Raw genomic sequence first — 57,671 nt, 5'->3', positions numbered from 1 at the left:
GATGCGATTATCATTTCTCATAATCACTATGATCATTTGAATTACAAAAGTATTATGCAGTTAAAAGATCGCGCAAAGCACTTTTATGTTCCAACTGGAGTTGCACAATATCTTATTAAATGGGGTGTTTCGCCTAGTAAAATTAGTGAGCATAATTGGTGGGACGAAATTACGTTTGATAATATTAAGTTAGTATGTGCGCCTGCAAGGCATTTCTCGGGACGTGGTATGACAGATAGAGATCGTTCATTATGGTGTTCATGGCTTATTCTTGGTCAAGAGACTAAAATTTTCTTTAGTGGTGATAGCGGTTATGCCCCTCACTTTAAGGAAATTGGTGATAAATACGGTCCATTCGATCTTACATTAATGGAATGCGGGCAATATGATCCGAGGTGGTCTGCTATTCATATGTTGCCTGAAGAAACGGTACAAGCTCATATTGATGTTAAAGGAGAATTACTTCTTCCAATTCATTGGGGTGCTTTTACGTTAGCATTACACAAATGGAGTGACCCGATAGAACGTGTTACGAAAGAAGCCAACCGTTTAGGTGTTAAAATTACAACGCCTCAAATTGGCGAATCTATTACGTTAAAATCTACAAACTATCCTTCAACAGCTTGGTGGAGAGAAATTTAATTATAAATAGAAAAAGAGCGAACTCTCTTATAAGGAATTCGCTCTTTTTCTGTATTTAAACTTATTTCACTATATTTGATTTCCCACTATCTAAAATTCTATTTGCTGGTACACTGAACATTTCAATCACTGTATTCATACTTTTATCAGTTAGTTCAATGAGTTCGTTTTCATGTTTTATTTTATTTAAATCCCACACCATCCCATGAAATTCATTATACTGACCACTTACTTTTATAATGCTTTTTGTTTTATTTGAAGGCTGTATTTGAAGATTTGTAAATTGATTCCCACTAATTTCATTTGGCGTAGTTACTTGACTATCCATATAAATCATATTCACACAGTCTTCTAAAGAAAAGTTCATAAAACGATTAGCATTTATCCAAGCTTGTCCGGTGCTCGGTTTTTTTGCTACTAATTTTAGTCCGGTTTCCATTCCTACAATTTTAATGTTTTCGAAGTTAATAAACGAAATTTCATTTTCTTTTCCAGCAGAGTATAAAGAAATTCCGGTACCTTTATTCGTTTCCGTCCAATTAATAATATTTATATCTTTTATTTGTGTTTTGTTCCAAGTGTTATAATATTTATTTTTACCGTCTAAATAAATAACTTCAGAGTTAAATTTAGGATCGTCAATAGCTATATACGCTCCTTCAATGGATGCGTTTTTCTCTAGTTCTAGAACTCTAAAGTTTCCCTCAACCACAAATTGTGATCCATAACCAAATAATAATTTCACACCTTTTTTAACAGTGATTGGTGACGTGATTTTATACTTTTTATCATCAAGCAATACGGTTTTTATTTTACTAGACGCTGCTTTATTAATAGCAGATTGTATTTTTATTGAATCATTTGCCCCTTTAAAGTCTTCTACATACAAGTTAGTACTTTTAGCTGCATAGTCTTTTTTGTTGTATTGATAAAAAGCAAAAATAATTAAAACTATACCAATGAGTAAAACAATTACTTTCTTCATCGTACTCACCCCATATCGATTAATCTATGCTTTTATATTTAGGTTATTATTATTTTGCTTTGTATTTCAGATTACCATTGCTGCTTTGTCTATGATTGAATTATATTATGTAGGATTTAGTAAACTGTTTGCTTTACTAATACATCATTCTTATAATGTATTAATTTATGATTTCATAAAACAAAAGTCTGCTTGTACATAATGTAATCCCTTCCTCTATCCCTAATAAGCTCTTACTGGTGATATAAGATGTACTGCTGCAGATTGCTCTCCTGCTTCAATCAATATCGGTCTCATAGAACCGCCAAAGCTTAAAGTAATCGTTTCTTCTTTTATTGCTCTTAAAGCATCAACCATAAAACGCCCATCGAAAGATATATTTAATTGTTTTTCACCTTGAATCGCATCTATTTGTTGCGTTTCGGATATTTGCCCAATTTGAGAAGCGTTTGAAGAAATTTTAATTGTAGATTCGTTTATGATTTCTAAGTTAACATTGTTATTGGCCCATTCACTTGCTAATAAACTTGATCGGTCTACACCTTGTAATATCTTTTTTCTATCTATGTTAATAATCGTTTTAAAGTCATTTGGAATAAGGTTAGAAATATTAGGATATTTCCCTTCAATTAGTCTTGAATATAATGTAGTTGTTCCGAGCGTAAATATAATATGACTCTCTGAAAGGTAAATATATACGAATTCCGAATTGCTGTTCATTAATTTTAGAAGTTCACTAATGGTTGCGCTTGGTACAATACAATTTGCTTTTACATCTGAGGAAAGTCGCGTTTCACGTATCGCTAGTCTATGTGAGTCAGTTGCAGCACAAATAAACTTATTATTAGATAACTCTATATGCACCCCAGTAAGAACAGGTCTAGATTCATTTTTCGCTACCGCAAAGACTGTTTGTTTAAATACTTCAATCAATTGCTCTGTCTCTACTTTGATTTCTGCATGATTGTCTATAAGCGGTACATTCGGAAACTCATCTGCAGGAAATCCATTTAAACTTAATGTGATTTCTTCTGATTGTATCGTAATTAATTGCTCATTCTTACTTTTTATTGCTATATCACTTGGCATTTTCTTTATTATTTCAATGAAATACTTTGCAGGTACAACAATAGTTCCTGCCTTTAAAATAGTTGCAATCTTTTCGTCTTCAATTGAAACAGGAATGAATTTTTCGATAAAAATATTCGAGTTACTTGCAATTAAAGTAATTCCAGATTGATCTGCAGTTATTTTTATACCAGATAATATAGGAATTAAAGATTTTGTTGATATCGCTTTGTTAACTTCTGAAAGTGCTTGAGTAAATTGTTTGTGATTAACGATGAACTCCATGTTTTCCCCACCTTACATGAGATAATATTTTTATGAAGATTGATGAACGATTGTTCCGTTAAAAAAGTACGGTACTGTTTCTTTCCTTTGTAATAAATCTAGTAAATGTTCTGGTATGCGTAAATATGGAGCTGCTATATGTAATTCCATCCAAGTAATCTCTTCGATTTCTTTTGGTCTTGATATATATGTCTCCCCGCCAATTATTTCGCCTAGAAAATTAAAGAAAATTGCATGATGATCTCTTTCCTCAAAAAAGGCTTCGCTGATAGAACAAATCCCTTTTACGTTTATATGTAACCCTGTTTCTTCTTTTACTTCTCGAATTACTGCTTCTTCTAACGTTTCTCCTAATTTAACTGCGCCACCTGGTAATGTATAATAAGAACCATTTTCCCCTTTGTTTTTTACCATTAAGATCTTTTCATTAGTTTTATCGTACAAAATCGCGTATGTAACATTAACTTTTTTCATATGTACCTCCTCTATTTTTAATAAAAGGAATTTTCTGTCTTCTATCCATTCTACCATTAACTCCTTTTAATATATATAAGTTAGTAAAGTCTTGCCTTTACCGCTATTGATGGAGTTAATAAAAATAGGCTACTGATATAAAAAAGAACGTACCTTAGGAAGATTATCCAAAGGACGTTCTTGCAGTTTTAGAATAAAAATTGATTCAATTAATACTGAAATTAATAATAACCTCGCCCTTATTGCATGTGTATTCCAAATACTAATGTTAACAAATTCTATATACTTTTTAGCCGTTTTTCTAAATAATAATGATTATGTCCTTTCGGATGATCTTCACTTACTCCGATTACTTTATATCCATGCTTCTTATAAAAATCAGGTGCCTGAAAACTAAAAGTATCTAAATTGATTAACCTGCACTCTTTTTCAATTGCAAACTCTTCAATAAGTTTTATTAACTTGGTTCCGTAACCTTCATGCCTATATTCTTCAGAAACCCATAGAAAGTCAACGTGTATATGGTGCCAAAAAGTTATCGCTGTTACCCCGCCTACGATTTCTTCTTTTTCATCTCTTACTATGAAACTAACCTTTTCTGAAGGTGTTTTTTCTTCATCTGCGAGATATTTTTGATTATATTCAATTACTTTCTCTCTTATGTAATCACTATCTTCTTGTACCCACTGCTGTACTATTTTCATTTTAAGTGTCACGCTCCTTTTTACTTATCTATTCAATTTTAAAATGATATTGTCCTGTCTTTAATGAGTTGGTAAAGAAGCAAAGTTAATGGAATAAAAAAGAGCCCTAGTATGAGGACTCTTTTTAAAATTAAGCTACTTTCCGATGTAAATGTTTTAGTTCCTTTTTCTTTTCTACATTTGGTGGACGGATTAATATTGAAATAATGAAGGAAATAACACTTAAAACACCAATTATAATGAAAGTTGGTTGAAATCCTCCAAGTATCGCTCCAATAAATGATCCTGCAAGCGCACCAAATCCGAAACCTTGGTAGACAATGCCGTAATTTGTACTATGGTTTTTTAATCCAAAGAAATCTCCGACAATAGCTGGGAATATAGTTATATTACCGCCGAAGCAAAAGGCGACACTTGCTACACAAGCAAAATAGATTCCGTAATTTAGCGGAATAAAACTTAAAGTAAAGACTGACAAACCTATAATAATAAACGTTGCAGAGACAATTTTCATTCGCCCGATTTTATCTGATAACGTCCCAAGAATGATTCTACCTACTGTATTAAAGATTGCAATCATAGCAACGGCGTTTGCAGCGGTTGCTGCGCTAAGTCCAACAAGTTGTACGCCGATATCTTTTACCATACTGATTAAATATAAACCACCCATACACGAGGTGAATAACATAAAAAATAGCAGATATACTTGTTTCGTTCGCATCATTTCACGCGGAGTATAGTCATTGTGTAATGTTTCAGTTACAGCATTACTTACAATTGCCTCACGTAAGAAGAACGATCCGATTAACACTAAAAGTAACACGATAATACCCCAATATAAGAATGCTTGTGATACACCAAGGTTATCGATAAGATTTCCGTTTATATATCTAAAGATTAAGCTGCCCATTCCATACGCTGATACAGATATACCTGAAATAAGCCCTTTCCGATTTGGAAACCATTTAATTAAATTAGATAGTGATGTAATATAAGCTGTTCCATCCGCATAACCAACAACGACACCAGCTAATAAATATAATAGTGGTAAAGAAGAAACTTGTGAACTAAGTATTAAGCCGAGTCCTAAAACAATTCCTGCAGTAGCAATAAGTTTTCGAAGTCCTAATTTTTTCTGCAACTTGGCTGCAAATAAAGTTGAGAATGATAAAGAAAAACTAGTTATGGAGAAAGTTATCGCTACTGAATTAAGATTCCATCCAAACTTACTTACAAGGGGTTGATTAAATAAACTCCATGTATAAATTGTTCCAAGGCCAATTTGAACAATGATTGTACCTAGAACAATTAGTAACGGATTTATAGAAGTTTGTTTCATACTAACTGTCCCCTTCTTTTATCTTGACATGAATTTTCACAGTTAGTATATCCATCATAAATTGCAAGATACTGTACGGAAAATGGTAATTAAGTTCATATACACAAAAAGACACTTCATAAAGAAGTGCCTTTTGCAGGTTATATCAGATATTTCTAAAGAAAGCTTTGTTAAGATAAGACATTTTCAAATGCTTATGTATATATGTTATCAAATAATTTCTTAAATGTTATGAGACTTAAGACGTATTTTTCATTCATCATATAGTCGGATGAAAAATTAATATTCGATTTCATCAAAATCTTTCGGCTGCGGTACAGTTTGCATATTAGCTGCATCTTTAGGATCGCTATAAATTGCATTTTGCTCTGTATTTACATCTTTTATATTTTGCTTTTTATTTTTGTTCACGTTATCTTTCATTTTCAATCACTCCTTTTTGTTATAGGAGTAATTATGCCCTATTACCGTTACTAAATGTATCAGCGACTAAATTACTAAATTCACGTAAATAATATAAGTAATTATCACCACCGTAGTTATATCTTTTATTATACATTTTTGCAACAACTACATTATATTCAGGTATTACTAAAATAGTCGGTCCAGTAATCCCTAATATTTGATACGACCCTTTTGGAATACGTTCACCAATTTCGCTTAATTGTGCAGGCTCATTTTGGATGAACCAAAACACCCCATTTTGTGGTAGCTCTTTGTTTATAAATGTTGGGCTCTGCAAACTCGTAGCGATTTTTATAACTTCTTTTGGAACAATTTGTTTATCATCTATCATACCTTGATTTAAATGCAGATTACCCCACTGCGCAAATTCTCTAGCTGAGACAAATAAATTTTTTTCAGTACCGTCATCTACCGTACCAATTTCACTAATTGCGTCTTCATTTGGATTATTAACAACGTCAACTAAATTTTCATCTCGCTGAACTCTCCAACCTGTTTCTTGAAAATTAGCAGGTTTAAACACACGCCCCTTTAACAATTCAGGAAAACTTTTGTTATATAGCTGATAAATAAGACGTGTCATCATTCTTACATTAATATCTCTATACGCCCATGATTGTCCCGGTTCAAATTCACGAAAAATTGTCCCGTCATTCGTTTCTTCTAATCCGTGCGAATGTGTTACTAAATGTCTTATCGTCGTTTTACTAAGCAATACAGGATTAAAGTCTTTAAAATATTTTATCGCTTCATCATCGATAGAACTTATTTTCCCCTCGTAAAGCGCATACGCTATCATTAATCCTAAATAACTTTTTCGAGCAGAAGCAACGTTAAATTGTGAAGATGCTGTTACTCTCTTGGTTGTAGATGTATTTGAGTGATAACCACTATAATGCTCTAGTACGATTTTATTATCTTTTATAATACAAAGTGCTGTAGCAGAACTATGATTTTTTTCTTTTATATCCTCTACCCAAGAAATCAACTTATCATATATATACAAATAAATCCCCCTTAATACACATCAAAATTACAGCATGAAAGAAAAGTGCAAAATAGTTTTTACACCTTTCTTTCATATAAAATAACTTGAATTTTCTATACTTAAATAATCCACCAGTTCCAGCAATTAAAGCAACTGAAACATCCTGCGCATCCTATGCATCCGCCGCAACGACCTGCACAACCACCACATCTACCGCCACATCCACCGCAACGTCCACCACAACCTCCACATCCGCCGCAACGACGTGCATCGTCTTGAATGTAATAGTATGGATATTGACTTTGTTGTTGATCCCAATACACAACATTGCCAGTTTGATAATCATTAAGGTTTAATGATTGTAGTTCTTGTTGAAACTGATTCATTATGAAACCCTCCATTTATAAATGTAAATTCCGTCCAAATATTAAAGTTAATAAATTCTTTTAAACAAAGTAGAAACAAGACTATAGACTAAATGCGTACATCAACAAAATATGAACTTACACTAGGTGATGTACCTTGTTTTTCAGCCTATTTTCTTTATATTCATTCGATGGACGTATTTACTATAAATAAAGTGATTTAAAAATTACTAATCCAACAATTTAGGAGTTCATCATTTAACTTACTTTCTAATAATTCCTTTACTAAAGGCATTGGCATGATTTCATAATGATTTAAGGCTTCTTTATTATAAGCTATCCAGTGAAATGCTAAATGAGACTCGCTAGATTTCGGTGTTAAGTCCGTATGTAAATCTTGTGACTCTACTTCAAAAATGTGGTTAATTTCATGATGAAGAACTTCTTTATCTTGCCATTGATTTTCTATGACGCCTAAAAATTGTTGTATACTACAGTTTACTCCAAGTTCTTCTCTTAACTCTCTTTTTAATGCATTCTCTGCTGATTCTCCAATTTCAACATGGCCACCAGGTAAAAAATAATGATGGCCGATATATTCAGCAACTAATAATTTTTCATCTTTTATCATGACTGCTCGTACAATATGATGAAATTTACTTTTCAATTGATATTCCTCCTAGTTATTTAATGTATAGTTTCTCAAAATAGTCATTTAGTATTGGTATAATATAAATCATAGGTGTTTCATACGGATGAATATCTTTAATAACTTCAAGAGCATCTTTTACAAGTTCTCGTTTACACTTTATTTCAACTTTACATTCTTGTCCTTCGCATATTTGACCAATTTCTCCATTAAAAGGAGATGCCTCTTCTAAAGGTCTCCAATATCCTTTCACTGAACTATAGGAAAGACAATGGTCATATTCGCCCGTTTTACATGCTCCAATTTTATTTAATTCATCCCTTAATGTTTCAATATATTCTTCAGGAATGAACACTTCAATTTTCACTTCAGTAAATTGCATATTTCATTTCACACCTTTACTTCCTAATAGTTAAACAAATAAACGATATACTTGCTCACCATCATACTCCTGTCCTAATGATATGAAACCATATCGTTCATATAATTTCTTTGCAGAGATATTATCTTTATGTACGGTTAATCTAATTTCTTTACATGCCTTAAACGTATTTTTTATTATATTAATACTTTCTTGTAATGCTGCTTTTCCATAACCATTACCTTGTTGCGATTGATCAATAATAAATCCGTTAATCCAATACATATCCGATGTCTCTATTACAACAGCATGCATAACAAAACCAACCATAAGGTCACCATCGTATATAGCGAATGGTATGTACTCTACATTGTCACCATCTGGTTTTATATATACTTTAGCAAGTGAAACTGCTACAGCGGGGACAAATTTTCTTTGATCTTCTTTAACTTGTAACTTTAATGCATCTTCCCAATTGTCTCTCGTAACAACCTTTAACTGGACATTCAATATTGTAAGCTCCTTTATCTAGAGGATGTATTTTTATATTCAACGCATTGAAATAATTCCCTTTTTCGACAGCAACTTATAACATAATTTTTATAAAATCTTGAATGAATTTTTCTGCATCTATTTCTAAAGCTATACGGGCTCCTTCAGATTTAGAGTTAGGGCGAAAATCAGCAAATGTTTGTCCTTTCGTATCTCCGTATGTATCTACATTTACTGTACGATGCACAAATTCAAAAAAACTTGGATTTACTAATCCACTTATTGCAACCACATCATGTAGCAAAGGCCCTTCCATAGATGGATTAAGTTTTTGGTATGCGGATAGATAGTAATCATACATTGGTTTCATTATCATATGAAATGGATTCTTTGTATTAGCTTGAATATAGTTAAATACATTTGGTGTTAACACAGCTTTGTTTGTTACATTTAAAGGGAATATGAATAAATTCTTTGCTTGATGGAAAACAATTTTACTTGCTATCGGATCTCCATACACGTTTGCCTCTGCTAATGGCGTAACGTTTCCTACTTCTAAAAAAACACCACCCATGAAATAGATTCCTTTTACATTTAGCATTAAATCATTCCATAAATTAAAAGCAATTGCTAACGAGGTAGATCTTCCTACATCAACAATCGTTAAATCTTTTCCGTACTTTATAAGAATCGCAGCAATACTGCCGAAATTATATATTGGAATAGATAATATATTTCCTGGAACATGGATGGGCCCTAATCCTTCTGCTCCGTGAATTTCAGGATAGTACGTAGTGATTTCTTCTGTCAGTGGTTTTGTTGCACCACTAATGACAGGAATGTCTTGTCTATTTGCTAACTGTAAAATATACGCTGCATTATGTGCAGCATGTATATGCTCAACATTTCCGTATCCAGTTACAATACCTACAATTTCAATTTCGGGATGCAGTAAACCATACATAATGGCAAATGAGTCATCAATACCTGGGTCTCCGAAAAATAATACTTTTTCCAAGAAATACTCTCCCTTCATAAAAACATAGAGTCATCAATAACTATGTATATGAAAAAAGCAAGTATATCTATGCGAATTTTAGAATGGATAATGTTTTACAAAACATTAAAAAGGAACTAGCGAATGCTAATTCCTTTCTTCAGTAACCATTCTCAAATTTAATTAATTATCGTATCCTTCATAAATTGCATCATTTATTAGATTTTGTGTTTTTTTATCATCAGGTACAGGCTTCCACCAATTTCCTGTAATAAATAACATAGTTAATAAATTATAACTATCACTAAAATAACTTTCTCTCTTATTCTTCATCCAATCCCAACCGCTATTTACCCACTTTTGATTATTGCTACTCGTTATACTTGCAGCAATAAACGGTGAAACAAATACAGCAGTTGGATAACTACCAATATTGGATCCATTTAATTGATAACCATCCACAATTTTAGAAGGATTTCCATTCGTTTTATTTTGAATCCATGAAGAGACTTTATCAGAAATGACTTTACTTCGCTTCTCGCCGTACATCGCATAGTCCATTACAATTCTTAAAGGTACTCGACTAGCATTATAATAATATGCATTTGTATATTCTGACTCATCTAAGAAGTCTTTAGGTGCAGGTTGTGGTGGGTTTTTTACAACAAAATCTGAAATAAGTCCTGTATTTGAAGAGTACTTATTACTAAATTGCGTATAAACATCGTACAAATTATTAATAACAGTAAGCCAAGTTTTATCACCTGTAAATTCATAAAATGCTCTAAGATGTGACATCATCCAATCAGATGGTCTCGTATCAAGTGAACTTTTAGAATCCCAATCTCCTAAATTTAGTCGGTTATTATTTGTAACATTACTAGCTTTAATACCTTTTGTAATCATGTCTTGTGCTTCTTTCAAATAATTAACTGTTCCATTAGATCCCCACTGCTTATGAGCAAGAAGAAGCGAATACGCAATATCTAAATCTCCATCAGTAGCAGAATCAAAATGACCTTGTGCTTTTTTACTATCTGCGACAACCCATCCCATTAAATTAGGATTTTGAGAGCTTTTAAAAGTTCTTGCTGTTTTAAATAAACCGTCATAGATTTTTTGAGCATTCGAATCATAACCAGCCATTAATACTGTAATTATCATCCCATACCCTTGACCTTCTGAAGTTCCAAGTGGCTTAAACCCATCCGCATCACCTGTAATCTCTCCTTTTACGTAATAACCACCAGGTAAAGAAGATAAATCATTTTTCAAATATTTCTTTTTCCAATTATCGTAGTAACTTCTTACAGAAGCATTTAAACTTTCCTGTGTAACATGATTCGGTTTTATAACACCTGCATAATTAACTTGCTGGGGAAATGGTTTCATTTCCTTTGCAGCAGCTACTTGTTGATTAACTACGGGAATAGAATTTTGTATTGAATTGTCCGTTACACTTGCTGCGGAACTAGAATTAGAAAAACTAGCTATTCCGATTCCTACAATAGAAATACATGTGAAAATATTTCTTTTTCCATTCATTATGTTGTCAGCTCCTTTTAAAATGCTTACTACATAAAATGTAACATACAATATTTAACTGAAATACAAAATATTATATTTATCAACATAAGAAAGAAACTATATGAAAAAGTATCATAAGATCATTATTGAATTACATTATACGGATTGATTATTTGCTAAATTCCTATATTTTTCTTTTCTTAATACTGGTATATGAGCAATCACAATTCCAAGTATAGTAATTCCTCCGCCAATTATCGAAACTAAAGTTGGCACTTCTCCTAACCATATCCAAGCAATGAAACACGCAGTTATTGGCGTTAAATATAGAGAACTTGTTGCTTCAGAAGCACCAGCACGAGATATAATATAGGCCAATGCAATATACGGGAGTACTGTTGGAAAGACACCTAAATATATAACGCTCAAGTTAACTTCAAGAGGAGCTGCTAGTATTTCTTGATAAACTCCGGGTAAGAAAATAAGCATACATACAGTACTAGACAAAATTGTATATATGGTAAATGGTAAGAAGCCGTATTTTTTTAAGTAAGATGTTTGGAAAACGAAAAATAGACTTTCTGAAATCGCCGCTAATAATATAAATAATCCCCCGCTATTCAATTGAATAGCATCGCCCTGGCTAAATGAAATTAAGGCAATTCCTGCAAAACTAATTACACCACCAAGCCAACCATTTAATTTCATTTTGTCATTCAAAAAAACAGAAGCAAGAATTGCCGTCACTATTGGGGTGACTGAAATAATTAAACTTGCAGATCCAGCATTTACTGTTTTTTCGCCGTAATTTAATGCGATGTGATAAATAGTAAACCCTAAAGCACCAAATATAAAAATTGCTGGGATATCCTTTAAATCCGGTAGTCGTAGTTTGTATATAAATGAAAATAACAAAAGTATAAATGAGGCGATTAATAAGCGTAGTAAAGTAAGGTGTTCAGGCGTATAAGATTCAAGCCCCAGACGAATTGCTGGAAAAGCAGTTCCCCATATAAGAATTGTAAAAGCATGAGCACATATAATGCGTAAATCCCATTTTTTATTATGCATGTTTTCTCTCCCTCCTTAATAAACCAACCATTTTTAAATTACCAATTATTTCTTTTCATCATATTTAATAGTTGATACAATGTCTTCAACCAGTTATTTATCGGAAAAACCAACCACTTTGAATCTTTTAAATTAACGAAGGAGTTTTTTATATGACAACCGATAAAAAAGTGCCCAAATATCGGCAGATAATAGACTATATGAAAGAAAAAATTGAAAACGGAGAATGGCCAATTGGAAGTAAAATCCCTAGTCAGCGGCAGTTAGCACAATTATTTCATGTAAATCGAAGTACTGTAATAAATGCGCTAGATGAACTTATGGCAGATGGTTTAATTCAAGGACAAATCGGAGCAGGAACAATTGTAACAAATAATACATGGTCATTATTAGCAACTAATCCCCCGCCCGATTGGAGTGAATATGTAAAGGCCGGTATTCATAAACCAAGTAAGTTAATGGTGCGAGAAATAAATGAAGCAGAAGCAAATAAAACGCTTATCCATCTTAGTAAAGGTGAACTTGCACCTCATCTTTTCCCGCTCGAAACTATGCAATCTATAATAAAAAACGTCAGTGAGGAATTAGATTATTTCGGATACGAAGAACAAAAAGGTTTTTATCCGTTACGTGAAGCAATAAGCAAATATGTAAAATCATTTGGAATACATGCATCACCGGATTCTATATTAATAGTCTCTGGTGCACTCCAAGCATTACAATTAATATCGATTGGTCTTTTACATAGAAAATCAACTGTTTTACTTGAACAACCTTCTTACTTATATTCACTTCATGTTTTTCAATCAGAAAATATAAATTTATCCGGTATATCAATGGATCATCACGGTATTTTACCTAACGACTTATTAAAACGAATTAAATATAGTCAAAAGAATAATATTTTATATTCAATCCCTTGTTTTCAAAATCCAACGGGGATATTGATGTCCAAAGAGCGAAGAAAAGAAATATTAAAAATATGTGAAAAAGAGCAATTGCCTATCATCGAGGATGATATTTACCGAGAGTTATGGCTTGATGAATCACCTCCAGCTCCTTTAAAGTCGATGGATAAACATGGACATGTATTATATATTGGTAGTCTCTCTAAAACACTTAGCCCAGGACTTAGAATTGGATGGATAATCGGACCAGAACCTGTTATTGATAGATTGTCAGATATAAAAATGCAAACAGACTATGGATCCAGCTCTTTATCTCAAAGAGTAGCTGCTGAATGGATAAATGAAGGTTTTTATGAAGAACATGTAGCAAACGTAAGAAAGCACCTGAAAGAACGAAGACAAATAATGATACGAGCTTTAAATAAATATTGTGCAGATATTGCATCATGGGATATTCCTAGTGGTGGATTTTTTATATGGCTAAAGGTTGTACATAACATTCCGATGAAAAAACTATTTTCAGAGGCACTATCAAAAGGAATTCTTTTAAATCCGGGACGTATTTATGAAGAAGAATCAGATCAGTACATTCGTTTATCATATGGATATGCTACTCCAGAACAAATGACTAACGGAATTAAATTGCTCAGTGAATTAATTCGGAAGTTAACGGCATAAAAAAAATCCTCTTTTGTTTTTGGAGGATTTTTTTATGTATCTTATTTACCACAATTTCATTTCCTGCCCTAATAAAATAAGTTCTTCATAAGGATCTCCGTCAATATTTAATACTTGAGCAAAAGCAGGTTCTGTTTTTAAACCTTGTTCCTTTAAGCGAATAACTTCTTCCCTTATATGGGGATGCTGCATTAATAGCATGTGTTCCACTATCATGTGTCTATATGCATTTTGATTACGCACTGGCTTCGGTTGAGCAAATAATTCAAATTCAAAACCTTCGAATTCAAAATTCACCTTTATCGATTCAGTACCTTTAATTTTTTTCTTTTTTATGTTGAACCCTCCATAAGAACCATATAAAGATCTCATTTCCTGCTCAAAAACATCAAAGTTATATACTTCCATTACAATATCTAAGTCAGATTGAGGAGTATCAATTCTTATAGGGATTGTCCCGCAAAGAACGGGATTATATAAAGCTAAATCCTCCATTATGTTTAGGCTATTCAAAACATCATATATTTTTTGTTGTTTCTCATTGCCCGATTGTAAATATGTAATAGATGTAAACATAGAAGTCTCTCCTTCATTTAACATAATAATCATCTCACTAAATATTTAAATCATTGGGTTTTGTTCTAGGAGTACCTTTATTTCAATATATTAAGCCGAACTAACTATATTTTTCAACTTTTCTCCTATACTGCAATACTATAAAAATAAAAAAGGAGGAATTATTATGAGCATTTTTAACATTCTTTTAACCATACACATCCTATTTGGAACAATATGCTTAATCACTGGTATTGTAGCGATGGTTGCCCAAAAGAAGAAAGGAAAACATACCGAATGGGGCGAAATATATCATGCATCCTATGTTGTCATTACCCTTACGGCAATAATATTATCCATTATCAACTGGGATAAAATCGCATATTTATTTTATGTAGCAATCTTCTCTTATTCATTTGCGATTTATGGATACCTTGCACGAAAAAAACGTTGGAAAAATTGGCTCCATCACCACATTAGAGGTATGCTAGGTTCTTATATTGGTGCAGTCACCGCACTTTTAGTAAATATCGGCATCCATATTCCCATTTTAAATTTACTTCCGCCAATATGGTTTTGGTTTTTACCCACCTTAATTGGTATCCCCCTCGTAGCCAGTGTATCAAAAAAATATAAAAAGCGTAGTTGAAATTAATTACATTTTGATTACTTTCTGATTATTAGAATGAAAAATTATACTCTATGTATTACAAATAATATTATAAATGCTCGTCCTATGAATATTTAAAATAAAATGCCGCCCAACAGGACGGCTCTTATTTTTACTTTACAAACGTAACATATTCACCAGAAACCCATTGATTTCCACCAACATTATACCAACCATCTTTATATCCAAATGATTGATATTTTTCACCTTGATACACGTTTTTCACAATGCCGTAATTTGTTCCTGGGCCGGTACGAACACGCAATACATCAGCGATTATAGTAACTACACCAACACCCTCGTTTGATGATTGTGAAGGTGTTGGTACATTTCCTCCCGTATAACGAATATATGATGGATCGTTATAAATCCACTGATCGCCACCGAGATTTAACCAACCATTTGATTGTCCAAATACTTTGTAGGACTCTCCTTTCCCTAATTGACGAATAACGCCATATCCAGTACCAGGTCCTTTTCGTAAATTTACATTACTACCGTTAATATAAGCAATCCCTACACTATCATTCGACGGGGGAGGAGTCACTACGTTTTGAGCACCTTTTCCAAAAGTATCCGTTCCATATCCTTTGTAGTTATATTGCAAATGCGGGCTATCCACAAATCCTTTCCAGTCGCCGCCCCATTCAAAGCCAATTTGTTTAGCATAACGAATTGCTGATGCCCACGGTTCTTTATTATAGCCATTCCAATCTTCTGTACCATTCGACTGGATTGGAACAAAATCTAATGCCTGTCCTACTAAGTGATATGAGCGCATCGTTTGTGATGCTCCTTTACGAACATATTCACGTTGTTGCTCGACCGTACGGATTGTTTCATAAATTAATACTTCAATTCCATTGTCGATACAGTACTGATACCACTTAAAAGCTGCAGCTTTCGTATTATCCGCTAATTTATTCAGATTACTTACATTTCTATTGTGGTATTTCAATATGCAACATCTCCTTTTCTATTATCCTATGCAAAACTCGTCTCACGGGTTGTACATATACCTAGAACGATACGAAGTACAAATACATAGGAAGCCAATTCAGCTAAAAAGGTTTTCACTTCTAGCTTCAAACTTTGTAAGTTGAAATCGAAGCAATAAAAAAACCACAACCTAAGTCTTCAAGTTGCGGTTTTTGGTATTTTCTTTTTATATGCAACATGCCACCTTGCATTATTAATCCTAATATATAGGTTGTGTAAATTTTCCCTTTATGAATAACACTTCTTATTCATGACTTTTCAAATCCAATATTGAATGTAAACGATCCGGATAATTAGTAAACATCCCGTCGACTCCCCATGAAAGTAACTTTTTCATATCTTTTTCATTATCTACTGTAAATGGATGAACTTCTAATCCGTTTTTCTTTATTTTATTTACATAATCTGAATCAATATATTTGTAATTCATACCAAGACCTATGCAGTACGTTTTATACTTTTCTATCTCTAATTCTGTTAATTGAACTGCTTTTTTATTAGGTAATAATTGTACTAAAGATATATTACTATTTAAGCTATGAATCTTTTGCAGACTTTCTTCACTAAACGATTGAATAATAACTTTATCCTGTATTTCATAGTGATTAATAATTTCTAATGATTTTTCTTCCATTCCTGGATATTCATTAGGTGATTTTGTTTCAATATAATAGTTTGCGTTATGCCCAAACGTTTCAATAATTTCTGTTAATGTTGGGACTTTAGCATTTTCAAATTCTTTCTTTGCTAAGTTCGGATATTTTTCGTTGAAAAAAGAATCTGCATTTAGTTGCTTTATTTCTTCTAATGTATGCTCTTTCACTAGCCCAGTACCATTTGTTGTACGGTTTAAGGTTTCGTCATGCATTGCCACTAAATGCCCATCTTTTGTCATTTGGAGATCAATTTCTATATAATCTCCATTCATTTTTTGTCCTAATTTATATGCTGCTATTGTATGTTCAGGCGCATATGCAGAAGCACCTCTATGTGCGATATTTTTTATATGATTTGATTGATTAATAGCTTTAGTATACTTATGTTCATTTATTTTCTGAAAAACAAAGATACTTATTACTATAAATGCACAAATTATTGTAACGAGATATATCTTTTTCATAACGATTTATAAGCTCCTATATAAAGACGATTTAACTTGAATGATTTACTCAATTAAATGTCGATTTTCCAATACAGTCATTTTGCCGATAGCTTGAAATCCCGATTTTTTATAAATATTGATTCCATCGGGTGAAGCTTGTAATACACAATACGTATTTTTAAATTTATGTGCTTCTTGCAGCAGGAAATTGAACATAGCAGATCCGAACCCTCGTCCTCTCATTCCTTCTTTCGTTGCTATGTCATAAATACCAATACTATCTTTTGAACATATCAATGAACCAACAGTTACGACTTCACCTTCATATAACCCTAAAAATAATTTCAGATTCTCACTGTTACATATATCAAGATTAGAAATTTGATTATAGAATGCTTGTACATGTATACCTTCTTCTGATGTACCGAATAGATCAGCTAACGTTTCTCCAAATTTATTTATTTGTCCAGGTGAAGATGCTTGTTGAATAGTAAAACTTACTGGCATGTTTATTGTTGGGGAAATTGTTTTTAAGTCTGCTACCATCGCAATATTCTGTTCTACTTCTTTTAAACCGATTTTAATTAACTCACTTTTTATATCCCGCTCTTGCTCCTCATCCCATAACCAAACACTCATTGGAAAATTTCTTTGATAATAGTATTCTACCTCTTTATATAATTTCTCGATCCCTTCCGTTAAATTATTGTTTAGTAGAGTGATGATATTAAATGTATCGGCAGGTAATCCACAATCAACAGCAATATAATCTTTCGTTTTTTTTATACTCATTCCGGGCACAAATTGTGCAACATATGAAGTTTTAAATGCAAAGTTTTCTAGTAGTAGTTGTTTATAATTCATCAATAGTTCTCCTTTTCATAAAAAGTAACACTCGAATTTTTCTATATTAAATATAACATATTAGAAATTTACCATTTTCTATAAAAAGTATCTCTTTAAATTGTGCTCTATAGTTTAAAATAATTAAAAATGATATAACGTTGTCGGAATGAAAAAAGTGGTATATAATAAATATTAACATTACTAGTAATTATTTTAGGTATTCCTAGAATAAAGGAGCGATACATATGAAAATTACTATTTATTTCGGAAGTCATGAAGATCAAGATGTTCGTACTATGGACTGTCATTTAGATGTAGAAGATACAGAAGAGATTGTTTCTGTATCATAATATAAATAGTTAGGGTAAACCCTATCCCTTACAGCGTTTAAGGCACCTTTTATAAGGTGTCTTTTTTGTTATATTTTCATCAAAAACCCTTTACTTTATAGCGTTTTAATAGTAAAATGTAAATATACGAACAAACGTTCTTTTTATTTTAAACGTACATGAAGGGATGATTTTAACAATGGCTCCATTAAAGCGCAGAGGAAGAAAAAAGCAAGCACCTATTATTTCAAATACAGGCTTTATCGGCTCTGTCTTTATTGATACATTGGAGTTACAAAAGAAATCCTATTATTTCGCTCGTAAAAAACTTCAAATTGTTCATCACGTACTAGATGGTCTCTCTGGAGCAACAAGTGCTTTATTTAAAGAACATAACATTTCAGCATACATGTCATGTGTGTATTTACATAAACAAAAGAAAATTGGTTTTGTTCTTTCAACGAAACCATTTGAACAAAGTGATGGCGTTGCTTATTTTGTAAATTATTTAATCGAAAAGAATTTTTATGGCGGCCATGATGAAGATGTAGAATATCAAGAAGTATTTAATACAGGTTTTATCGGTGTAGTATTCGCTGATTTATCTAGTATAGATCGCTTTAATTTCGAGTTTGAAATGGGTATGCTAACGAAATTAATGAAAGATATGATTATTCCGGTTAAAGAACTCTTTTTACGCCATAATGTACCGGCTTACATCTCCACTTCTCACTTAGAAGAACAAAACAAATTAGGTTTCGTTCTCTCTGTAAAGCCATATGACGAACGCGCTGAAGCAGATTTATATTTTGAAGCATATTTAAAAGAACGCGGATTATTTATTGGTGATGAAGAAGATGATATTGATAAGATTGTCATTAGAAAAACCGCTGAATTACGATAGAAAAGCGCAGGATGCTGATCCTGCGCTTTTTATAATTTATGAAACTGATTTACCAAATAAACGGTATTAATTTTTTTGTTTTCTGTTTATAGACTGTAAATTGTTCTTCATACTTTTTCTGTAAGTAACCATCAGATTTTGGAATATATTCAAAAACGAATACAAAGAACAGGCCTAGAGGTATAAATAAACTATAAATATTGCTAGCGATAAATGCTAAACCTAACACCCAAAGGCAATCCCCCAGATAATTAATATGAATCGCATATTTAAATAAACCACCTGTATATAGCTTACCTTGATTTACAGGATTGTCTTTAAAGGATTTTCTAAGTAGCTCTGAAACTGTGTTTAACATACTTCCTCCTAAAAACAATATCCAACCTATTGTAAGTAATATTAAATTAGGATCCTGATTACTAGTAATCATTAAGATTGGAAAACCTAAATAATAAATTCCAAAAGCAATACTGTTCATAATGGCTTCTTGCCATGAAATCCCTCTAGACAACCATATAAACATCATAGCCGTTAATCGTAAAGCGGTGATAATTAAAGCTATAAACAGCCCTATTGAAATGCCTGGTTTGAAATAAGTAATGAAAAGTAAGTAATACGCAATGATTAGATAGATAATCTCAGTAACTAAAATTAATATTTTTTCTTTTATTGTTGGCCGGTTTATACCATACATTGTGATACGCTCCTTCCTTTATTCATTTTATAGGAAAATAAACTTCTATGATATTATTCTCCTCCTGTGTGCTATAAGGATTCGTTTTATAAACTTCAAACGGAGCTCCATTCAGTTTATAGTTATTTTCTTCAATCCAAACGTGTAGCTTTGTATGAATAAAAGGTAATTCTTCGTAAGAACCAATAAGCGTAGCCATTGCGCAAAGACCGGGATTAAACACTTTTGTTTTATTTGTGGCTTCTGCAAGGGGAATCGCAATTTCCACATCATAATTTTCAGGTACATATTCTGAACTATGGAAAATAGCAAGTGGTTTTGCAATAGGTAATAAATTTTCAAATGAAATTTTACTAAACAACTCATTAAAGTGTGTTAGGAAATCAACGGTATTAATTTGTTTTCGCTGAGATGATATATTATAGGTTAAGTGATTTACAAGATTAATCTCAATATGATTTAAGTAACCTATGATACTTTCCTCTTCATCTAATTGTTGAATATCACGCTTTAATTTTTTTAATAAAGAAGAATAATATGTTATCTGCTGTATTAGATTTTCTTGTTTGGTTTTCATTTTAGAGTTAAGCAATTCAGTTTTCTCCCGATTTTCTAAAATATCCTTAATTTCTTCCAGCGAAAATAAATAAGTTTTTAATCGTGTAATCAATAAAGCTATTTCTAATTGGAAAATATCATAGTAGCGATATCCATTCTTAGGGTCTATGAAAGCTGGTTTTAAAAGCCCAATTTCATCATAATAGCGCAGCGTCTTCATTGTAAGATGAGATATTTTTGAAAACTCTCCAATTGAAAGCATAACACTCACCTCCTGTAATTAATTATTTTAAATATACTGCTTCCTGTAAGGGGAAGGTCAATCAACAAAGTTAAATTTTCTTATTGTATTTAGAACGATATTCATCCCCCTCAACCTACAATTTTAAAGTAGTCTCCAAAACGAATATGTAATCTTTTCAAAATTGTTCATGGGAAATCAGCCGATTTTTTCATTTTATAGTATTTGCATTTCTTATCTTGAAAAATGTAGCAGTATCCATTATATAAATAATCTAAGATCTACTAAGCGCTATAATCTTTCGAATGAACTTCTAATATGAAACAATTCGATGAAACTTTAATTACTATTAAATATAAGATTCCCCCTACAATTGTAATCATGTAGGCTGGAATATAATTTAATAATAGACCGGATAGCGCCATTGCTATAGGAAGCATCATTTTACTTATACTTAATCCAATGCTGAGAACCCTCCCTCTATATTCATCAGGAATCTCTTTTTGCATGAAATAAGCTATAGGTATATCAATAAGCACTATAATTAGTCCTAAAAAAAACATAACAACACAATAGGTAATAACGTATACAAAATCATTTACCTCAAAACTTTTGAATAAAACTGGAATTCCTGAAATAATCATAAAAACCGCCAACATAAAGCTTAACTTTTTCAAAAGATAAGCGTAAGAAAAACGATTGGTTATCTTTTTTACTAAAATCGCACCAATTATCATGCCTACTGGAAAAGTCCCTTGAATCATACCAAATTGTTTAGAACCAAGATCGAGAACTGTATTAATAATGTATGGCAATGGAACAGTTACAGCAAACCCTAAGAAGAAATTAAGTGAAATTAAAATACTGAACGTATTTTTTAAGCTTTTCCGCTCCATTAAGTAAGAGTATCCCTCCTTTATATCTTCAATAAAATTAATTTTTCTAATTGAACATTCCTCATTTATGTTTTGCTCAAACAATTTAAAGTTAATAAATAATATGGAAATAGCCGAAAGGATAAATGAAATACCGTTTATAATTATAAAAATTTTAATATCAAAGACTGCAAAAACAATACCACCTAACATAGGACCTAGAATTAAAGATATAGAATCGATAATTTTACTTATAGAGTTAATACTCATTAGCCTCTCTTTGGAGACGATATTTGGTTTTGCAGCTTCTAATCCTATTCCAAAAAATGTTGTAAATATCGTTATAAGAAAGGTAGTAGCATAAATGGTGAATAAGTCTAATCCATAATTACTGCTAAATATATAAACAGTAATTAATAAGCTTCCACTTAGTAAATCCATACAAATGACCAATTTCTTTTTATCAACTTTATCTGCAATTACACCAGCAAATGGATTCATAACAATCATCGGAATAGTTCCTAAAATAAGCGTAATGGCAAAATTTAATGCTGATCCGGTTATATGTAAAACATATAATCCTAATGCAAAACTATAAATAGAGCTACCAAATATTGATACTGTTTTCCCGAATGAATAGAGACACATATTTCTTAGTTCTTGGTTTCTTTTTTTATTTTCTATATGTAATCGTAAACTTCCCATCACTTTTCCCCCTACCTAACTTTGTGTTACGTACATTGTAAGTTCTTGGGTCAACCCAATAGCAATATGTACTATTTGAAAAGTTTTAAGGGGAAATAAATAAAAGATGGGGTTAACCCCATCTTTTTCAGAAAAATGAATATGTATAAATTTCTTCTCCTTGAACAAAGAAATCCTCGTACCTTCCCCCTCGTATCAAATAATTTGAAGTACTTTCATCAATAGATTGAAACTGTAAATTTTCGATTTCTTTTGTTACTTTTGCAGATGTAAAATTCTCTCTGAGTCTAGGTGCAATTTGGCTATTTATGCTGAATTTATTAAATAAAATAAATGAACTTAATAAATAACAATTGTGTTTAAAAAGGGAATTTAATTCACACAATAAGAACTCCTCATATTCAAAACTATAATTACTTGTACCTGATTGATCGATTACAATATCAACAGAATTATTCTGAATAGGTATGTTTAGAAAGTCGGCACAGATAAATACAATATTTCTTTTCACATTTCTTCTCTCAATTACATCTTTTAAAAGTAAAAGTTTATTCAAATCTCGATCAACAGCAATATATAAACACTCTTCCGGTAGTTCTTCATAAATATTTCGTAAAAAGAACCCAATACCAGACCCTAAATCAAGTAGTATTTTTTCATTTAAATCTAATTGCATTAGTTTCTTTTTCGCCCATTCTCCTCCTCTTTGAACATTTTCCAAAAAAGCAGTATCCGTTTCATGGATATAATCTGAAATAGAATCTTCAAGTGATTTCCTCTTATACACCTCAAATAATTTTCCAGCTGTTAAAACTCCGGAAGTAATCGCGTATTCTTCACCACAATTACAAATTAATTTCCCCTCAACAATTTGATTTTTATTAATAATGCCATCTTCAAGAATTAAATTTCCGTTACACTTAACACATTTAAATAAATGAAGTACTTTTAAATCTACCCCTAAAATTGAACTCGAAATTTCAGTTTCTATAGATAAATTATTTAACGTTTTCTTTAATTTATCTTTTCGTTCCTTTAAGGTTTTTATCTCTTGTTCAATCTTTTCATATTTTACTTTAAATAAAGATTGATAAAAAATATCCTTTTCATAGTCTAAGGATTTCCCTAAATTTTTATAAAGAAACAGTTCTTTAATTTCATTCAAGCTAAACCCTATCCATTTGTACTCTAATATAAGTTCTATATCCTTTTGACAATACTCGTCAAAAAAATAGTGACTTCCTTTTTTCTCAGGAATAACGAGTCCGAGATCCATATAATGTCTAATCGTATCTACACTTACATTATTTACTTCTGCAAACTTACTGATTTTCATCCTAATCACTACCATTTATATATTTGTTTATACATACTTCTTTATTATTTTAAAAAATCCTTTCATCTCCCTATATAAAATTGTTTATATTATGAAAAAGATGTAATTAATTTTAGAGTTCCGCCATATATCCATCAAGCTAAGCTTATTTAAGTTTAGCTACTCTTTTTAATCTTGAATTTTAAAAAAGAGTAGCAGGTAGTACGGTTATGTCTATATATCTAAAAAACTTAAAATTAAACTATGAGTTCATGGATAAATTAAAAACTGCGGCGTAAGTACTACAGTTTCTTCCTTCTTCATTGAGTTGAAATATGTAAAGTTACGTACTTTAACTGTAGCGGACTTGTACTACGCGTTCATATTAATTTTATAGACGTTTAAGGATTTTGTTTTATGGTAAGTATTTTTGCTGTGAAATCAGGATTGTAAATATAGATGAACGTGATTCAAATCAAAAAAAGGTACTCCTAGAAGTACCTTTTTTACTATTCTATATGTGCGAACGCTTTCAAGATTATTGGATATAAATTGATGTACGCATTGTATTAAATGGTGAATTTATAGATGTCTTTTGGTACTCAAACGTTCCTTGTTGGTGTCCAGAAGCATCCCATTTATAATACCAGCCAACGATTGGTCTTCCGCCAATTATAGTGGAATCAATACTTTTTACATTAGAACCATTCATTTTAGCAAATGGGTTTTGGCCATAGCCCATTTCTTTCGTTGTAATATATAAATATTTTCCCCCGTGGTTACGCGATGTGCTGAAGCTGTTCTGATTAATTGTTTCTACCCCGCCTAGCTCAGACTCTACTTGTACGACGTTTAGTGAAGTAAGTGGTGCTGCTGGTCCAGCTGAAGCTTCTGTTGCCATTCCTAATCCGACGAACGCTGTAATTGCTAACGATGAAATCCCTAGTGCTGCTTTTTTAAACATAAAAAACATCCCCTTCCATCTATTGTTTTCTCTTTCATTTTCAATATAATCCTAATAACCTTATATATAAATAGATTGTAGCTGTATAAACATTAGTGCGAATATTCTATTATATATTTCTGCAATTTATTATTTTCATTATTAACTAGCGTATACCGAATTTAAACCATATGAACCATTGTCGCTATTTTTTTGGTTCATAAACAGATGCCTATATTTCTTGTTACTGTATAATAATGTTACATCAAACTGATGTCAGTACACATAGAAACAATAAAAGAGAGCATATTTTAAAAGATTTATTAAAACAAGCTCTCTTTTTATTAATTTGAATGAATCTTTCAGTAAAAAAGTACATTGATTTGTATCCTTTATGTAACAGAAATAATCGTTTTAAAAATCTTGTTTTTATGCTTTTTCCTATTATTCTTAAAGATAATTTATTGAATATTTTTATTGTATTCTAATTGATTTTGAATTCCTGATCTATCAATTTGAATCCAATACTCTGAAATTTTCCCGTTTTCTATTCTATACACTGCACTTGCTATTTGAATTATAGGGAGACCTGTAGGTTCATACCCATCTATTTCTCCTATGTGTGTACCTACTTGTTTCCAGCGTACATATACTTTACTATCTTGTACTAATAATTCTTGAATTTCTAAAGAGAAATTCCCATATACTTCAACCATCTCTCTTACATGCTCAGCGTAATCTTTTGGCGATCTATATACTGTTTGTTCCTCTTCAGATATAACTTGATGTGCCAATACTTTATCTGCCATATATCGATTTGAAAAATCCGGATTACTCCCTGAACGCACTTCTTTAAAGAAATTTCTGATAATTATTTCTGGTTTCATTAAACATCCCCCTTAAAAATAAATCCAATACTAATAACCCCTGAATGTATCGGATAAGTGTTATATTTTCATTCTCACTCTTTCTCAATAAGTATGTCAAGTTTGAAGTGTTGACATTAAAAATTGTAAATTTGCATAGGGTTAGCTGAGCAATGGTTTAAAAATGCAATATTACTAAGTTCGATGGAGATATGTCGAGATCCCATTTTGTTTTAATTAAATAAAAAACCCGTGAATAATTCACGGGTTTTACTTTAATAACTAATTGCTATTGTACCTTCACCTGCATGAACCGCAAATGAAATTGGTAATGGATATAATTTGAAATCCATTTCAGGGAATGCTTGTCTAATATCTGCAATCCATTCTTCGGCTCCATCTTTATCATTAGCATGGAACATATGAAGTACTTTTGGTAATTCTTTTTCAAGTTCATTTTTAATATATTCTCGACATTTTTGGATTTTACGAACTTTCTTTTCAAGTAAAAGCTCTCCACCTTTTACTTCTAATATTAAGTTAACACTTAATAAACTTCCAAGTAAAAATTGAATGCCCTTTACACGACCACTTGCATAAAGGCCTTTTAAACTTTTCGGGAATACGTGGAAAGGTCTTCTTTTTTCATCTACTAATGTTTTGTGTATATCTTGTAAAGTCATACCATCATTGTATAACGATTTCGCTTTTCTAATTAGTTCATCCATTGGATAACTTGTTGTTTCACTGTCTAATACCGTTAATGGAAAACCTGCCATTTCTGCAGCTAGCTTCATATTTTGATAGGTTCCACTTACTTTTCCGCTAATAGCAACTGCAAATCCTTCTTCATATTCTTCTTTGCATTTCGTAAATAACTCTACCATTTCCCCAATATTAGGTTGTGAAGTAGTGACTGTTTTACCTTCGTTTAACGCATTATAAACACGTTCACGTACACCTTCTTCACAATCTTTGTACGACATTCCATCAATAATAACTTCGATTGGGATAACAAAGTTATCTCCTTCTGTTTTTAAATTCGCAGTTGTACTATCAGTAATCCAAGCAACACGCTTCATGTTGTTCCTCCCTTAATTCAATTCCTCTTTTCTAATTTTTCTATATATTTATGTTATAAAAAGAGAATATCCCTGTAATAGTAACAGGACTTTATTGTTTTGGCTATAGTAGATGTATATAAAATGTGACTATTTCTTGTCTATTTCACAAATAAAAAAGAAAATCAAGGAATTTGCTCGATTTTCTTCTTATCATATACTATTTAAAAGTTTCATTATCTAAAATTACAACATAATCATTCGTTAATCTTCCAGCTTCTTTTGTATAACTAACAAGCCTTTGTATATTATCACAGCAAATTTTTGCTCCCCATACGAGTAACGGTACGCCAATAAAATCGATATGGAACCTTCTAGAAAACAGACCACCAAAAGTCATTGGTAAAGGTACAGTTGGTGATGTATTAGAAAAAATAATTTTTTCATGACTTTGATAATGTTTTTGCAAGATTTCTCCTAAATGCTTCATCGCAGGTACAACAACTTTTGATGCGCCACATCCAATCGTATATACAGGATGACCATGTTCATCAATTCCATGAAAAATAATTTTTCCCATATCTTCTGTTTTCAATTTATTAAAGTAATCTACATTCAAAATTTCTTCTTTCGTTAACTTACGATCCGTTGGTAATTTATTTAAATGATACGCTGCAGCAAGTGAAGTTGTATGAGTACCGCCGAAGTCTGTGTAAATGTATATCATATTATCATCCCTTGTTGTAAAAGTTCAATGTTAATTAGTATTACCGTTCTTAGCAATGTTAAACAAGGGATGAATGTATTTACGCTTTTTGTGTTAATTCATTATATTTTTTCCAAATATAATAACGTCTACTAATCACGGTGCCTAATGTAATACATAAAAAGGCGTTTGTTACAACCATTAATGTCTGGTGTGTACTACCAGAAAACATACTTTGTTTAATTATAATTTTTGCTCCTAAAATAATAAGAAGGATTATTGTACTTACCCAATTTCCTTTTCGTAGTACATGACCTGTTTCACTATCTACTCGAAATGTTAAAGCTCTTCCTCGTATAATTCCAAGACCTAAGCCGATTCCAAGCATTACAACAAACAGTAGTCCTTGCAGCAAAGTTATTTGTCCCATATGAATAATGGACTGGATTGTTACAAAGCACAACAAAGCCGGAATGAGACAAATACGGTTTATTTTCACTTTTCGTTCTTTACTTTGCATCAAAACAATAATAAGAACAACAAGTAAAATATCCATTTAGAATCCTCCTATAAACTTGTTTATCTTTAAAAATTATATTCTCCTCTTTTCATTCCATACTTGAAATACGATAGCTACTTTCAAGTGTAAGATGGAAAATGTGATTTCTCATCAGCCTTAAGCATTATTTATAAAAATAAAAAGACGTACTTTTTACTCGTACGCCTTTAATAACTCGTTTAAACTCCTATTTATCAACTAATTCCACACCTTTAGAATTAGTTTTACCCAACACTCGAATGTTAAATTTATTAATGGCTTTTAAAAAGATATTATAAATAGAATATCCAATAATAGAACCTATAACATTACAGATCACATCATCAATATCAGTAATACGTCCCACTCCACTAAATAAAGACTGAATTAATTGTAGCAATTCAATACTAACTGATATAGTAAATCCCAATAAAATAGTATTTTTGAACTTTTTATATTTATCCCATAAAATTGGTGCTAAAAATCCTAAAGGCATTAATAATAAAATATTCCCGCCTACATTTCTTACAATTAGACCAATCATAAATAGGGCATCCCCATCATAAGCACTACCAATTTGATTGATGTCTTTAATAATTGATGCAAATGGAATTATATTGACCGAGCGATTCAGATTTTCAATATTAGAAGGAAAACCGATTGGTAAAGGGAATAAAGTTACTGCAACAACCATACAAATGTAGACCACGAATAAAAAACTTATTATTTCTTTCCACCAAATCATATGTTTTTTATTTTTTGTACCAATTAATATTCCACGTACAATTAAATAACAAATAACCCCTAAAATAATAAACAAACTACCGTTGATCATATACAAATTGTTAACACATCCTTTCATATGAATTAATAATTTAAATTTACAATTATATAGTAATGTTTTTTAATTTAAAAATCCATATAAACATATGTAATTGTGCAGAATTACAAAAACCCCTTATTTAATAAATAAAGGGTTCCTCGTTAACTAAAATATTTTTCAGAACAGAAACAATCATAAACCCGTTTAAATTATTTTCGTATCTCTTCTTTTATATCCATATAATTAAAAAGCTCTTTCTATTTCTGTCATTAATTTTTCAGGTCCTGCCCCTTTATTCGATGGAATAACTAAAGTGATTCCTAATTCTGGATATATGGCCGAGCGAAAACTGACGCCTGGATCATATCCCATTACATGATATTTGAATACCTTGTTTTCTCGTGTTTCAATCCATATTCCATATCCGTAAGACTGTTTATCATTTACATGAATGTGGGGAGTTAAAAGTAACTTTGTATATTCCTTTCCTAAAATTTCATTATTAAATAGTGCCGCCCAAAATTTCAACATGTCTGGTGCAGTAACATATGCACCTCCATCAGCCCCTCCTTTTATTGGTATAGAGTAAGCGTTTGTTCTCCAATTTTGGTTGGTTTCGTCCTTTATATATCCTAGAGCTGTATGTCTTGGTAATTTATCTAACGAAAAATAGCCAGAATCATTCATGCCAATCGAATTAAAAATGTTTGTTTCTATATACTCCGTAAATTTAAGTCCCGTCTGTTCTTCTATTATTAATCCAAGTATGATAAAACCTGCGTTGTTGTAGTGAAACTTACTCCCAGGTGTAAACATCATATTACTGTTTTGGAATAATGGTAAAAAGTCTTTTAAGCTCTTTAATAGATACATAGGTGTTTGTTTCCAAAGATCCTCGAAGTTATCCATAATACTTTCATCAAAATAATCTGGTATACCAGAGCTATGCGTTAGTAGTTGATGTATTGTAATATCTTCATCGAAGTTTGGAAGTTTTATCTCTAGACAATCCTTTAATTTTGTATGAAAAGAAATAACACCTTTTTCAACAAGTTGACAGATGCCAATTGCAGTGAAAATTTTACATCCTGAAGCAATGCCAAATCTTGTTTGTATCGTATTGTTTATACATTCACTTTGGTTTGCGTAACCCATTGCTTTTTCATAGATTAAGTCTTTTTCTTTTTTTACTAAAACTACCCCAGAGAAATCTATTTTTTTTTGTATTTCTTTTACAATTTTATTAATTTCATCTTTTGTTTTTATCACGACAACCACCCTTGTCTTTCGGTATTGTTCTTTACCCTTATTAATTTTTCCATATAAAGGGGAAAGAACCCTTTTATTAAATACGATAAATTGTTAATGAGAACACAAAGTTCATTTCGAATGTATGCCGCTATTTGTGGGCAGTAGGACCCCCATCTCAAAATTCAGCGAAAGCAAAGAAGTTAAGTGGGGACCCTGCTGCCCGTAAAAGCCCGATTGGTGAGGGCTGATAATCAGTGGGGGATGCCCCCCTGATTAAAGTTTCACTTTATTGATTCAGTAGAATACAACTTAGATTGTGATGGGAATAAAGTAAACACACACAAGACGATAGTAATAAATAACATGATCAATGAACCTACAATAACTACAAGTTGTATAGAAATGAACTGAGTCGCAACACCAGATAATATTGTAATAAAGATTGTTACTAACGCAATAACAAGTCCATATATACTTCCGATCCGTCCCATTATATGAACGGGAACGTTATTTTGGTAAAACGTATAAAAGCCTGTATTTGCATATGCCATAGAGAAAGATAAAATAAAGAATCCAATAGCAGCTATTAAAAATATATTTGAAAAAGCATAAATTAAATAACCAATTGCGATGAATAATGATCCTATTCCAATTAGAAATGAAGGTGCTAATTTCTTTGACAAAATTGTATTTGTTATGGCACCTAAAATAAATCCTGCACCAGCTATACTAACTAGAAAACCATATTCACTATCTGTTAGTAGTAATACCTCTTTCGCAAACGATAGTTCAAGTGAATCAGTAGCAGTTGCTAATACGAACATACTTTGAAATAAGAAATACACACATACGACATACACATGTTTTCTACTAAAATTTATAACAGTGTTCCAATCTTTTTTTAATACTGTAAGAGATAATGTATTACTTGTTGTATCCGAAGCTTCTTTCTTATCAAGATTAGGTAAAAGTAATGTAATGAATCCTGATAAGAGAAATGCTATAGCATTCATATATATAGCAAACTCTGGTGTACCTGCAATTAATAATCCCCCCGCTACTGCTGGTCCAATTAATGATGCACCAGATCCTATTAAAGTACGTAATGAGTTGAAACGTTGTCTTTGCTCTACTGGAATTAATTTCGTCATATACGTCATAGCAGTTGGCTCATAAATTGCACTGGCCATACTTATAAAGAATACGAATACATAAACAATCCAAAGTGACGGAAGTAAAGGTAAAATAGCGATAAATAACGCACGATATATATCGAGGTGAATCATTAATTTCCGTTTATTTAAACGATCAATCATACTCCCAGACCAAGCGTTTGTAAATAAAGTGGCTAATGGTTTTATTACATATAAAGTAGCGACAGCTAAGGCTGAGCCACCCATATGATAGACAAGTACATTCAGTGCTATTAAGTAAATCCATGCCCCTAAATTCGCAATACCAACACCGGACAGTAGTAATAAAGGATATTTCCAATCTTTAAGAAAATTTTTCATTTTTGGCCCCCGCTTTCAAAATTGTTTTACAACAATAAAAAAATCCCACCCCCAAGACTTTTAATCTTAGGGACGAGATTTATCATCGCGGTGCCACCCTAGTTTGTTAATATGTCACCATACTAACCTTATCAGGTACTGCATTCTAATTCATGCTTATACCATAGCTCTATAACGGGAGCTCCCGTCACACCATCCCCTAATAATAGGTTCCGATGTGCTGCTCAGAGGCTTGGTTCAATAAAGAATTTTTACTCCTTTTCAGCTACATGGAGCTCTCTGTGAAAAATTCATTTTATTTACTCTTCTCTTCACTGCATTTATTTTTTCCATATTATCACATATACATTTAACTGTAAATAAACAATAATTAGATATTTAACAACGTGTCACTGTTAGTTCTTTTATTTATTATTTTTTCTGAAAATTACGGTGCGTGAAATTACTCGCAACTCTAAAGAAAGAGCTATTTGCATATAGCTCCTTCCAAATGCCTGGATTAATTCGTATTCGCCTCTGTTAACGGTTGTAACGGCGGTTCTAATTCTAGTTCTAGTGTATCTCCTTCTTGTAAATCTTGTCCTTTTTCAATACTTTGACTCGTTACATAACCCGTACCAGAAGTTTTCAAATCTAATTTCAAAAGTTTAGAGAAATACATAACATCACGCATGGACCACCCTTTTACATTTGGCATTTGTGCGTTATTCCCTAATAAAAATATCCGATCACCTTCACTTATTACCTCGCCAGACTGTGGATATTGTTTTATTATTTTTCCTTCTCCTAAAATTATCGGTTGGAGTTTCTCTTTTTTTACATTATTCTCTACCGTATCCATGGATTGATTCACATAGTTTTGCACTTTTAATTGGGATTTTTCCGTTGCATCAGCTATTTGTTTTTCTGTATACGGTTTCACCTTTAAATATTCAAGGCTGTTTTTTATAACAGGTTTAAATATTTCAGCAAGAGGCTGAGCTCCATACTCATCTCCTTTTAACTTTGGCTGCTTAATAGCTAAGTATACGATTAACTCCGGATCGTCAATTGGAGCCATTCCTAAAAAGGAGAAAATGTAATTCTCTTTCCCTTCCATATATCGACCATTTTCAGGATTCGGGATTTGTGCTGTTCCTGTCTTACCTCCAATTGGATAACCATCCACTTTATACATTGTACCAGTTCCTTTTGAAGATGTTATAACACGCTCCATTAAGCTTCTAACCTTGTCCGCTGTTTCTTTTTTTATCGGATTCCCAATTTCTTTCGGTTGATTTTCCATAATAACTTCTTTGTTTGTTGGATTTACAACTTTATCAACGATATATGGTTGCATCATTTTCCCGTCATTTGCTATAGCAGTAGCCGCTTGGATTAATTGAATCGGAGTTACTGTAGAACCTTGACCGAAAGAAGTTGTAACCTGTTGAATTTGTGTATTTAATAATAAAGTATTTTTCCTTTCTCCAGGTAAATCTATCCCTGTTTTTTGATTGAATCCAAATTTATTCATATATTGCTTAAATTTATTTGGTTTCAGTAACTGATCTTCTAAAATAGAAAAAGCTACGTTTGATGACCTTTCAAATCCTTCATCAAATGTAATTGATCCCCATCCAAATCCACCATTATGGTCTTTTATATCAGATGAACCAACGGAATATTTTCCAGATTGAAAATATTCTTTTCCGTTATATACACCTTCATTAATGGCAGCTGCTAATGTAAAAACTTTCATTGTTGAACCTGGTTCATATGCATTTGCAATCGGGTCATTTAAAAAGTATTCGATATCACCTACATTAGGATTGTAACTAGGTTTACTAGACATCGCTAAAACCTTTCCTGTTTTTGGATCAGCAATAATGCCAATTAACATAGAAGGATCATAATGTTCTTGCGCTTTGTTCATCGCTTCTTCTAAAAAACTATTAATTTGTTTATCAAGCGTTAAATATACGTTATTCCCATTTTTAGCTGGTTCTACTTTACCTATATCATTTGTAAGCGGAATTCCCCTTCGTGTACCCACATATTCTATATTTCCGTTTGTAGAGCGCAAATATTTATCCAAACTCTTTTCAAGCCCAAACTTCCCTTCCGTATTCCCTTTATCATCTGGTCTAGCAAAACCAAGTATATAGGATGCAAAGTCTTCATTCGGATACACTCTTGCTTTTTCTGACATAAAAGATACACCTGGTATTTTTAAATCATTAATTTTTTCCTTCTTTTCCCTAGATAAGTTCCGACCAATTTTCCCAATTTCAACTTGCGTACGCCCTTCATGAAAGTTTTTTAATACTTCTTCTTTATCAATTTCAAGCGCATCGGCTAATTGTTGTGCGGTTTCATCTTTATTTTTCACTTTATCTTTTCCTTTTAAATTCACAACAACTCGATACGTTGTAGAATCTTGTACTAACACCTTTCCGGTTTGATCATAGATAGTGCCACGATTCGCTTCTAAAACACCTTTTTTATTATGTTGTTCATTCGCGAGATCCTTTACATTCACATTATGCACGACTCCTACTGCCTGAATATAGAATATACGCAAAATCATAATAAGAAACAAAACAATAAAAGCAATCATCATATATCGAGCGCCTTTATTCGTTTGGAGTTTTTGCATACTTATCTCCTCTCTTTTGGAATGGATTCGTACGAAGATCCGTTTTAAAATTTGTAGTTTTTGTTTACGATACTATATGTTTCGAAGTTTTCTTTTTAATTCCTTTAAAACAATGCAAAACTAACTGTTGTTATTTTGTGTTATTATTTTATATATTTAAAATACGGTGCGTGAAATTTCAGAATATTAATTAGTACAACTTGATTACAGAGCACTCTAAACTCTTTTCGTATTTCCTATAAAAAAATTCCCCTCTGGATGTCCAAAGGGGAACTTTTTATAGGAAAATTATGCGATATGGTTATATTTCGCTAAGAAAGGAATTCGTCTCGCTACTAATGCATACATTTTGAATACAAGTTTCGCTATTGGTTCAAACATACGTGTACTTTGCATTACTAAAGCACTCGTAATAAGTGTTAAGAATGCTGCACCAAGTATATCTAAAGGATAATGAACACCTACGTACATACGTGATATACCGACTAGTACTGCCCATAATAGCGCGATATATTTCAGTTTTTCTCCTCTAAGAATAAATACGAAGGCGATTGAAAATACAAGTACAGAATGATCACTAACGAATGATGAATCTGCTGCATGTGGTACTAATTGATGTACATCATGTGATACGAACGGACGCGGATGGTAATATACCGCGTGTATAAGAACATTTACTAATAATGCAATAATAACCGAAAGCGTCGTATATAAAACTGTATATTGTTTTCTAATTGCCTTTTCTTTCTTTCCATTATTAAACCATAAGATAAACATAAATAGAACGGCTACGTATGCAGCGCTATTTGTAATAGCAATCATTAACGTATCTAATAGTTTGGATGAATCAGCAAAATTATTAAACCACTGAAATACTGTGTAATTCATTAAACTCTCTCCTTACATACAAGTGTTCTTGATTTACACAGTATACAATACCATTATGAAAATAGGCTTAAACTTTTTTCATCTAATTCTCATTTTACTATTACTCATGTGACAATTATTAAACAAATTTTATACGCTATTTATGTATAAAGCCGGTAAGCCTTTATAATAAGGCGGTTCGTATTTTTTTCATGTTTGAAATACATAACATATTCATTTAAATATACTAATTGCAAAATCATATTTTTTAATTCATTTGAAGTACAATATTTCCGAATTGTTCCCCATGTTCCATACGGCTTAGTGCTCGAATTGCTTCTTCTAACGAGTAAACCTTATCAATAATTGGTTTAATTTGATATTTTTCAATAAACTTTATCATCTCATTAAATTCCTCACGGCTACCCATGGATGTTCCCATAATATCAATTTGATTATAAAATAATGCGCGTAATGGTAATTCAATTTTATCTCCTGAGCTTGCACCAAAATTCACGATTCTTCCATTTGGTTTTAATACATCAAAATATTTCAAGAAAGTTGCCGGGCCTATACTATCTATTATTAAATCTACTTTTTCACCTTGTAAGCTCTCTTCCCAATTTCCGGTACTATTAAAAGAAATATCTGCACCATATTTTTCAGCAAGTTCCCTTTTATTCTCTACCCTTGAAGTAACACTCACTTTTGCGCCGATTGCTTTCACGAATAACATGGCAAATGTAGCTACACCACCGCCTATTCCCGGAATTAAAACATGTTCACCGCACTTCAATCTACCCTTTGTAAAAAGTGCTCTATATGCTGTTAATGCGGATAAAGATAAAACACCTGATTCTTCCCAAGTAAGATATGCCGGCTTTTCTACTACATTTTCAGCCGGTACAATTACATATTCAGCAAACGTTCCATCTTTCGGTCCACCTAGCACTTCCGGTAACTCCGGTACTTCAGTAGCATGTTCCCATCCAATACTAGGATTAATAATAACTTCTGTATGTAGTGTAATATTTGAAACTCCTTCTCCTATTTCTGTAACAATTCCTGAGCCATCTGACCCTATTACTAATGGTAGATCCATTTCTTTTCTATTGTTTATAATAAATAAATCCCTATGATTTAACCCTGCAGCTTTTAACTTTATTTTTACTTCACCTGCATTAGGACTTATCTCAGGTGAAAATTTATATTCTAACCCCTCTAATCCTTTTTCATATTGATGTACAATAGCTTTCATTGCTTAATTCCCCCTTAATATTTCCAATGTACTAGAAATATCAAAATAAATAAAATAGTTTGCCTCCAATAATTAGAAATTATATATTTTGTCATGAAAAAAACAAAAAATCCTCTCCCTATAAAAAGTATAGGAAGAGGTTTCAAAACTAGTTAGATAAGAATCTATAAATTTATTGAATTCTAGCCAATTCTAATATTTTTCGAATAAATGGCGCTTTTGCCTTTGTATATGAAACACGATCAAAAGCATATGTAATAGCAAGCCTCTCTTTTAATTCTCTATATTCTTTACGTGCCCATTCATGGCTTATTAGAAAGTCACGAAATAAAATATTGTTTCTCCACTCATCACTATTATAAATATAAATATGCAAATGATGAGTACCCGCTCTCCATTTTCCCTTTCTAAAAAAACGCCAATTGGTTGCATCTTTTGGAACATACTCATATCCAATTTCCGATAGAACTTCAATCCAGTTTTCAGTAATTTGTAAGTCTGTTACGCCAATCATCATATCAATAAGAGGTTTAGCTCCTAATCCTTCTACTGCTGTGCTTCCTATATGTTCAACAGCAATTATTTCTTGTCCTAACAAGGAACAGAATTTCTCTTTTTCTTTTATATACTCTTCAACCCAGTCTTTTTGATATGCTTTAATAACAATTTGTTGATCCATTGTATTCACCTCTTTATAAGTGTTTATCATTATATTTATAAAATTTTATATTATTAGCATAGGATTTCCATAAAATATGTCGAATAGTGGCATGTACAACATAATTATATTAAATGTGAGGTAATCTATGAAAGATAATTCCGTGGAAATTCAGTTAAATAACGTAACATTCCAATTAAAAGAATATCATAATTTTGATTGGCTTATTAAATTAGGGACCGTATTTGCAGTTTTTGACCAGCAAGACTCAGGTAATATAAGTTTTGGTGTAGAAAAAGATGGGCATAAGAAATTTATCAAATACGCAGGAGCACAAGCAATTGGATTTGAAGGAACAACGGGTCACGCTATTAAAAGGCTAAAAAATTCAGTTACTATCTATGAAGATTTAAAACATGAATCGCTCATAAGACTAATTGATCATTTTCCAGCTCAATCTGGATATGTATTAATTTTCGATTGGTTTGATGGTGAATGTCTTCATTCGCATTGGAGTTTCCCACCTCCTGAGAAATATAAAAATCCAAACTCACCATTTTATAAATTTAGGCATTTATCTGCTATAGAACGAATTCATTCCTTACATTCCCTTTTTTCTTTCCATACTTATGTAGAAAAGAAAAACTATGTAGCGATAGATTTTTATGACGGTAGTATTTTATATAATTTTAATACAAACGAAACAAAAATTTGTGATATAGATTTATACAGTAAGAAACCTTACATAAATAAAATGGGCCGGCTATGGGGTTCCTCCCGTTTTATGTCACCAGAGGAATTTGAACTAAACGCAACAATTGATGAAAGAACAAATGTATTTAATATGGGAGCAATGGCTTTCTCACTTTTAGGCGGTGAAAAAGATCGTTCTTTTATAAAATGGGAAGCAAGTAAGGAATTATATGAGGTAGCGTATCGTGCTGTAAATAACAATCGAGCAGAACGGTATGCATCAGTTACAGAATTCTACGAAGCGTGGTTAAAAGCAGCTAACGCAGAAAATATATAACCTTAAATTATTAAAAGAAATATAGAGTTTATACTATACTTGTTTTGTTTTCTTTGCTATTGCAAACTTCAAAAAAGCTGCAAGTAGGAGGAGGAGCGGTATTCCCTGAATAAAGAGACATCCTCCAAAAAAATCAAGCGTAGTGCTATATGGAGAGTCTGTTGCCATCACACCTATAAATAAAGCCATTGGACTTGTGAGTAGATTTATCCCTAAACAGATCATTATCAATGATAGATTTTTAGCCTTAATTTTTGATGAACCAGACAAGAAAAATAAAAATATCGCAGTACCAAATATAAGAAACAGTGTTACATAAAAACTTACCATAATATCCCTCCATGAATCTAATTGTACCATTAGAAAGGACAAATTTGAATAAATAGGATATTTATGTAAGTCAGATATAGTGTCTCTTTATCAGTGGCAAGAAAAAAGTGGATCCCTACTCTCTCACAAGGAATCCACTCTTTCTATTTCTACAACTCTATTTATATACGTTCCTCTTTTTGTCCTTACGAGAACTGCCATCAATAGATCATTAACATAATTATCTTTAGCGGAAGTTAAAGTTTTTTATTTTCTTGCTCAATTAAAGCACCTGTTAGTTAAAGATTATGGATAATTAATTTGAAAGTTTTTTATCTAAATACACCTTTTCTTTTGGAAAGCCAATCTTCTAAGGCATCTTCGTGTAGTTTTGTGAATAATTTTGGTATTTGGTCTATTGGGAAGTATTTTAAATCCAAAGTCTCAATACCATCTACAGTAAGTTCTCCACCAATTGGCTTACATTGAAAACAATGAGTGATAGTCTGAGCTTTATCTCCGTTCGGAAACTCACCAGAATATTTAGAATAGACACCTATAAGATGTTCAACTTCAACATTTAATCCTGTCTCCTCAAATATTTCTCGTTTAGCGGTTTCTTCAAGAGATTCTCCAAGTTCCATAGCACCACCTGGAAGACCCCATTCATTTCTATCTCCCCGTTTTTGTAAAAGAATTTCATTTCGTTCGCTATAAACAATACCTCCAGCAAAATTAAGAAATATTAAATCATGTCCTACTTTTCCCCGGATATAACGAATGTAGTCCTTATTTGTAGTCATAAATTCCCTCCTAATTTATATATAAAATACAAATTAATTACATATAAAGATAGAAGAAAATAGTAACAAAAATGATAATATTCCTTATTCTCATAAGGGATTTGCCCTTTACTTTTTATCAATCTATGCGTTTATTAACCATTTCTATTCTAATACCTTCATTTCCTAAATCCCCTTTCAAAATAAAGCGAACACCATTTCTTAAAACAATTTTATCGCAGTTCTAAAAATTGGTGTCCTCTAGTTTTCTAGCCGGACTATATTCTATTTTCAAGCCCATTTCTATCTCCCCATGAATAAAACTCAACGTTCTGTTTATACTACAACTACATCTAGAGACACATCACTGTTTAGAGCGGCTAGGTTTTGTTAGCTGCTCTTTTGTGTTTTACACAAATAAAATCAATAACTCCGCATATAATATCTATGTAGCTAGACTATTGCCTCTGTATCGAGCAGTTAGGCTGGGCTAAATGCTCTCTTATTTATGACAAAATAAAACTTTTAAACAGAATTACTTTCGTATAACATTTTCAATCTCGCTTACACTATAACTGTAAATTTAAGTTACACATCTATTACTTGTAGGGCCTAATTTTCTTTTGTGTAACAATTGGTTAGCTCATAAAGTTAACCAATTTGTTGCCTTAAATATTTTTTATTTCTCAATACTTAATACCTAGAATTAATTCTAATTTATTGGCATTAAACTATTGACATTGATTTTCCTCATATGCAATTTTTGAAAAGGCCTTTTCTCTCACATTAGGCTCTTTTATTTATTAAAAAAAAGATTATTTTATATAGATTACTATAAGCATCCATAAAGCCAAAGCACCAATGATAGCGAGTACTATACGTGTAGATAGTATCCTTACTTCAAAGTCTGTTTTCTTGGAGGGTTCAGGATATGCAATTATGTAAATTCCCTTTAATAATGCAAGCCATGCAATAACCGTTAGGAATCCCCGCCAGTTGAATCCCCATACATTATGTAGAATTACAGTACCTAATCCTAGGAAAATCGATAGAAAACCATACATAATACCAAACCCTCTGTCTTCAACCACTAATTTTTTTAAGTCATGTAACACCGATGGACGGACGAAAAGTATTCCCGATACGATAACCGTCATCCATCCCCAGAACAGCCCTAAAAAAGTACTAGTTTCCATTATTATTTCACTCCCCTCAATTATATTTATATTTCAGATATTCCTTCCTTTAGAACAATTCCAGCACTTTTATGTGTAGGTTAAAGTCTGCTCTTTTTTAATACAAACATTCCGTATTCAATGCCCATACTTAATCACACCATTTCTCTACAAAATGAAATTTTTATTAATCTTCCTCATCTCCGTAACAGTTATATAATTCCTAGCATTCTTCCGACTTGCTATTCTACTTTGATTCACTGGTCTTGTATAAAAACGAACTGTTGCATGAAGTACGATCATATACTCAGCGTACTCCTGTATAGTTCTAATCCATAGAAATGATTCACTTTTATAAACGACGTACTCCTTTACGTTCAATGTTCATTCTCCCTTTTGATTAAAATAGCGCTTTTATTAAAAGTTTCTATCTTTATCATTCCCTATCCGCTTCTACTGTGCCAAAGCTTGTACTATTTGCATACGCTATTAATAAGTAAGAAGATAGGAGGTGTAAATAGAATGTCTTGCATTATCACAGGGTTAACTCAGCCACTTTGTTTAACTCTTATTTATAATATTTCTAACGGTAAACTTGTATCCTCCTCCGTTGAGTACGGATCATGTTCACTATCAACAGAATTTGATTATGATAGTAAGAATCTAGTTATTAGAGTGCCATTTACTGGTGAAGGTACACTTGTATTTAACAATAATTTCGAAGCAAGTTGCGTCACAACGAATATAACTCAACCGTAATCAAATTTATTTATCCTTAGGGAAAAGTAGAATTGTACTTCTATTTCCCCCCTTCTCCCTCCTTTAGTAAGATAAAACTCGCATTGATAATTCAAATAACGATTTTGTTTCAAAATTGCACCATCATTAAAAACATACATACAATATGATGTGAACCGTTTTTTCAATATACATCTTAGTCATAGGGCGCTTTAAAAGGCGCTCTTTAGTTTTGAAATAAAGAATTTGTTCGCTTTTTTGATACATTTATGAAACATTCATATGTTATCTTCAGTACGTTCTTTTCTCTTTATAATGCCGTGTGAGATATACTCAGATTTGAAGCCCTAGCCCCCCTAAATCTAGGGCTTCTCTATTCAAATAACATTTTTATTTAAATTTAATAAAACCTCCCTTTATCCAAATAGATTCAAATTTAGCTATTTAGCATATATAATACTTTTAAACAATTTAAATTCTATACATAAACAATGGAGGCTTTAAAATGGGGAGTGTCCAAAATTTAACACCACAACAATCAATCTCAAAAAAACAAATTGACCCTAATAAGAATCAACAAACGAATAAAAAGCTAAAACGTCGTCTGTTATTAGCACTTGCTTTTATGCTACCTATGGTTATTTCCATTCAAATCTACATTTATAAACAAGAAGATATGATTCAAGAAAAACAAATTACACTTAATAAAGAAAAGAAAAAATTGTCTGAATTAGAACTAATAGGACGTTATTTTGAAAACGATGTTAAAACTTTAACAGAGAGCGAAGAAGGTATTTTAAAGTTCGCAAGGAAACTATATGGATTCTCCAGACCTAATGAAACTATATTTCAAATAGCTGAATGACTTTTCAATACATAAGCGATTGTCATTAATCAAGGAGTGAGTTAATGATCATCCCTTTTTATCAAAATTCTATCAAATAACTATTTTATTAAAACATTTCACCTTTTAACTGGACAAGCATATATTATTGTATGGAGTCATCCACTCATAGAAATCTACTTTTCTTGTCCAAGAGCACGCTTATATGCGTGCTCTTTTTGATTGTATATAAAGACTTCACATACATTAGAAATATACATACAATACTCTTTTAACTGCTGTATTTGCTCTGGATCACGTATTGGTTGAACAAAATTCATTATTCATTGCCTCCCTTTTCTTCTGTCCCGTAAACTTCTAATCCAAGTGCAAAAGCAAGTTTATAAAACGCTTTAGACTTCCAGCGTCGATAAGTGCGCTTTGACATCCCTATTTCGTTATAAACCATGTAATTACATACGTCCTCTTCTTCTAAATAACGTTTATAAATAATATCTCTTTGAATGCTTCCTGCACGCCCGTTTTCTAATCGATTTAGAAACTGATCAATACGTACTAAAATTCTTTCAAGCCACTCTTCTCGTTCGTTTTATTGAATATTTGCTATAGCAACATCTTCTAATGATTTTCCAACTGTAAGTGTAGGACCATGCTCACGTATTTCATAAGAAGGAGTGACTTTCATTTCTTTACGTATTGTCCCAAATTGTCTTTGTATACGTACGCTTTCCAACACACCTTCTAATTCTTCTTGTGTCACTGTTCTATCAATTTTTGGTAAGAAAGATAATTGTTTAGTCATGTAAGACCACTCCTTTTTATTTTTAGATTACTTTTGTCTTATCGCTCCGCGTCTTCGTTCATAACAAGGTCTATGCATTCCCATTAACTCTTTAATTTCACGAGTACTTAATTTCTCTTTTGGTTTTGTTTTATTTTTCTTCTTTCCTTGCTTGGATTGCTTTTTCCATTCGCATAATTGGGCTTTTAGTGCCTTCATATTTCCCCATCTCCCTTTTCAAAATAAAAAGGACACCTATTCCTAAAACAACTTTAACTGCTGCTTTAATGAATTGGCGTCCTCTAGTTTTCTAGCCGGACTGTATTCTACTTGCGTTCACTTTCTATTCAAAGGATTATTTTTTTGGGTTTTATTAAATAAACCAGTCTCTTAATACATCTAAGAAACTGAAAAAATTCACACTAGCGGCCCTTTATATGGAATACGTGGCATATTAATGAAATCATACGTCACAATATCTTCTATATTTGCCAGATAGGCATGTAAGCTTTCAATTAACATAAGATTAGGTATACTTTCTTTTTCTTTTATCAAAATAATAGGCTTTTGGAATGCATATGCGTAACCAAGTTCAAAAGCCGTGCCACTATCTACACATCCATTCACAAAATCATGAATTGCCACTACTACATCCGCTCTTCTTAAATATTTTAAATCATTATGAAAAACTACAGTTCTCCACTCCGTAGATCCAAAAGTTAAATGTTCATGTTGATAAAACCTAGCTGAAAAAATATCTGCAACAAAAGGATTGTTACCAAGCGCATTTTCTAGTCTCTTTATCCTGTTAATTTGTTCATCATTAAAAAATGGACCTGCTATAAATACCCTAACTACCCTGGTATTCTTTTTTTTCATACCACCTATACCTCCTTTCGCCCTTATAAACTTTAAATATTCCGTGTATTACAAAGATATTATCGTTTATTTTAAAATTATGAATATCTATCCCTTGAATAATACTCAATATTCTGTCAATAATACAAACACATGATTATCTTTCTCCGATTTCCTTATTTGAGTAGTTAGCTTTTGCTAGCTGCTCTTTTATTTGCGAACACTTTAGACAAGATTTCATACAATATATCCAGTCCTTTCTTATAATTTGAGCTCGTCACTTTCGTTATAAAAATAGGGTTATGTCCTATAACTTTTTTCAGGAATCATCCATATGTTATATCTGAAAAAGTGGCTCTGCTTTATAAAAAGGTGGTTGCGGAAACTACCGCCTTTTTATTTATGACAAAATGAAATTTTTATTCAGTTTCTTCTAATTCATGTATACATGCCATACATAACTCACTAACTTCATCGATCCAATCCGTTTCCTCTAAACAGTTACTGCAGCGTTTCATTCTACTTCATCCTCCAATACCGTGACAGTTATATAATTTCTAGCATTCTTTCGGTTTGCTATTCTCCTTTGATACGCTGGTCTTGTATAAAAACGAACTGTCGCAGGAAGTACGCCCATATAATTAGCGCATTTCTGTATAGTTCCGATACATAACAATGATTCACGTTTATAAACGACGTACTCCTTTAAGTTCATTTCTAAGTCCCCTTTTCTAATAAAATAGCGTTTTTGTTTAGTTTCACTCTAAAAGTAAAATTTTCATTTTTTCATTCAATCAAGTTCATAAAATATTCTTTTCCCCCGATAAAATAATGATTAGGTGTCCCACGCGCATTTTATCCACTGGAAATAATACCTTTCACGTACTTACGTATTAGAAACTTCATTTCTGCTTCTTCTCCACTAGCAATTTTGTTCACTTTTTTGATACATTTATGAAACATTCACATGTTATCTTCAATATGTTCTATTCTTTTTGAAAAACCATGTGAGAATACCAAAATAAGAAGCCCTAGAGCCCTAACTCTAGGGCTTCTTGTTTTCAAATAAGGATTTTGCTAAAAAACTACACATTTATTAAGAACATGCATAAAATATAATGTGGTATTCTTTTTCAATATTAATGTTTATCCGAGAGCGCCTTGAATGGCGCTCTTTAATTTCCAAATAACATTTTTAGATAATTACGAGAGCGGATTTTATTATGTTGTACAAGCACTACTTCACTTTATTAAATAGACTATATAGATATTTAAAAGAAGGGAGCTTTAAATTCATATGGCTGATTACTTTTATAAAGATGGTAAAAAATATTATAAAAACCAATCACATTCCAACAATCAAAAAAATAACTGTTTTATTGAAACTCATACGATAGCTGGTTCTGCAGAAAATGAAAATGGAAATATACCTGTTTCAGTTTTCCTTGAAACCACCGCTCCACAAACTGTATTTGAGGATTTTACAAACAATCATAACAAAACATTAATTCAGTTATTCGTTGTCGGTATGAGTGCACCCGTTCAAGTAACTATTCTAACAAGAAGATCTAGCGTACCAATTACTACTACATTACAACCTGTTCAAACAAAAATATTTCAAGTTGAAGATTTTCAAAGTCTTACTCTTACAAAGCAGGAAGGTTCTACTAGTGTAGTTAGTTTATTTGTTCAAAAAACATTTTGTATATGCTGTAACGATAATAACGATTCATGTGATGAATATTACCAAGAATGTAATTGATAGATTAAATCACCAGAAAAACCCTTTATATAAAGGGTTCTTTTCCTTTTACTCCCCTCATTTTCCCGTTTTTTATTAAAATAACGATTTTATTATGTTTCCTAACTTACAGTAATGTCCTTAAAAAACATTCATATATATTTATCAGATGCACTTTTAAATCCCAGAGTATCAAATACTTTTAAGAGTTGACTGACCAATAATATTCGAATTATCTTTAAAAACTTATTAAAAATAACTTAGATACAAAAAAGCTACGTTTTATATAGGATAAAAAATTATCTTAAGTAAAGGAGCTTGATTATTTGTGAATTATCAAAATGATAACAACTCTAACATTCACAAACCTTGTTCTTGTCCATCTCCCACGGCTAACAGTTTAAATGTTGTTCAAACTACCCCATCAATAGTTTCTGTAAACTCTGCGATTCCACTAGATACTGTGGTAAATTCTAATGGCACGGCAATCTCATTCACACCACCTACAACTGTTTTACTTGAAGGTGGAAGAACCTATTTAGCAATCTATGAAGTGCAAGTTATCATTCAACCAGGAGGTAATTCAGCAGGTATCACTATGTATCTGAATAATAATCCAATCATTGGATCAGGTACTTCTCTAGGATATACAGCCGGATTCACTTCTGTATCAGCCCCCGCAATTTTCACTACACCTCCAGGTATAACAAGTACTCTTACTGTTAATGTAGGACCATATTCTAATACATTAAATACGTTGGGCTTAACTCTTGCTGTTGTAGCATTGACATAATGAAATGTAAAACTCTCTACTATGATTTTCTTTGTCCTTTAACTGTTTTTTGGGCTAGCCTCTAGGAACTCAACATAACTACATATAGAAAAAGAACATTATTTGGTTCGATAGTACTAGGTGACTCGGCTAGCACAATTGCTGAGTCACCTATTTATCTATAACAAAATAAAGCATTTGTTTAATTTATTACTTGTTCTTTTTAATGCATTATTCTATTACAATTCATTTTCATGTTATAATTACCAACAGTACATATTTTAATAGGCACAACAAATCTCATAAATATAGGAGGACCTTAATGATCCTAACTCAAGAAAAGAACATAAAATTAATTATGCATTTTCTTACATTATTATCTTTTTTTATTCTTATTTTCTTTAGTGTCACAATTTTTTATATACCTTTGGTTTTCTATTTTGTATGTAAATCACAAAACATTCGGAAAAATATTCTTGAAGCTGTTTTTTTTCAACTATTCATTTGGATAATTACAGTGATTTGGAATCTTTTCATAATAAGAATCTTAATGCTATTTTGGTCTAATTTAGACTTGGCTTCAAATAACGCTTTGATTATTTTCGGGGTAGCTTCTTTATATCTAATACTGTTTCTCTTGTTAATTTTTGGACCTATAAAAGGAATTTTATATGTGCTACAAGAAAAAGACTTTCATTATCCTATTATTTCTAAATGGATTAACAAATAAAAATACGTGTAGAAGAATTCAGAGTTTCACTGAATTCTTTTTTTATGGATCTTTTAAAATCTTTTACATCTTCCTTCATTCCTTCTTTTTAATAAACTTCAACTTTTATTACAATAACGCTTTTTTAAAATACAATCGTTTTTCTATAAACTTTGTAACCTTCATTTCCTTTCCTATGATTACAATTTCCTACTAGCAACCAAGTATTGGCTATCCCCCCATATGAACACCTCAATTTTATTGGCATATACTTTGAAGGAAAAAACATTTCAATTAAACATATACCTACAAATTCAGTTGCTAATAATTTACCAAAAATTACTTAACATTTAATTTTTTAAAGGAGGTATTTATGAGATATAATCGAAAATCAAATTCGTGTGATAAATTTCAGCAACCCTGCTTTGTTTCTATATCCCCTTGTGATCAAATTAATTGCTGTACACCTGTTTTTTTCTCGAATGCTCAACAACAAGAATTATTGCAAATAATAAATCAATTAAATCAAGCCACCCTTTCTTTTTTCACAACACCAAATCCAACAACTATACAAATACTCCAATCAGCATTACAGGCATTAAATGATTTATTAATAGCAGTACAACCAAATACACCAAATAGAAATTTAGTTATAAGAACTATAAATCAATTAATTAATTCTTTACCTACCGCATCTCTCACTCAAATCTCAGCATTATTCCAATTTCTATTCCAAAGCTTGTCTTCACTTATAAGTTGTTCAAATATATCGGACCCCTTATTACAGCAAACATTCAACTTAATTTTACAAGGAATCTTAAATAGTTCGCTATTAAGTAACATCGGAACACCGGGGCCGACTGGAGCCACTGGACCTAGAGGATTTCCTGGACCTAGAGGCGCTCAGGGTTCTCAAGGTGTGCAAGGAATTCAGGGGCCTGAAGGACCCTGAAGGACCTGAAGGACCTCAAGGTGTGCAAGGGATTCAGGGACCGGAAGGGCCTGAAGGGCCTCAAGGACCTCAAGGTGTAGAAGGAATTCAGGGGCCTGAAGGACCTGAAGGACCTCAAGGTGTACAAGGGATTCAAGGACCACCAGGACCACCAGGACCACCTGGGCCTACTGGTTCAGGGACCGGAATGGGAATTCCTGGACCACCGGGACCTACTGGGCCTCAGGGTATCCAAGGGATTCAAGGACCGGAAGGACCGGAAGGGCCCACTGGACCTCAGGGTGTACAAGGAATTCAAGGGCCGGAAGGACCGGAAGGAGCCACTGGACTTCAGGGTGTGCCAGGAATTCAAGGGCCGGAAGGACCACCAGGAGCCACTGGACCTCAAGGTGTGCAAGGAATCCAAGGGCCGGAAGGACCACCGGGACCTACCGGAGATTGTGATTGTCCACCGGGACCTACTGGACCGACCGGACCTACTGGGCCAACCGGACCTGCATGTAATTTCCTAGTATATGCTACAAATGCAGGACTCATAGATGACCCTACAAATGATACAGTATCTGTAATTAACACCGGAACAAATATAGTAGTTGATACAATTACTGTAGGTAATGCACCACTTGAAGTAACGGTTTCACCAAATGGAGCTCGTGCCTATGTTACTAATATTTTTTCTGATACCGTTTCCGTTATTGATACTGCTACGAATACTGTTATCGCTACCATTCCCGTTGGAACTGATCCAATCGGTGTAGCTGTTTCTCCAGATAACACAACTGTTTATGTTGGAAATCATGGTAATAATACTGTTTCTGTTATTAATGCAGCTACCAATGCAGTTATCACTACCATTCCTGTTGGCCTCGCTCCACAAGGAATCACTGTTTCACCAAATGGGACCTTTGCATATGTTGCAAACGAATTAAGCAACACAATTTCTGTTATTAATACTGCTACCAATGCAGTTATCGCTACCATTCCTGTCGGTATTCGTCCTAGAATAATCGTCTTCACACTAGATGGTACTCGTGCTTATGTCACAAATCAAAACAGCAATACTGTTTCTGTTATTAACACCGCTACCAATGCAGTTATTAATACAATTAACGTAGGTACCGAACCTGTTGGTATAGATATTACACCGGGTGGAAATCTTATTTACGTTGTAAATAAAGTTAGCAATAATGTATCTGTAATAAATGTGGCGACAAATACTGTGATTGATACAATTTCTGTTGGTTTATCCCCTGATCAAGTAACTATCATACCTGATGGCACTCGAGCATATGTTACAAATCAAGCTAGTAATACTGTTTCCGTTATTGATATTGCTACGAATACTGTTATCACTAATATCCCAGTAGGTGTCGCTCCAACCGGAATAGCTACTGGAACTATTTGTGAATAAAATAAAGAAATGAAAGCCACAGATAGTTTTTATTAACATTGATAGTATGTGATATTCTTTCTTTAACTACGTTCAAACAACCAGGATAAACCTCTATATTCTGTTAATATTCTTTTCTGTTTTGTCTTACAGAACCTGCCGAGCCGCTAGCTGTTGTTAGCTGCTCTCTTTCTATAAAATCCAAATCAAATACCAATCAATTTACTGAAATTGATTTTTTTGGAATTACATGATAATATTTACCTATAAAATCATTACCCTTATACAAAGAGCTATGAGCCTTTCCACTCATGGCTCTTTTTTATTACGATTTTCACTTCACATCTACACGATCAACTTTACCGTTTATCCAAACCGCGACTTGCTCACCAAATCCACTCATTGGTGGATTGACTACTGTTACATTTCCGCCCTTCACTATTAAAAGTTTGTTGCTACCAACATCAATTTCTACTTTTTTCAAATATCCATCTCCCTTTTACTACCGCATGTACTCGACAACATCAGTTTTAAAGCCACTTCCCAAATAAACCCTTACTGGAATTACTACACGACCTAGCTCGTCCACTTTTCTTGCAACACCTGTTTTTTCATAGCTTACTCTCCTTTAGTATTTTTATATTTATTTAGAATCTCATCCAAACGTTTCTAATTACGAATGGTTTCTGCTTATCAAGATTTAGATTTAATTAATTGTAATAAATCGGTTGGGGGTTTATACAGAAATGCTTTCAGGGAAATTTTTATAAAGAAATAAAAAATGCAGCAGTGAAAAAAATTAAAACTCATAATTTAAGACATACACACGCAACTATACTATTGAAACAAGGAGTTAACCCTAAAATTATCAGTGAGAGATTAGGTCATACTGACATTTCATTAACTCTTAGTATTTATTCTCATGTTTTATCGAACATACAGGAAGAAGGAGTAAAAAATTTTGGTAAAAGTATCATTGGATAGTTAACGTTTGCAAACTGTTTGTATTTTATAACAAAAAGCCAAACAAATCTTGTATTAACAAGGTTTATTCACTTTAACATATGTTATCATGTATAATACATATGTTAAGTAAATTCAGAATAACGAGGCAAATATTATGGACTTTGTTTATATTAATCAAAACGTATTAAATAATCTTCTATACATTTTATGTAGTATATTTGTTTTTTATTTCATATATGATAGCAGGCATTATTTGAAAAAATACAAAATATTACTGATTACCCTTTGTTCTAGTATCCCGCTTATTTTATGTATGCGATACCCTATCTATATGGATGAAAGTTGTATTCATGATTTAAGACAAATTCCGGTCATAATAGGTACGCTTTATGGTGGATTCCCTGTCGGTATCATATTGTTTACAATTTTATTAATTACAAGATTTATATTTTATGGCTTTAATATGCTGACAGTCGTTGTTTACGGAATAATGTTCATCGTTACAGCACTCGCATCTTCAAAATTTAATACATATAATAGAAAGCTTAAAGTAGCTTTTTCCATGTTTTTAACCTTTTTCCTAGCAATATTTACAACTGTAATTGTATTAACTTTATCAGATTTTGAAGTGAATAATTTGTATATTATTTATTTCATGGTATTACCGACTACTTTAATGTTATTTATTGTTTATATAAATGAAGTTATAAAAGATGCTGTATTAATGCGCTCAAAATTAATTAAAATGGAAAAAATGGAGATTGTTAGCCAACTCGCTGCAAGTATATCGCACGAAGTAAGGAATCCTTTAACGGTTGTAAAAGGATTTACACAGCTTTTAAAAACACCAAATTTAACTCCTGAATCAAGAGACGAATATATTAAACATATACTTGAAGAGTTAAATCGTGCCCAAGAAATTATCGATGATTACTTAACGTTTGCCAAACCTGCTCCAGAAAAATTAGATCAAATTTCAGTAAAGCAAGAGTTAAATCGAGTTATTAATATGATATTGCCATTGTGTAATATGAATACGATACATATTACACAGGATTTTTCTGAGGCAACCATTGTTGGTAATAAACAGCACTTTCAACAATGTTTTTTAAACTTAATAAAAAACAGTATTGAAGCAATGCCTAATGGTGGTACCTTAAATATTTCCTCATCTATCAATAATAGTAAAGTTGAAATACGAATTGAAGATAGCGGAGTTGGAATGTCACAGGAGCAAATACATCGATTCGGTGAACCGTATTTTAGTACAAAAACAAAAGGAACTGGTTTAGGTACGATGGTTGCTGTTAAGATTATTGAGACGATGCATGGAAGTTTAAAAATCCGAAGTATCATTAGTAAAGGAACGACTTTAACGATTACGTTCCCGAAATATAGTAAGAATACGCATTTAAACAAATAAAAAAGGAGCATAGTTGCTCCTTTTTTATTTGTTTCGATACATAAGTATCTTCAATGTTTTTTTAGTTTACATTTGTGAAGACTAATTAAAAATTAGTATCCTCCGCCCCAGCAGCTGCATCCTACAATTATTAATAGAATGAATAACACAACTAATAAAGCGAAACCTCCACCAAAACCACAAGAACCACCGTAACTCATATTTTCTCCTCCTTTTGGTTTGAAAACTAATAGGTAGTTGATCATTTTAACTGGTTCGTATTATACATTATGTGTATATCCCTTTTTTGAGCATGTCTACATAAAAATAAGTAAAAGCACTCGTTTAAAGAGTGCTTTAAAATGGATACCAAAAGTTTTGAAATACGTTTAATTTTAAATATACCGCAACAATAAATATGAAAATACCGGCAAATAAAGCGATGAAATCTTCACGTTTCGCCTTACTTGTATAAAACCATGTACGTTTATCCTTCTTTCCAAATCCTCTTAAATCCATTGCATTTGAAACCGTATCTATTCTTTCTAGAGAATGAATGATTAGTGGCCAGAAAATTAAAACACGGTTCTTCATACGAACCCATAAACTTGCTTCTCCTTTTTCAAAAGCCACTCCTCTCGCTTCTTGCGCGTGTTTAATAATTTTATACTCAGACTGGATGTCAGGAATATAACGTAGTGCAATATTTATTGCATAAGTAATCTTATAATGAATACCAAGTTTACTTAAGTTACTTACAAATTCACTTGGATCTGTCGTGTAAATAAAAAGAAGTGTAAATGGTAACAACGTAAAATACTTTAATGAAAGTGTAGCTGCATAAAATAATGTTTCATATGTAATCGTTACATATCCAATATGTAAAAACGCGTTATATGATTCAGTTAATTCAGATCCATGAGTTGGTGTAATCAATAAAATCATGACAGAGTTTAATAAACTAAATGTAAATATGACACTAAAAACAATTAAAATTTTACGAAATGGAATTTTAGCAATGCTGAGCCCGATACACCCAATAATAAATAATATTAGCAACACCCGAAAATCAAAAAATAAAAAAGTAAGCGTCATACAAAAAATAAATAAAAACAATTTCACTACCCCATCCATACGATGAAAATATGTACTATGCACCTTCCTCCCTCCTATTACTATCTAAATAAAGCTCCATAAATTTTTCTGGACATGCAATCCCACTAAATTTAACAAGCTTGGTTAAAGAACTCTCTCTTAAGTTGGCTCTTTGTAACGTTTCTTGATCGCCTAATACATCAAACACTGTATTATCCGCAATAATTTTCCCTTCATGTAGAACTACTGCACGGTCTGTATATTCTAGCGCGAGATTCATATCGTGAGTGATAAAAACAAATGAAATTCCCTTTTTAGCTAGGTTTTTAATAAAAGACATAAATTGTTTATAGTGATAATAATCTTGTCCCGCTGTTGGTTCATCTAATATGATAAGTTTAGGATTTGTTGTTAATACAGATGCGATTGTTAATCTCTTTTTTTGCCCATAGCTTAGTGCTTGAATTGGCCAATTACGAAATGGATATAAACCACAAATTTTTAAAGTTCCTTCTACTCTATTCTTAATTTCTTCCTTAGAAAAATTATGTAATGTTAATGTAAATGAAACTTCTTCAAAAACAGTAGGCTGTGTAATCATATGATTTGGATTTTGCATCACGTAAGATATGATTTCCCCACGTTTACGAATAGACCAAGAACTAATATCTTCACCTTTTAACAAGATTTTCCCATTTTTCATTTTATTTATGCCTATAAGACTATGAGCTAATGTTGATTTCCCTGCTCCATTATGCCCTAACAGTGCCACAATTTCTCCTTCATATATTGAAAGGTTTACATTTTCTAATACTTTTTGTTTATTAGAGTATGAAAATGATAAATTCTCCACTTTAAGTAATTCCTTGTTTTTAGTATTCCCTTTTAATATGACTTGTTTCTCCATCCACTCTTTTATAATGTTGCTTACCTTTTCTTTTTGAAGGTTTTCCATTGGATATATTACGTCATTATTACTATCAAAATGTAATCTCTTTAATGCTTCGATGTAAATAGGCTCTCTTAAGCCGATACGTGGTAATATATTTGACGCTAAGATTTCTTTTGGTGTTCCTATCGCAATGACTTTACCTTCATCAATTAATATAACTTTGTCTAAATCCAGGTTTAAAATTTCTTCTATTCTATGTTCAATAATAACAATCGTTTTATTATATTGTTCATGTATATCTTTCATAAGTTTTATCGTATGTAAGGCACTTAGTGGATCTAAATTAGCTAACGGTTCATCGAACAATAATATATCCGCATTTGTTGTTAATAAACCCGCTAGAGAAACTGTTTGCTTTTGACCTCCTGATAATTCATGTGGACTTTGTTTATGAAACGTATGCATCTTCACCTTTCTTAATGAGTCCGAAACAATCTTTTTCATGTCATCTTGCTTTACACATTCATTTTCTAAATAAAAAGCTACATCTTCTTCTACTGTCAGACCAATAAATTGAGCATCTTGATCTTGCAAAATTGTTCCTACCTGCTTACTTTGTTCAAAGATACTTCCTTCCCTCGGGTCTTTACCGGCAATTAAAACGTTACCTGTACTAGTCCCTTCGTAAGAAAATGGGATTAGCCCATTTATACAATGAGCTAATGTCGACTTTCCTGAACCACTTCGTCCAGCAATTAGTACTTTTTCCCCAGGGTATATATGAAAGGTAATATCACTTAAAGTAGGCTGCGCAGCATGCCCATATTGAAAGGTGAATTGTTCAAACGAAATAATTGGTTTCATGTTAACATCCCTACTTTTCAATTTTTAAATGTGTATGTTTCTTATTAGATTTTGCCAAGCCAATTGTAAGTGGCAATCCAACTACTAAGAAAACGATAACATCGGAAATTGTTGCTCCTAATACTTGGATAACAATTTTGTCAAATGGTTCTCCCATCACAATAATATCGAATGCCCCAGCAAATATAATAGCAATGACAATACCAACTAGCCCAGTAATTGCTAAATAAGAAATATGCCCCTTGTTAAACGACCCGTTTTTCACACTAAAACCAACTCTTTTTTGAATAAGACCCATCGAAAAACCAATAATCCCTGAACTAGTAACCCAGCCCCACCAAATCCCCCATCCAGCAATCGTATCTGTTACGGTATGACCGATAAGTCCGATTAACAGTCCTGCCACTGGACCAAATAATGCTCCAAAAACAGTTAATATAGCTAATGCTGGTTTAATAAATGTATTCGGTGCAATAGAAAATCCCCAAAGTCCTAATATCCCGTATAATGCTGCTCCAATACCGATTGCTACTACTAACTTTGTTGATAATTTGTTCATTACAATTCCCCTCTCATATTAGTCAACTTTTATTACTCTATATTTAATTTAAAAATGAATTATGCATCTACACTCCCTTTCTATACAACAAAAAATGACCTCTTATATAAGAGGTCATTTTCTTTCACGTTCAAGAATCCTCTTATCTTTCAAAAAACACAACGTGTCCTCTGCGGAATTAGCACCTTCCTATAAAATTACATAGGGGTTGCTGAGGTTTCTTAGGGCCGTTCCCTCCACCTCTCTGGATAAGTATTAATTTGTAATTCGTATTATGGCACTAAAGAATGTAAATTTCAACACTTTTCTTACTATTTTTATTTTTTGTTAAATAGATCATTTAAATCATTGTATTCTTATCGGAATTATGAAATAATAAATTCAAAATCGTTTCGGGAGGAATGCATTATGAAAGTTATTGGTTTGATTGGAGGATTAAGTTGGGAATCTACATCATTATACTATAAACATATTAATACACTTACACTCTCTCAATACGATCAAAATGCAAAGTTAGTTTTATATAGTATGGATTTTGGTGAAGTAACTACTTTATTACAAAACCATCAATATGAAGAAGTGAAAAATGAACTAGTTACAGTTGCAAAGAAAGTTGAAAAATCTGGGGCTGAATGTTTATTAATGTGTTCAAATACCGTACATCTATTTGCCGAGGAAGTAGAACAAGCAATATCTATCCCGCTTCTTCACATTGGTGATGTAAGTGCTAAAGAAATGGTAGAACAGAATATAAAACGTATCGGACTATTAGGAACAAAACAAACGATGGAGCAAGATTTCTATAAATCACGATTAGCGAAATATAACATTGAGACAATTATCCCCAATGACGAGGAAAGAACTTTTATCCACCATGTCATATTAGATGAATTAAGTAGAGGGATCATTTCAGAAACATCTAAAGAAGAGTTATTACAAATTACAAAATCATTAATTCAAAATGGTGCTGAAGGTATATTATTAGGCTGCACTGAAATACCTTTACTCATCTCCCAAAATGATCTCACTGTTCCCGTTTTTGATACTGCTTTTTTACATGCAAATACTGCTGTGCAATTTGCTGGATAAGAATATACAAGCATAAAGGTGAGAACCTCTATGCTTGTATACAGTTACGACTATTTATCCCGCTATTTATGGGTAGTAAAATCCCTACCGATTAAAGTTTTAATTTATTTAAAAGAGATTCAATAACTGCAATTGCTTCTTTTGAACCACCACATTCTAAAAAGCTATCATTAAGTTTTCTTATACCATGTTTATACTTTTCATTTGAAAGAACATCTGTTACGGCCTCTTTTAAAGTGTGCACATTAACATGTTCTTTCAATAGTCTATGTGCCGCTTCAAGCTCAGTTAGTCTTTGCGCTATCATAGGCTGGTCTTTATCATGCGGTATTATTACAAATGGGACATTATAATGAATGGCATCGTGTACGCTATTCATACCGCCATGTGTAATAAAAACATCTGCTTCATTTAATATTTCTGATTGAGGTACGTATGGAGCAATTATAAAATTATCTGGTGCTTTCTTAATTTTAGAAATATCATTTCTATCACCAATTGCCATTACAACTATCCCATCAAAATCTGAAAAAGTATCAATACAAGTATTAAAGAATGGTTCGAGTCCTTCAAGCAGTGTTCCCATTGAAATATAAATAACTTTCTTTTCTTTAAGTGATTCCAGTGGAAACTTTATATTTGTTTTACGCTTTGAAATACTCGGTCCAATAAAAATGTTATTTTCCCCGAACGATTCGCTATTAGGTTGGAAATAACAACTTGTGTATACGAGACAAACATCACCCTTATTATTCATAAATTGAAGATTATTCTTTGGTTTTACTCCAAATTTATGTTCCATCTGATTTAGTAATTTTTCAGAGATTTCCTCTGGTTGGAATGGCATATCTGCATTTGGATGAAAAGGTAATGTCTTCAAAAATTCTGGCGGAATTAAAAATATAGGTGAGGACACTACACCTGGAACTTGTAAATACTCCTTTACTAACTCTCCTGCGCCAAATATATCATAAATTACGAAATCAAAATTTATACTTTCACATAATTGTTTCGTAATTTCTAATATATATAAAGAAGTTTGAACATGCACATGAAAGAAAGCATTTAACCCAGATGAGGTTTCAGCATCAATAGAAATCTCTTTTAATAGATCCGGATGAGTATGTACAGTAGCTCCTAAATCTTCAATTCTATCCTTAAAGTTTGCCGTTGTAATATAATGTACATTATCCCCTCGTTCAGTAAAGGCTTTTACTAAATTTAATGTAGGGTTTACATGCCCCTCTGCTGGAAAATTAACTACTAAAATATTTAGCACTTATTTCTCACTCCTTACATTTCATTGTTTTAATTAAGCATACTGTTATTTGTACAAGTAATCTTCCCCTAATAGTCCTAATATGCTTGTTACATTATGTTGATAAATAATTTTCAGTCATCAACATAAAAAAAGCATCTACCTATGTAGATGCCTAACCGTGATAAGGAGTGTTCTGTGAGGTTAGAACAAGCTTTTCTGCTTGTCCTATGCTATCAATATATGATTTATTTTATAAAATGTGAATCGTTAATAGAATTATTTTATCCATTTTATATGATCAAATGGATAAAATACCATTTCTACCTTACCTATTATATTTGACTCATCAATAAGTCCAAGTGTATTCCTACTATCTTTACTATGATTACGATTATCACCTAACACAAATAATTTATGCGTAGGAACTTTTATTTCTCTAAAATTTGAAAAACGATTGGATACTTGTAACATATCTAAATGTATATACGACTCATCACGCTTTTTACCGTTAATATATACCTCATCCTCTTTTAATTGTATATTATCCC

61 protein-coding genes, 3 pseudogenes, 1 riboswitch and 1 other annotated feature (2 of these 66 cut by a window edge) are annotated in these 57,671 nt (G+C 32.1%); of the genes and pseudogenes, 14 read left to right on the top strand and 50 right to left on the bottom strand.

Annotated elements, in window-relative coordinates; genetic code table 11:
• Positions 1-642, top strand: the 3' portion of a protein-coding gene (locus tag ATL10_RS09100) for an MBL fold metallo-hydrolase (RefSeq protein WP_098256580.1). 321 nt of this gene lie to the left of the window's left edge; 642 of the gene's 963 nt are visible here — the last part of the coding sequence; its start codon lies beyond the left edge, outside the window; the stop codon is at positions 640-642.
• Between the two features lie 61 nt (positions 643-703).
• Here the strand turns inward: ATL10_RS09100 and ATL10_RS09095 are convergent, their stop codons facing one another.
• The 14 genes from ATL10_RS09095 to ATL10_RS09030 all read right to left on the bottom strand — a co-directional run bounded on the left by ATL10_RS09095 (position 704) and on the right by ATL10_RS09030 (position 12,412).
• Positions 704-1,627, bottom strand: coding sequence for a hypothetical protein (locus ATL10_RS09095; RefSeq protein WP_090977905.1), 924 nt, complete (start codon positions 1,625-1,627; stop codon positions 704-706).
• 222 nt (positions 1,628-1,849) lie between these two features.
• The gene (gene dnaN, locus ATL10_RS09090) at positions 1,850-2,980 is read right to left on the bottom strand and encodes a DNA polymerase III subunit beta (protein WP_097923842.1); all 1,131 of its coding nucleotides are present in this window, start codon (positions 2,978-2,980) and stop codon (positions 1,850-1,852) included.
• 30 nt (positions 2,981-3,010) lie between these two features.
• Positions 3,011-3,454 carry an NUDIX hydrolase gene (locus ATL10_RS09085; protein ID WP_048656831.1) on the bottom strand — a complete coding sequence of 148 codons (444 nt, stop codon included), beginning with the start codon at positions 3,452-3,454 and terminating at the stop codon, positions 3,011-3,013.
• Between the two features lie 278 nt (positions 3,455-3,732).
• Positions 3,733-4,158 (bottom strand): GNAT family N-acetyltransferase, encoded by a 426-nt coding sequence (locus ATL10_RS09080; protein WP_098289742.1) that lies wholly within the window; start codon positions 4,156-4,158, stop codon positions 3,733-3,735.
• Between the two features lie 130 nt (positions 4,159-4,288).
• A complete protein-coding gene (locus ATL10_RS09075) occupies positions 4,289-5,497 on the bottom strand; it encodes an L-lactate MFS transporter (protein ID WP_000815136.1) in 1,209 nt (402 codons plus the stop codon).
• 279 nt (positions 5,498-5,776) lie between these two features.
• Positions 5,777-5,920: a hypothetical protein gene (locus tag ATL10_RS31200; RefSeq protein WP_097923838.1), complete on the bottom strand. Its 144-nt coding sequence runs from the start codon at positions 5,918-5,920 to the stop codon at positions 5,777-5,779.
• Positions 5,921-5,951: 31 nt separating this feature from the next.
• Entirely contained in the window at positions 5,952-6,968 is a 1,017-nt protein-coding gene (locus tag ATL10_RS09065) for a serine hydrolase domain-containing protein (RefSeq protein ID WP_098289741.1), read from the bottom strand.
• 101 nt (positions 6,969-7,069) lie between these two features.
• Complete coding sequence (locus ATL10_RS09060) at positions 7,070-7,336, bottom strand: heterocycloanthracin/sonorensin family bacteriocin (RefSeq protein ID WP_001071389.1); 267 nt, start codon at positions 7,334-7,336, stop codon at positions 7,070-7,072.
• Between the two features lie 199 nt (positions 7,337-7,535).
• Entirely contained in the window at positions 7,536-7,982 is a 447-nt protein-coding gene (locus tag ATL10_RS09055; protein WP_000836831.1) for an NUDIX domain-containing protein, read from the bottom strand.
• Positions 7,983-7,998: 16 nt separating this feature from the next.
• A complete protein-coding gene (gene cutA / locus ATL10_RS09050; RefSeq protein WP_100910218.1) occupies positions 7,999-8,346 on the bottom strand; it encodes a divalent cation tolerance protein CutA in 348 nt (115 codons plus the stop codon).
• 30 nt (positions 8,347-8,376) lie between these two features.
• A complete protein-coding gene (locus ATL10_RS09045; protein ID WP_001102673.1) occupies positions 8,377-8,835 on the bottom strand; it encodes a GNAT family N-acetyltransferase in 459 nt (152 codons plus the stop codon).
• A gap of 76 nt (positions 8,836-8,911) precedes the next feature.
• Positions 8,912-9,835 (bottom strand): nucleoside hydrolase, encoded by a 924-nt coding sequence (locus ATL10_RS09040; RefSeq protein WP_090977911.1) that lies wholly within the window; start codon positions 9,833-9,835, stop codon positions 8,912-8,914.
• A 162-nt stretch (positions 9,836-9,997) separates the two neighbouring features.
• Positions 9,998-11,359, bottom strand: coding sequence for a family 8 glycosyl hydrolase (locus ATL10_RS09035; protein ID WP_090977913.1), 1,362 nt, complete (start codon positions 11,357-11,359; stop codon positions 9,998-10,000).
• Positions 11,360-11,497: 138 nt separating this feature from the next.
• Positions 11,498-12,412: a DMT family transporter gene (locus ATL10_RS09030; RefSeq protein ID WP_090977915.1), complete on the bottom strand. Its 915-nt coding sequence runs from the start codon at positions 12,410-12,412 to the stop codon at positions 11,498-11,500.
• 152 nt (positions 12,413-12,564) lie between these two features.
• Here ATL10_RS09030 and norG point away from each other — a divergent pair, with 152 nt between their 5' ends.
• Positions 12,565-13,998, top strand: coding sequence for an efflux pump transcription regulator NorG (gene norG / locus ATL10_RS09025; protein WP_110496781.1), 1,434 nt, complete (start codon positions 12,565-12,567; stop codon positions 13,996-13,998).
• A gap of 45 nt (positions 13,999-14,043) precedes the next feature.
• Here the strand turns inward: norG and ATL10_RS09020 are convergent, their stop codons facing one another.
• Positions 14,044-14,574: a DUF4269 domain-containing protein gene (locus ATL10_RS09020; RefSeq protein WP_000495197.1), complete on the bottom strand. Its 531-nt coding sequence runs from the start codon at positions 14,572-14,574 to the stop codon at positions 14,044-14,046.
• A 166-nt stretch (positions 14,575-14,740) separates the two neighbouring features.
• On the opposite strand from ATL10_RS09020, the gene ATL10_RS09015 reads away from it, so the two are divergent.
• Positions 14,741-15,202: a DUF2306 domain-containing protein gene (locus ATL10_RS09015; RefSeq protein ID WP_053564312.1), complete on the top strand. Its 462-nt coding sequence runs from the start codon at positions 14,741-14,743 to the stop codon at positions 15,200-15,202.
• Between the two features lie 133 nt (positions 15,203-15,335).
• On the opposite strand, the gene ATL10_RS09010 is transcribed toward ATL10_RS09015, so the two are convergent.
• The 3 genes from ATL10_RS09010 to ATL10_RS09000 form a co-directional block, all read right to left on the bottom strand.
• On the bottom strand, positions 15,336-16,181 hold the full coding sequence (locus ATL10_RS09010; protein WP_000873736.1) for an SH3 domain-containing protein: 846 nt from the start codon (positions 16,179-16,181) through the stop codon (positions 15,336-15,338).
• Between the two features lie 285 nt (positions 16,182-16,466).
• Entirely contained in the window at positions 16,467-17,342 is an 876-nt protein-coding gene (locus ATL10_RS09005) for a glycerophosphodiester phosphodiesterase (protein ID WP_072938612.1), read from the bottom strand.
• A 45-nt stretch (positions 17,343-17,387) separates the two neighbouring features.
• Positions 17,388-18,188 (bottom strand): GNAT family N-acetyltransferase, encoded by an 801-nt coding sequence (locus tag ATL10_RS09000; RefSeq protein WP_072938610.1) that lies wholly within the window; start codon positions 18,186-18,188, stop codon positions 17,388-17,390.
• Positions 18,189-18,698: 510 nt separating this feature from the next.
• Between ATL10_RS09000 and ATL10_RS08990 the strand changes: the two genes are divergently transcribed.
• On the top strand, positions 18,699-19,403 hold the full coding sequence (locus ATL10_RS08990; protein WP_000035355.1) for a hypothetical protein: 705 nt from the start codon (positions 18,699-18,701) through the stop codon (positions 19,401-19,403).
• Positions 19,404-19,452: 49 nt separating this feature from the next.
• Here the strand turns inward: ATL10_RS08990 and ATL10_RS08985 are convergent, their stop codons facing one another.
• The 16 genes from ATL10_RS08985 to ATL10_RS08910 form a co-directional block, all read right to left on the bottom strand.
• Positions 19,453-20,097, bottom strand: coding sequence for a methyltransferase family protein (locus ATL10_RS08985; RefSeq protein ID WP_072938607.1), 645 nt, complete (start codon positions 20,095-20,097; stop codon positions 19,453-19,455).
• Between the two features lie 22 nt (positions 20,098-20,119).
• The gene (locus tag ATL10_RS08980) at positions 20,120-20,917 is read right to left on the bottom strand and encodes a MerR family transcriptional regulator (RefSeq protein WP_100910221.1); all 798 of its coding nucleotides are present in this window, start codon (positions 20,915-20,917) and stop codon (positions 20,120-20,122) included.
• Positions 20,918-21,180: 263 nt separating this feature from the next.
• On the bottom strand, positions 21,181-22,476 hold the full coding sequence (locus ATL10_RS08975; RefSeq protein WP_110496779.1) for an MFS transporter: 1,296 nt from the start codon (positions 22,474-22,476) through the stop codon (positions 21,181-21,183).
• A gap of 127 nt (positions 22,477-22,603) precedes the next feature.
• The gene (locus tag ATL10_RS08970; protein ID WP_110496777.1) at positions 22,604-23,812 is read right to left on the bottom strand and encodes a MerR family transcriptional regulator; all 1,209 of its coding nucleotides are present in this window, start codon (positions 23,810-23,812) and stop codon (positions 22,604-22,606) included.
• 517 nt (positions 23,813-24,329) lie between these two features.
• On the bottom strand, positions 24,330-24,755 hold the full coding sequence (locus ATL10_RS08965; RefSeq protein WP_000472917.1) for a DUF4879 domain-containing protein: 426 nt from the start codon (positions 24,753-24,755) through the stop codon (positions 24,330-24,332).
• Between the two features lie 440 nt (positions 24,756-25,195).
• Positions 25,196-25,621: an ester cyclase gene (locus tag ATL10_RS08960; RefSeq protein WP_053564321.1), complete on the bottom strand. Its 426-nt coding sequence runs from the start codon at positions 25,619-25,621 to the stop codon at positions 25,196-25,198.
• 254 nt (positions 25,622-25,875) lie between these two features.
• Entirely contained in the window at positions 25,876-26,682 is an 807-nt protein-coding gene (locus ATL10_RS08955; RefSeq protein WP_000831926.1) for a DegV family protein, read from the bottom strand.
• A 199-nt stretch (positions 26,683-26,881) separates the two neighbouring features.
• The gene (locus ATL10_RS08950; RefSeq protein WP_000639421.1) at positions 26,882-27,388 is read right to left on the bottom strand and encodes a DUF3189 family protein; all 507 of its coding nucleotides are present in this window, start codon (positions 27,386-27,388) and stop codon (positions 26,882-26,884) included.
• 79 nt (positions 27,389-27,467) lie between these two features.
• A complete protein-coding gene (locus tag ATL10_RS08945; RefSeq protein ID WP_090977932.1) occupies positions 27,468-27,923 on the bottom strand; it encodes a CcdC protein domain-containing protein in 456 nt (151 codons plus the stop codon).
• A 190-nt stretch (positions 27,924-28,113) separates the two neighbouring features.
• On the bottom strand, positions 28,114-28,746 hold the full coding sequence (locus ATL10_RS08940; protein WP_061660852.1) for a VanZ family protein: 633 nt from the start codon (positions 28,744-28,746) through the stop codon (positions 28,114-28,116).
• 225 nt (positions 28,747-28,971) lie between these two features.
• On the bottom strand, positions 28,972-29,997 hold the full coding sequence (locus ATL10_RS08935; RefSeq protein ID WP_100910222.1) for a serine hydrolase domain-containing protein: 1,026 nt from the start codon (positions 29,995-29,997) through the stop codon (positions 28,972-28,974).
• A 263-nt stretch (positions 29,998-30,260) separates the two neighbouring features.
• On the bottom strand, positions 30,261-31,493 hold the full coding sequence (locus ATL10_RS08930; protein WP_097923833.1) for an MFS transporter: 1,233 nt from the start codon (positions 31,491-31,493) through the stop codon (positions 30,261-30,263).
• 65 nt (positions 31,494-31,558) lie between these two features.
• Positions 31,559-31,817: a binding site (T-box leader), on the bottom strand.
• Positions 31,818-31,992: 175 nt separating this feature from the next.
• A complete protein-coding gene (locus ATL10_RS08925; RefSeq protein WP_098235449.1) occupies positions 31,993-34,131 on the bottom strand; it encodes a penicillin-binding protein in 2,139 nt (712 codons plus the stop codon).
• 288 nt (positions 34,132-34,419) lie between these two features.
• Positions 34,420-35,019, bottom strand: coding sequence for an undecaprenyl-diphosphatase (locus tag ATL10_RS08920; protein ID WP_001110124.1), 600 nt, complete (start codon positions 35,017-35,019; stop codon positions 34,420-34,422).
• Between the two features lie 247 nt (positions 35,020-35,266).
• A complete protein-coding gene (locus ATL10_RS08915; RefSeq protein ID WP_090977938.1) occupies positions 35,267-36,256 on the bottom strand; it encodes a zinc-binding dehydrogenase in 990 nt (329 codons plus the stop codon).
• A 172-nt stretch (positions 36,257-36,428) separates the two neighbouring features.
• Positions 36,429-36,935, bottom strand: a complete 507-nt coding sequence (locus ATL10_RS08910; RefSeq protein ID WP_000372679.1) for a GrpB family protein — start codon at positions 36,933-36,935, stop codon at positions 36,429-36,431.
• 127 nt (positions 36,936-37,062) lie between these two features.
• On the opposite strand from ATL10_RS08910, the gene ATL10_RS08905 reads away from it, so the two are divergent.
• Complete coding sequence (locus tag ATL10_RS08905; protein ID WP_110496775.1) at positions 37,063-37,944, top strand: protein kinase domain-containing protein; 882 nt, start codon at positions 37,063-37,065, stop codon at positions 37,942-37,944.
• A gap of 33 nt (positions 37,945-37,977) precedes the next feature.
• On the opposite strand, the gene ATL10_RS08900 is transcribed toward ATL10_RS08905, so the two are convergent.
• The 4 genes from ATL10_RS08900 to ATL10_RS08885 all read right to left on the bottom strand — a co-directional run bounded on the left by ATL10_RS08900 (position 37,978) and on the right by ATL10_RS08885 (position 40,591).
• Complete coding sequence (locus ATL10_RS08900; RefSeq protein WP_000253417.1) at positions 37,978-38,274, bottom strand: hypothetical protein; 297 nt, start codon at positions 38,272-38,274, stop codon at positions 37,978-37,980.
• A 311-nt stretch (positions 38,275-38,585) separates the two neighbouring features.
• On the bottom strand, positions 38,586-39,056 hold the full coding sequence (locus ATL10_RS08895) for an NUDIX hydrolase (RefSeq protein WP_110496773.1): 471 nt from the start codon (positions 39,054-39,056) through the stop codon (positions 38,586-38,588).
• 794 nt (positions 39,057-39,850) lie between these two features.
• The gene (locus tag ATL10_RS08890) at positions 39,851-40,231 is read right to left on the bottom strand and encodes a hypothetical protein (RefSeq protein WP_098256568.1); all 381 of its coding nucleotides are present in this window, start codon (positions 40,229-40,231) and stop codon (positions 39,851-39,853) included.
• Between the two features lie 147 nt (positions 40,232-40,378).
• Positions 40,379-40,591 (bottom strand): hypothetical protein, encoded by a 213-nt coding sequence (locus tag ATL10_RS08885; protein WP_090977944.1) that lies wholly within the window; start codon positions 40,589-40,591, stop codon positions 40,379-40,381.
• A 141-nt stretch (positions 40,592-40,732) separates the two neighbouring features.
• On the opposite strand from ATL10_RS08885, the gene ATL10_RS08880 reads away from it, so the two are divergent.
• Positions 40,733-40,969, top strand: a complete 237-nt coding sequence (locus tag ATL10_RS08880; RefSeq protein ID WP_001277643.1) for a hypothetical protein — start codon at positions 40,733-40,735, stop codon at positions 40,967-40,969.
• A gap of 484 nt (positions 40,970-41,453) precedes the next feature.
• On the top strand, positions 41,454-41,813 hold the full coding sequence (locus ATL10_RS08875) for a septum formation initiator family protein (RefSeq protein ID WP_000536042.1): 360 nt from the start codon (positions 41,454-41,456) through the stop codon (positions 41,811-41,813).
• A 155-nt stretch (positions 41,814-41,968) separates the two neighbouring features.
• Here the strand turns inward: ATL10_RS08875 and ATL10_RS31195 are convergent, their stop codons facing one another.
• From ATL10_RS31195 to ATL10_RS08855, 5 genes and pseudogenes are all read right to left on the bottom strand, one after another.
• Positions 41,969-42,112: a hypothetical protein gene (locus ATL10_RS31195; protein ID WP_181419321.1), complete on the bottom strand. Its 144-nt coding sequence runs from the start codon at positions 42,110-42,112 to the stop codon at positions 41,969-41,971.
• A pseudogene (locus ATL10_RS08870) lies at positions 42,112-42,594 on the bottom strand (ArpU family phage packaging/lysis transcriptional regulator). The gene ATL10_RS31195 and the pseudogene ATL10_RS08870 overlap by 1 nt, the downstream one beginning before the upstream one ends.
• 27 nt (positions 42,595-42,621) lie before the next feature.
• Entirely contained in the window at positions 42,622-42,792 is a 171-nt protein-coding gene (locus tag ATL10_RS31190; protein ID WP_000645522.1) for a hypothetical protein, read from the bottom strand.
• Between the two features lie 198 nt (positions 42,793-42,990).
• Positions 42,991-43,452 (bottom strand): nucleoside 2-deoxyribosyltransferase, encoded by a 462-nt coding sequence (locus tag ATL10_RS08860; protein WP_025118696.1) that lies wholly within the window; start codon positions 43,450-43,452, stop codon positions 42,991-42,993.
• 493 nt (positions 43,453-43,945) lie between these two features.
• A complete protein-coding gene (locus ATL10_RS08855) occupies positions 43,946-44,146 on the bottom strand; it encodes a hypothetical protein (protein WP_001049408.1) in 201 nt (66 codons plus the stop codon).
• A gap of 582 nt (positions 44,147-44,728) precedes the next feature.
• On the opposite strand from ATL10_RS08855, the gene ATL10_RS08850 reads away from it, so the two are divergent.
• From ATL10_RS08850 to ATL10_RS08835, 4 genes and pseudogenes are all read left to right on the top strand, one after another.
• Positions 44,729-45,193 carry a hypothetical protein gene (locus tag ATL10_RS08850; protein ID WP_000796393.1) on the top strand — a complete coding sequence of 155 codons (465 nt, stop codon included), beginning with the start codon at positions 44,729-44,731 and terminating at the stop codon, positions 45,191-45,193.
• A gap of 307 nt (positions 45,194-45,500) precedes the next feature.
• Positions 45,501-45,965 carry a hypothetical protein gene (locus ATL10_RS08845; RefSeq protein WP_001109242.1) on the top strand — a complete coding sequence of 155 codons (465 nt, stop codon included), beginning with the start codon at positions 45,501-45,503 and terminating at the stop codon, positions 45,963-45,965.
• A 301-nt stretch (positions 45,966-46,266) separates the two neighbouring features.
• The gene (locus ATL10_RS08840; protein WP_065228914.1) at positions 46,267-46,674 is read left to right on the top strand and encodes a magnetosome magnetite crystal formation protein family; all 408 of its coding nucleotides are present in this window, start codon (positions 46,267-46,269) and stop codon (positions 46,672-46,674) included.
• A gap of 352 nt (positions 46,675-47,026) precedes the next feature.
• Positions 47,027-49,016: pseudogene (locus tag ATL10_RS08835) on the top strand (YVTN family beta-propeller repeat protein).
• A 313-nt stretch (positions 49,017-49,329) separates the two neighbouring features.
• Here the strand turns inward: ATL10_RS08835 and ATL10_RS08830 are convergent.
• Positions 49,330-49,479, bottom strand: coding sequence for a DUF3954 domain-containing protein (locus tag ATL10_RS08830; protein ID WP_000754941.1), 150 nt, complete (start codon positions 49,477-49,479; stop codon positions 49,330-49,332).
• Between the two features lie 189 nt (positions 49,480-49,668).
• Between ATL10_RS08830 and ATL10_RS32175 the strand changes: the two are divergent.
• Both ATL10_RS32175 and ATL10_RS08820 read left to right on the top strand, forming a co-directional pair.
• Positions 49,669-49,979 (top strand): annotated as a pseudogene (locus ATL10_RS32175) (tyrosine-type recombinase/integrase); the annotation flags it as partial.
• A gap of 136 nt (positions 49,980-50,115) precedes the next feature.
• Positions 50,116-51,384: a sensor histidine kinase gene (locus ATL10_RS08820; protein ID WP_002094037.1), complete on the top strand. Its 1,269-nt coding sequence runs from the start codon at positions 50,116-50,118 to the stop codon at positions 51,382-51,384.
• A 92-nt stretch (positions 51,385-51,476) separates the two neighbouring features.
• On the opposite strand, the gene ATL10_RS08815 is transcribed toward ATL10_RS08820, so the two are convergent.
• From ATL10_RS08815 to ATL10_RS08800, 4 genes are all read right to left on the bottom strand, one after another.
• Complete coding sequence (locus tag ATL10_RS08815; RefSeq protein ID WP_000120182.1) at positions 51,477-51,584, bottom strand: YjcZ family sporulation protein; 108 nt, start codon at positions 51,582-51,584, stop codon at positions 51,477-51,479.
• A gap of 136 nt (positions 51,585-51,720) precedes the next feature.
• Complete coding sequence (locus ATL10_RS08810; RefSeq protein WP_110496770.1) at positions 51,721-52,521, bottom strand: energy-coupling factor transporter transmembrane component T family protein; 801 nt, start codon at positions 52,519-52,521, stop codon at positions 51,721-51,723.
• Entirely contained in the window at positions 52,514-54,214 is a 1,701-nt protein-coding gene (locus tag ATL10_RS08805) for an ABC transporter ATP-binding protein (protein ID WP_142669943.1), read from the bottom strand. The genes ATL10_RS08810 and ATL10_RS08805 overlap by 8 nt, the downstream gene beginning before the upstream one ends.
• Before the next feature lie 10 nt (positions 54,215-54,224).
• Positions 54,225-54,773 carry an ECF-type riboflavin transporter substrate-binding protein gene (locus ATL10_RS08800; RefSeq protein ID WP_090977954.1) on the bottom strand — a complete coding sequence of 183 codons (549 nt, stop codon included), beginning with the start codon at positions 54,771-54,773 and terminating at the stop codon, positions 54,225-54,227.
• 139 nt (positions 54,774-54,912) lie between these two features.
• A riboswitch (SAM riboswitch) is annotated at positions 54,913-55,028 on the bottom strand.
• 153 nt (positions 55,029-55,181) lie between these two features.
• Here ATL10_RS08800 and ATL10_RS08795 point away from each other — a divergent pair.
• The gene (locus ATL10_RS08795; protein WP_053564339.1) at positions 55,182-55,862 is read left to right on the top strand and encodes an aspartate/glutamate racemase family protein; all 681 of its coding nucleotides are present in this window, start codon (positions 55,182-55,184) and stop codon (positions 55,860-55,862) included.
• A 91-nt stretch (positions 55,863-55,953) separates the two neighbouring features.
• Here ATL10_RS08795 and ATL10_RS08790 read toward each other — a convergent pair whose 3' ends face one another.
• Positions 55,954-57,141: a macrolide family glycosyltransferase gene (locus ATL10_RS08790; RefSeq protein WP_110496767.1), complete on the bottom strand. Its 1,188-nt coding sequence runs from the start codon at positions 57,139-57,141 to the stop codon at positions 55,954-55,956.
• Positions 57,142-57,399: 258 nt separating this feature from the next.
• Positions 57,400-57,671, bottom strand: the 3' portion of a protein-coding gene (gene lepB / locus ATL10_RS08785; RefSeq protein ID WP_002094036.1) for a signal peptidase I. 259 nt of this gene lie beyond the right edge of the window; 272 of the gene's 531 nt are visible here — the last part of the coding sequence; the start codon falls outside the window, past its right edge; its stop codon occupies positions 57,400-57,402.

Origin of the sequence: Bacillus sp. 196mf (assembly GCF_003217275.1) — a bacterium.
In the GTDB taxonomy this organism is placed as follows: Bacteria; Bacillota; Bacilli; order Bacillales; family Bacillaceae_G; genus Bacillus_A; species Bacillus_A thuringiensis_S.
This window is presented reverse-complemented; position numbering and strand designations above follow the sequence as displayed.

Bases quoted from the DNA above. Each gene is read 5' to 3' on its own strand.
- ATL10_RS08955 (WP_000831926.1), bottom strand. From the start codon at position 26,682: ATGAAGCGTGTTGCTTGGATTACTGATAGTACAACTGCGAATTTAAAA.
- ATL10_RS08915 (WP_090977938.1), bottom strand. From the start codon at position 36,256: ATGAAAGCTATTGTACATCAATATGAAAAAGGATTAGAGGGGTTAGAA.
- ATL10_RS08880 (WP_001277643.1), top strand. From the start codon at position 40,733: ATGTCTTGCATTATCACAGGGTTAACTCAGCCACTTTGTTTAACTCTT.
- ATL10_RS31190 (WP_000645522.1), bottom strand. From the start codon at position 42,792: ATGAAGGCACTAAAAGCCCAATTATGCGAATGGAAAAAGCAATCCAAG.
- dnaN (WP_097923842.1), bottom strand. From the start codon at position 2,980: ATGGAGTTCATCGTTAATCACAAACAATTTACTCAAGCACTTTCAGAA.
- ATL10_RS08980 (WP_100910221.1), bottom strand. From the start codon at position 20,917: ATGCTTTCAATTGGAGAGTTTTCAAAAATATCTCATCTTACAATGAAG.
- ATL10_RS08985 (WP_072938607.1), bottom strand. From the start codon at position 20,097: ATGTATGGTATAAACCGGCCAACAATAAAAGAAAAAATATTAATTTTA.
- ATL10_RS09085 (WP_048656831.1), bottom strand. From the start codon at position 3,454: ATGAAAAAAGTTAATGTTACATACGCGATTTTGTACGATAAAACTAAT.
- ATL10_RS09005 (WP_072938612.1), bottom strand. From the start codon at position 17,342: ATGAAAAAGATATATCTCGTTACAATAATTTGTGCATTTATAGTAATA.
- ATL10_RS08855 (WP_001049408.1), bottom strand. From the start codon at position 44,146: ATGAACTTAAAGGAGTACGTCGTTTATAAACGTGAATCATTGTTATGT.
- norG (WP_110496781.1), top strand. From the start codon at position 12,565: ATGACAACCGATAAAAAAGTGCCCAAATATCGGCAGATAATAGACTAT.
- ATL10_RS08965 (WP_000472917.1), bottom strand. From the start codon at position 24,755: ATGTTTAAAAAAGCAGCACTAGGGATTTCATCGTTAGCAATTACAGCG.
- ATL10_RS08900 (WP_000253417.1), bottom strand. From the start codon at position 38,274: ATGGTAAGTTTTTATGTAACACTGTTTCTTATATTTGGTACTGCGATA.
- ATL10_RS08970 (WP_110496777.1), bottom strand. From the start codon at position 23,812: ATGAAAATCAGTAAGTTTGCAGAAGTAAATAATGTAAGTGTAGATACG.
- ATL10_RS08910 (WP_000372679.1), bottom strand. From the start codon at position 36,935: ATGGATCAACAAATTGTTATTAAAGCATATCAAAAAGACTGGGTTGAA.
- ATL10_RS08930 (WP_097923833.1), bottom strand. From the start codon at position 31,493: ATGAAAAATTTTCTTAAAGATTGGAAATATCCTTTATTACTACTGTCC.
- ATL10_RS08975 (WP_110496779.1), bottom strand. From the start codon at position 22,476: ATGGGAAGTTTACGATTACATATAGAAAATAAAAAAAGAAACCAAGAA.
- ATL10_RS08875 (WP_000536042.1), top strand. From the start codon at position 41,454: ATGGGGAGTGTCCAAAATTTAACACCACAACAATCAATCTCAAAAAAA.
- ATL10_RS08950 (WP_000639421.1), bottom strand. From the start codon at position 27,388: ATGATATACATTTACACAGACTTCGGCGGTACTCATACAACTTCACTT.
- ATL10_RS08960 (WP_053564321.1), bottom strand. From the start codon at position 25,621: ATGAAACCAGAAATAATTATCAGAAATTTCTTTAAAGAAGTGCGTTCA.
- ATL10_RS09015 (WP_053564312.1), top strand. From the start codon at position 14,741: ATGAGCATTTTTAACATTCTTTTAACCATACACATCCTATTTGGAACA.
- ATL10_RS08920 (WP_001110124.1), bottom strand. From the start codon at position 35,019: ATGAATTACACAGTATTTCAGTGGTTTAATAATTTTGCTGATTCATCC.
- ATL10_RS09080 (WP_098289742.1), bottom strand. From the start codon at position 4,158: ATGAAAATAGTACAGCAGTGGGTACAAGAAGATAGTGATTACATAAGA.
- ATL10_RS09095 (WP_090977905.1), bottom strand. From the start codon at position 1,627: ATGAAGAAAGTAATTGTTTTACTCATTGGTATAGTTTTAATTATTTTT.
- ATL10_RS08990 (WP_000035355.1), top strand. From the start codon at position 18,699: ATGGCTCCATTAAAGCGCAGAGGAAGAAAAAAGCAAGCACCTATTATT.
- ATL10_RS08820 (WP_002094037.1), top strand. From the start codon at position 50,116: ATGGACTTTGTTTATATTAATCAAAACGTATTAAATAATCTTCTATAC.
- ATL10_RS09000 (WP_072938610.1), bottom strand. From the start codon at position 18,188: ATGAATTATAAACAACTACTACTAGAAAACTTTGCATTTAAAACTTCA.
- ATL10_RS09020 (WP_000495197.1), bottom strand. From the start codon at position 14,574: ATGTTTACATCTATTACATATTTACAATCGGGCAATGAGAAACAACAA.
- ATL10_RS09060 (WP_001071389.1), bottom strand. From the start codon at position 7,336: ATGAATCAGTTTCAACAAGAACTACAATCATTAAACCTTAATGATTAT.
- cutA (WP_100910218.1), bottom strand. From the start codon at position 8,346: ATGCAATTTACTGAAGTGAAAATTGAAGTGTTCATTCCTGAAGAATAT.
- ATL10_RS08840 (WP_065228914.1), top strand. From the start codon at position 46,267: ATGATCCTAACTCAAGAAAAGAACATAAAATTAATTATGCATTTTCTT.
- ATL10_RS08895 (WP_110496773.1), bottom strand. From the start codon at position 39,056: ATGACTACAAATAAGGACTACATTCGTTATATCCGGGGAAAAGTAGGA.
- ATL10_RS08850 (WP_000796393.1), top strand. From the start codon at position 44,729: ATGGCTGATTACTTTTATAAAGATGGTAAAAAATATTATAAAAACCAA.
- ATL10_RS09075 (WP_000815136.1), bottom strand. From the start codon at position 5,497: ATGAAACAAACTTCTATAAATCCGTTACTAATTGTTCTAGGTACAATC.
- ATL10_RS08805 (WP_142669943.1), bottom strand. From the start codon at position 54,214: ATGAAACCAATTATTTCGTTTGAACAATTCACCTTTCAATATGGGCAT.
- ATL10_RS08800 (WP_090977954.1), bottom strand. From the start codon at position 54,773: ATGAACAAATTATCAACAAAGTTAGTAGTAGCAATCGGTATTGGAGCA.
- ATL10_RS08945 (WP_090977932.1), bottom strand. From the start codon at position 27,923: ATGGATATTTTACTTGTTGTTCTTATTATTGTTTTGATGCAAAGTAAA.
- ATL10_RS31200 (WP_097923838.1), bottom strand. From the start codon at position 5,920: ATGAAAGATAACGTGAACAAAAATAAAAAGCAAAATATAAAAGATGTA.
- ATL10_RS09030 (WP_090977915.1), bottom strand. From the start codon at position 12,412: ATGCATAATAAAAAATGGGATTTACGCATTATATGTGCTCATGCTTTT.
- ATL10_RS08905 (WP_110496775.1), top strand. From the start codon at position 37,063: ATGAAAGATAATTCCGTGGAAATTCAGTTAAATAACGTAACATTCCAA.
- ATL10_RS08795 (WP_053564339.1), top strand. From the start codon at position 55,182: ATGAAAGTTATTGGTTTGATTGGAGGATTAAGTTGGGAATCTACATCA.
- ATL10_RS08925 (WP_098235449.1), bottom strand. From the start codon at position 34,131: ATGCAAAAACTCCAAACGAATAAAGGCGCTCGATATATGATGATTGCT.
- ATL10_RS09035 (WP_090977913.1), bottom strand. From the start codon at position 11,359: ATGAATGGAAAAAGAAATATTTTCACATGTATTTCTATTGTAGGAATC.
- ATL10_RS31195 (WP_181419321.1), bottom strand. From the start codon at position 42,112: ATGAATTTTGTTCAACCAATACGTGATCCAGAGCAAATACAGCAGTTA.
- ATL10_RS08860 (WP_025118696.1), bottom strand. From the start codon at position 43,452: ATGAAAAAAAAGAATACCAGGGTAGTTAGGGTATTTATAGCAGGTCCA.
- ATL10_RS08890 (WP_098256568.1), bottom strand. From the start codon at position 40,231: ATGGAAACTAGTACTTTTTTAGGGCTGTTCTGGGGATGGATGACGGTT.
- ATL10_RS08815 (WP_000120182.1), bottom strand. From the start codon at position 51,584: ATGAGTTACGGTGGTTCTTGTGGTTTTGGTGGAGGTTTCGCTTTATTA.